The organism is Streptomyces sp. BPTC-684 (assembly GCF_030028635.1).
In the GTDB taxonomy this organism is placed as follows: domain Bacteria; phylum Actinomycetota; class Actinomycetes; order Streptomycetales; family Streptomycetaceae; genus Streptomyces; species Streptomyces noboritoensis.
The window spans coordinates 5228103-5284389 of the sequence record NZ_CP124863.1 but is presented as its reverse complement, the minus strand read 5'-3'; the positions used below and the strand labels follow the sequence as shown (position 1 = coordinate 5284389).

At 72.2% G+C, this 56287-nt stretch carries 48 protein-coding genes and 1 pseudogene (2 of these 49 only partly in view); 23 read left to right on the top strand and 26 right to left on the bottom strand.

Translation table 11 applies throughout. From position 1 onward, the window contains the following. Both QIY60_RS23425 and QIY60_RS23420 read right to left on the bottom strand, forming a co-directional pair. On the bottom strand, positions 1 to 1133 hold the 5' portion of the coding sequence (locus QIY60_RS23425) for an AMP-binding protein (RefSeq protein WP_283144179.1). It extends 520 nt beyond the left edge of the window; 1133 of the gene's 1653 nt are visible here — the first part of the coding sequence; it begins with the start codon at positions 1131 to 1133; its stop codon lies beyond the left edge, outside the window. After that, on the bottom strand, positions 1130 to 1903 hold the full coding sequence (locus tag QIY60_RS23420; protein WP_283144178.1) for an SDR family NAD(P)-dependent oxidoreductase: 774 nt from the start codon (positions 1901 to 1903) through the stop codon (positions 1130 to 1132). The genes QIY60_RS23425 and QIY60_RS23420 overlap by 4 nt, the downstream gene beginning before the upstream one ends. A 165-nt stretch (positions 1904 to 2068) precedes the next feature. On the opposite strand from QIY60_RS23420, the gene QIY60_RS23415 reads away from it, so the two are divergent. The 3 genes from QIY60_RS23415 (at position 2069) to QIY60_RS23405 (ending at position 6151) form a co-directional block, all read left to right on the top strand. After that, a complete protein-coding gene (locus QIY60_RS23415) occupies positions 2069 to 3316 on the top strand; it encodes a DUF1343 domain-containing protein (RefSeq protein WP_283144177.1) in 1248 nt (415 codons plus the stop codon). 79 nt (positions 3317 to 3395) lie between these two features. Next, positions 3396 to 4721, top strand: coding sequence for an erythromycin esterase family protein (locus QIY60_RS23410; RefSeq protein ID WP_283144176.1), 1326 nt, complete (start codon positions 3396 to 3398; stop codon positions 4719 to 4721). A gap of 119 nt (positions 4722 to 4840) precedes the next feature. Then, complete coding sequence (locus QIY60_RS23405) at positions 4841 to 6151, top strand: serine-threonine protein kinase (protein ID WP_283144175.1); 1311 nt, start codon at positions 4841 to 4843, stop codon at positions 6149 to 6151. A 51-nt stretch (positions 6152 to 6202) separates the two neighbouring features. Here the strand turns inward: QIY60_RS23405 and QIY60_RS23400 are convergent, their stop codons facing one another. Beyond that, on the bottom strand, positions 6203 to 8980 hold the full coding sequence (locus QIY60_RS23400) for a penicillin acylase family protein (protein ID WP_283144174.1): 2778 nt from the start codon (positions 8978 to 8980) through the stop codon (positions 6203 to 6205). A 283-nt stretch (positions 8981 to 9263) separates the two neighbouring features. On the opposite strand from QIY60_RS23400, the gene QIY60_RS23395 reads away from it, so the two are divergent. After that, a complete protein-coding gene (locus QIY60_RS23395) occupies positions 9264 to 9875 on the top strand; it encodes a hypothetical protein (RefSeq protein WP_283144173.1) in 612 nt (203 codons plus the stop codon). Between the two features lie 75 nt (positions 9876 to 9950). Here the strand turns inward: QIY60_RS23395 and soxR are convergent, their stop codons facing one another. Further along, entirely contained in the window at positions 9951 to 10472 is a 522-nt protein-coding gene (gene soxR / locus QIY60_RS23390; protein ID WP_283144172.1) for a redox-sensitive transcriptional activator SoxR, read from the bottom strand. A 128-nt stretch (positions 10473 to 10600) separates the two neighbouring features. On the opposite strand from soxR, the gene QIY60_RS23385 reads away from it, so the two are divergent. Next, positions 10601 to 11062 (top strand): MaoC family dehydratase, encoded by a 462-nt coding sequence (locus tag QIY60_RS23385; protein ID WP_283144171.1) that lies wholly within the window; start codon positions 10601 to 10603, stop codon positions 11060 to 11062. A 144-nt stretch (positions 11063 to 11206) separates the two neighbouring features. Here QIY60_RS23385 and QIY60_RS23380 read toward each other — a convergent pair whose 3' ends face one another. The 3 genes from QIY60_RS23380 to QIY60_RS23370 form a co-directional block, all read right to left on the bottom strand. Beyond that, positions 11207 to 11830 (bottom strand): TetR/AcrR family transcriptional regulator, encoded by a 624-nt coding sequence (locus QIY60_RS23380; RefSeq protein ID WP_283144170.1) that lies wholly within the window; start codon positions 11828 to 11830, stop codon positions 11207 to 11209. A gap of 60 nt (positions 11831 to 11890) precedes the next feature. Then, positions 11891 to 12178: a YiaA/YiaB family inner membrane protein gene (locus QIY60_RS23375; protein ID WP_283144169.1), complete on the bottom strand. Its 288-nt coding sequence runs from the start codon at positions 12176 to 12178 to the stop codon at positions 11891 to 11893. Positions 12179 to 12252: 74 nt separating this feature from the next. Continuing rightward, entirely contained in the window at positions 12253 to 13404 is a 1152-nt protein-coding gene (locus QIY60_RS23370; RefSeq protein WP_283144168.1) for an acyl-CoA dehydrogenase family protein, read from the bottom strand. Positions 13405 to 13503: 99 nt separating this feature from the next. On the opposite strand from QIY60_RS23370, the gene QIY60_RS23365 reads away from it, so the two are divergent. The 3 genes from QIY60_RS23365 (at position 13504) to QIY60_RS23355 (ending at position 15912) form a co-directional block, all read left to right on the top strand. Next, on the top strand, positions 13504 to 14181 hold the full coding sequence (locus QIY60_RS23365; RefSeq protein WP_283144167.1) for a TetR/AcrR family transcriptional regulator: 678 nt from the start codon (positions 13504 to 13506) through the stop codon (positions 14179 to 14181). A gap of 18 nt (positions 14182 to 14199) precedes the next feature. Continuing rightward, entirely contained in the window at positions 14200 to 14895 is a 696-nt protein-coding gene (locus QIY60_RS23360) for a winged helix-turn-helix domain-containing protein (protein WP_283144166.1), read from the top strand. 63 nt (positions 14896 to 14958) lie between these two features. Continuing rightward, the gene (locus tag QIY60_RS23355) at positions 14959 to 15912 is read left to right on the top strand and encodes a DMT family transporter (RefSeq protein ID WP_283144165.1); all 954 of its coding nucleotides are present in this window, start codon (positions 14959 to 14961) and stop codon (positions 15910 to 15912) included. Positions 15913 to 15921: 9 nt separating this feature from the next. On the opposite strand, the gene QIY60_RS23350 is transcribed toward QIY60_RS23355, so the two are convergent. The 7 genes from QIY60_RS23350 to QIY60_RS23320 all read right to left on the bottom strand — a co-directional run bounded on the left by QIY60_RS23350 (position 15922) and on the right by QIY60_RS23320 (position 24574). Beyond that, on the bottom strand, positions 15922 to 17001 hold the full coding sequence (locus QIY60_RS23350) for a Zn-dependent alcohol dehydrogenase (RefSeq protein WP_283144164.1): 1080 nt from the start codon (positions 16999 to 17001) through the stop codon (positions 15922 to 15924). A gap of 44 nt (positions 17002 to 17045) precedes the next feature. Next, positions 17046 to 18440, bottom strand: a complete 1395-nt coding sequence (locus QIY60_RS23345; protein WP_283144163.1) for an aldehyde dehydrogenase family protein — start codon at positions 18438 to 18440, stop codon at positions 17046 to 17048. Between the two features lie 114 nt (positions 18441 to 18554). Continuing rightward, entirely contained in the window at positions 18555 to 19331 is a 777-nt protein-coding gene (locus QIY60_RS23340; protein WP_283144162.1) for a class F sortase, read from the bottom strand. After that, on the bottom strand, positions 19318 to 19959 hold the full coding sequence (locus QIY60_RS23335; protein WP_283144161.1) for a hypothetical protein: 642 nt from the start codon (positions 19957 to 19959) through the stop codon (positions 19318 to 19320). Before QIY60_RS23335 ends, QIY60_RS23340 begins: the two co-directional genes overlap by 14 nt. 172 nt (positions 19960 to 20131) lie before the next feature. Next, positions 20132 to 21511, bottom strand: a complete 1380-nt coding sequence (locus QIY60_RS23330; protein ID WP_283146047.1) for a citrate:proton symporter — start codon at positions 21509 to 21511, stop codon at positions 20132 to 20134. Between the two features lie 123 nt (positions 21512 to 21634). Continuing rightward, complete coding sequence (locus tag QIY60_RS23325) at positions 21635 to 23854, bottom strand: molybdopterin oxidoreductase family protein (protein ID WP_283144160.1); 2220 nt, start codon at positions 23852 to 23854, stop codon at positions 21635 to 21637. A 114-nt stretch (positions 23855 to 23968) separates the two neighbouring features. Then, complete coding sequence (locus QIY60_RS23320; RefSeq protein WP_283144159.1) at positions 23969 to 24574, bottom strand: TetR/AcrR family transcriptional regulator; 606 nt, start codon at positions 24572 to 24574, stop codon at positions 23969 to 23971. Positions 24575 to 24679: 105 nt separating this feature from the next. On the opposite strand from QIY60_RS23320, the gene hmgA reads away from it, so the two are divergent. The 4 genes from hmgA to QIY60_RS23300 all read left to right on the top strand — a co-directional run bounded on the left by hmgA (position 24680) and on the right by QIY60_RS23300 (position 29790). Beyond that, the gene (gene hmgA / locus QIY60_RS23315; protein WP_283144158.1) at positions 24680 to 26005 is read left to right on the top strand and encodes a homogentisate 1,2-dioxygenase; all 1326 of its coding nucleotides are present in this window, start codon (positions 24680 to 24682) and stop codon (positions 26003 to 26005) included. A 239-nt stretch (positions 26006 to 26244) separates the two neighbouring features. Continuing rightward, on the top strand, positions 26245 to 27027 hold the full coding sequence (locus QIY60_RS23310; RefSeq protein WP_283144157.1) for a GntR family transcriptional regulator: 783 nt from the start codon (positions 26245 to 26247) through the stop codon (positions 27025 to 27027). Between the two features lie 365 nt (positions 27028 to 27392). Beyond that, positions 27393 to 28544: a type ISP restriction/modification enzyme gene (locus QIY60_RS23305; RefSeq protein ID WP_283146046.1), complete on the top strand. Its 1152-nt coding sequence runs from the start codon at positions 27393 to 27395 to the stop codon at positions 28542 to 28544. Between the two features lie 49 nt (positions 28545 to 28593). After that, entirely contained in the window at positions 28594 to 29790 is a 1197-nt protein-coding gene (locus QIY60_RS23300; protein WP_283144156.1) for a CaiB/BaiF CoA-transferase family protein, read from the top strand. 30 nt (positions 29791 to 29820) lie between these two features. Here QIY60_RS23300 and QIY60_RS23295 read toward each other — a convergent pair whose 3' ends face one another. Further along, positions 29821 to 30084, bottom strand: coding sequence for a hypothetical protein (locus tag QIY60_RS23295; protein WP_283144155.1), 264 nt, complete (start codon positions 30082 to 30084; stop codon positions 29821 to 29823). A gap of 257 nt (positions 30085 to 30341) precedes the next feature. On the opposite strand from QIY60_RS23295, the gene QIY60_RS23290 reads away from it, so the two are divergent. After that, positions 30342 to 32027 (top strand): serine/threonine-protein kinase, encoded by a 1686-nt coding sequence (locus tag QIY60_RS23290; protein WP_283144154.1) that lies wholly within the window; start codon positions 30342 to 30344, stop codon positions 32025 to 32027. Here QIY60_RS23290 and QIY60_RS23285 read toward each other — a convergent pair. Then, positions 31997 to 32806, bottom strand: a complete 810-nt coding sequence (locus QIY60_RS23285; RefSeq protein WP_283144153.1) for an SGNH/GDSL hydrolase family protein — start codon at positions 32804 to 32806, stop codon at positions 31997 to 31999. The two genes, QIY60_RS23290 and QIY60_RS23285, sit on opposite strands and share 31 nt — an antisense overlap. A gap of 192 nt (positions 32807 to 32998) precedes the next feature. Here QIY60_RS23285 and QIY60_RS23280 point away from each other — a divergent pair, with 192 nt between their 5' ends. The 5 genes and pseudogenes from QIY60_RS23280 to QIY60_RS23260 form a co-directional block, all read left to right on the top strand. Further along, complete coding sequence (locus QIY60_RS23280; protein ID WP_283144152.1) at positions 32999 to 33469, top strand: hypothetical protein; 471 nt, start codon at positions 32999 to 33001, stop codon at positions 33467 to 33469. 429 nt (positions 33470 to 33898) lie between these two features. Then, entirely contained in the window at positions 33899 to 34711 is an 813-nt protein-coding gene (locus QIY60_RS23275) for a glycosyltransferase family 2 protein (RefSeq protein ID WP_283144151.1), read from the top strand. Continuing rightward, positions 34708 to 35832, top strand: a complete 1125-nt coding sequence (locus QIY60_RS23270) for a glycosyltransferase family 2 protein (RefSeq protein ID WP_283144150.1) — start codon at positions 34708 to 34710, stop codon at positions 35830 to 35832. Before QIY60_RS23275 ends, QIY60_RS23270 begins: the two co-directional genes overlap by 4 nt. A 20-nt stretch (positions 35833 to 35852) precedes the next feature. After that, a complete protein-coding gene (locus QIY60_RS23265) occupies positions 35853 to 36620 on the top strand; it encodes a polysaccharide deacetylase family protein (protein ID WP_283146045.1) in 768 nt (255 codons plus the stop codon). 99 nt (positions 36621 to 36719) lie between these two features. Continuing rightward, positions 36720 to 37916: pseudogene (locus tag QIY60_RS23260) on the top strand (lipopolysaccharide biosynthesis protein); the annotation flags it as partial. A gap of 53 nt (positions 37917 to 37969) precedes the next feature. On the opposite strand, the gene QIY60_RS23255 reads toward QIY60_RS23260, so the two are convergent. Next, entirely contained in the window at positions 37970 to 39328 is a 1359-nt protein-coding gene (locus QIY60_RS23255; RefSeq protein ID WP_283144149.1) for a xylan 1,4-beta-xylosidase, read from the bottom strand. Positions 39329 to 39470: 142 nt separating this feature from the next. Between QIY60_RS23255 and QIY60_RS23250 the strand changes: the two genes are divergently transcribed. Next, positions 39471 to 40574: a DUF5925 domain-containing protein gene (locus tag QIY60_RS23250; RefSeq protein WP_190089725.1), complete on the top strand. Its 1104-nt coding sequence runs from the start codon at positions 39471 to 39473 to the stop codon at positions 40572 to 40574. Positions 40575 to 40615: 41 nt separating this feature from the next. Here QIY60_RS23250 and QIY60_RS23245 read toward each other — a convergent pair whose 3' ends face one another. Continuing rightward, the gene (locus tag QIY60_RS23245; RefSeq protein ID WP_283144148.1) at positions 40616 to 40990 is read right to left on the bottom strand and encodes a GntR family transcriptional regulator; all 375 of its coding nucleotides are present in this window, start codon (positions 40988 to 40990) and stop codon (positions 40616 to 40618) included. A gap of 144 nt (positions 40991 to 41134) precedes the next feature. On the opposite strand from QIY60_RS23245, the gene QIY60_RS23240 reads away from it, so the two are divergent. Further along, positions 41135 to 41635: a DUF402 domain-containing protein gene (locus QIY60_RS23240; protein WP_283144147.1), complete on the top strand. Its 501-nt coding sequence runs from the start codon at positions 41135 to 41137 to the stop codon at positions 41633 to 41635. On the opposite strand, the gene QIY60_RS23235 is transcribed toward QIY60_RS23240, so the two are convergent. Beyond that, positions 41632 to 42153, bottom strand: coding sequence for a GNAT family N-acetyltransferase (locus QIY60_RS23235; RefSeq protein WP_283144146.1), 522 nt, complete (start codon positions 42151 to 42153; stop codon positions 41632 to 41634). The two genes, QIY60_RS23240 and QIY60_RS23235, sit on opposite strands and share 4 nt — an antisense overlap. A 178-nt stretch (positions 42154 to 42331) precedes the next feature. Here QIY60_RS23235 and QIY60_RS23230 point away from each other — a divergent pair, with 178 nt between their 5' ends. Beyond that, the gene (locus QIY60_RS23230) at positions 42332 to 43378 is read left to right on the top strand and encodes a lytic polysaccharide monooxygenase (RefSeq protein WP_283144145.1); all 1047 of its coding nucleotides are present in this window, start codon (positions 42332 to 42334) and stop codon (positions 43376 to 43378) included. A 70-nt stretch (positions 43379 to 43448) separates the two neighbouring features. On the opposite strand, the gene QIY60_RS23225 is transcribed toward QIY60_RS23230, so the two are convergent. Beyond that, on the bottom strand, positions 43449 to 44327 hold the full coding sequence (locus QIY60_RS23225; RefSeq protein WP_283144144.1) for an alpha/beta fold hydrolase: 879 nt from the start codon (positions 44325 to 44327) through the stop codon (positions 43449 to 43451). Between the two features lie 318 nt (positions 44328 to 44645). Between QIY60_RS23225 and QIY60_RS23220 the strand changes: the two genes are divergently transcribed. Further along, the gene (locus tag QIY60_RS23220) at positions 44646 to 45680 is read left to right on the top strand and encodes a DUF3533 domain-containing protein (RefSeq protein WP_283144143.1); all 1035 of its coding nucleotides are present in this window, start codon (positions 44646 to 44648) and stop codon (positions 45678 to 45680) included. Positions 45681 to 45788: 108 nt separating this feature from the next. Here the strand turns inward: QIY60_RS23220 and QIY60_RS23215 are convergent, their stop codons facing one another. The 5 genes from QIY60_RS23215 to QIY60_RS23195 form a co-directional block, all read right to left on the bottom strand. Continuing rightward, positions 45789 to 47456 carry an ABC transporter ATP-binding protein gene (locus QIY60_RS23215; protein ID WP_283144142.1) on the bottom strand — a complete coding sequence of 556 codons (1668 nt, stop codon included), beginning with the start codon at positions 47454 to 47456 and terminating at the stop codon, positions 45789 to 45791. Then, a complete protein-coding gene (locus QIY60_RS23210; protein WP_283144141.1) occupies positions 47453 to 48445 on the bottom strand; it encodes an ABC transporter permease in 993 nt (330 codons plus the stop codon). Before QIY60_RS23210 ends, QIY60_RS23215 begins: the two co-directional genes overlap by 4 nt. 7 nt (positions 48446 to 48452) lie before the next feature. Then, positions 48453 to 50234, bottom strand: a complete 1782-nt coding sequence (locus QIY60_RS23205) for an ABC transporter substrate-binding protein (RefSeq protein WP_283144140.1) — start codon at positions 50232 to 50234, stop codon at positions 48453 to 48455. A gap of 51 nt (positions 50235 to 50285) precedes the next feature. Next, entirely contained in the window at positions 50286 to 51203 is a 918-nt protein-coding gene (locus tag QIY60_RS23200; RefSeq protein ID WP_283144139.1) for an ABC transporter permease, read from the bottom strand. A gap of 196 nt (positions 51204 to 51399) precedes the next feature. Then, complete coding sequence (locus QIY60_RS23195; RefSeq protein WP_283146044.1) at positions 51400 to 52278, bottom strand: slipin family protein; 879 nt, start codon at positions 52276 to 52278, stop codon at positions 51400 to 51402. A gap of 212 nt (positions 52279 to 52490) precedes the next feature. Here QIY60_RS23195 and QIY60_RS23190 point away from each other — a divergent pair, with 212 nt between their 5' ends. Next, positions 52491 to 53360, top strand: a complete 870-nt coding sequence (locus QIY60_RS23190) for an alpha/beta hydrolase (protein ID WP_283144138.1) — start codon at positions 52491 to 52493, stop codon at positions 53358 to 53360. Between the two features lie 66 nt (positions 53361 to 53426). Here the strand turns inward: QIY60_RS23190 and fxsT are convergent, their stop codons facing one another. Then, positions 53427 to 56287, bottom strand: partial view of an FxSxx-COOH system tetratricopeptide repeat protein gene (gene fxsT / locus QIY60_RS23185; protein ID WP_283144137.1) — the 3' portion only. Its footprint extends 1075 nt past the window's final position; only the last 2861 of its 3936 coding nucleotides appear in the window; its start codon lies beyond the right edge, outside the window; the stop codon is at positions 53427 to 53429.

The following is a 56287-nucleotide window of genomic DNA, read 5'->3' as shown; positions in this document are numbered from 1 at the left end:
AGTCCGACCGAGAGGGTGCCCGAGACCGGGTCGACCGGGGCCTCCCGCTCCGGCGGCACCGAGGCGCAGGGGGCGGTGCACTCGGTCAGCCCGTAGCCGTTGCGCAGATACGGGCCGAACGCCGCCCGGAACTTCTCCACCAGCGCGGGCGGCACCGGCGCGCCGCCCGAGGACATCACCTGGAAGGAGTCGAAGTGCCCGCGGGTGACGCCGGGTGCGGCCGCCAGCGCCATGAAGGCTGTGGAGGGGCCCACGGTGTAGGCGGGCCGGTGCTCGGCGAAGGCGTCGAGGACCACGCCGGGGTGGAAGCGGTAGGCGAGGATCAGGGTGCCCGCGTTGGCGACGCACGCGGCGAGCTGGCAGACCATGCCGGTGATGTGGAAGAGCGGGGCCAGCGCGAAGTAGCCCGCACCCTCGGCTATCGGGTGGCCGGTGCGCTGGCGCTCGGCGTTGTAGGTGATGCCCGCGTGGGTGTTCATGGCGCCCTTGGGGGTGCCGCTGGTCCCCGAGGTGTAGCTGATCAACGCCGTGGCGTCGGGGGCGGGTTCGCGTCCGCCCGGGGCGGGCAGGCCCTGCCGGGCGACGGCCAGCAGGTCGTCGGTGTCGGCGGGGCGGGGCAGCCGCTCGAAGGCGAGCACGCGCGCGTCGTCGCGGCTCTGCAGGTCAAGCTCGCAGGCGGTGAGCGCGATCCGGACGGGCGAGGCGGCCGCGGTGTCCCGCAGATACGCCTCCCACGCCCGGTCGGAGCAGATCAGCGCGGCGGCCTCGGAGTCGCCGAGCACGTGCCCGACCTCGGCCGACTTGTACATCGGGTTGAGCGGGACGACCGTCGCGCCCGCCTTCCAGGCGCCCAGCAGCGCGATGACGAAGTGCGGGGTGTTCTGGAGCATGATCGCGACCCGGTCGCCGGGCTGGACGCCCCGGGCCGCGAGGTGGCCGGCCACCGAGTCGGAGAGCGCGTCGGTCTCGCGGTAACTGAGGCGCCCGTCGAAGTAGGCGAGCGCGGTGCGGTCGGGGGCGCGCAGGACCGCGGCGCGGAAGGCGTGCACCACGCTCGCGGGCGGGCTGACGGGTGCCCGCTGGGCCTCGGTGAGCTGCCCGAGCCAGGGCTTGGCCGCGTACGGGGAGGTCATGCGCCGCCCGCCTCCCACTTCTGCTGGAGGTGGTTCATGGAGGTGAGCCAGCGGTCCGGATCGCCGGCCCGCGCGCCGTAGTAGCCGGCGACCTCCGGGTGCGGCAGCACCAGGAACCGCTCCTCGGCCATCGCCGCGAACAGCGCGTCGGCGACGGCCGCCGGCTCGATCGCGGTCGGCGCGAGCACCAGGTCCCCGGCCGAGCCGGTGGCGGCCAGCATGTCGGTGCGCACGCCCTGCGGGCAGATCGCGTGGACCCGCACGCCCCGGTGGCGGTAGGTGAGCGAGAGCCACTCCGCGAAGGCGAGGGCGCCGTGCTTGGTGACGCTGTACGGGGCCGCGCCGATCATGGTGAGCAGCCCGGCCGCCGACACGGTCGACACGAACCGGCCGCCGCCGCGCTCCAGCCACTCGGGCAGCAGCTCGCGGGCGGCGCGGACGTGGGCCATCACGTTGACGTCCCAGGCGGCCTCCCAGACGTCCTCGGGCGCGGCCTCCGAACCGCCGGAGCCCAGGCCCGCGTTGGCGCAGTAGACGTCGATCGTCCCGCCCAGCGCCTCGCGGGCGAGCGGGACGACGCCGGAGGCGTCCCCGGGGACGGCGATCGCGCCGATCTCCTCGGCGGTCCTGCGGGCCTTGGCCTCGTCGAGGTCGTTGACGACCACCCGGGCGCCCTCCGCCGCGAATCTGCGCGCGAGCGCGGCGCCGATGCCGCCGCCCGCCCCGGTGACCACCACTGCCGCGCCCTGGACGCCCTGGACCGAACCCATCGAGAATCCGCCTCTCCACATGCCGACTGATGTGCAGACTAACCAGTCGGTATGTACGGACGGAAGGGGCCGTCGCGAACCGTCCCGTGCGGCTCGTTCCCCGCCGCGCGCCCGCGCGCTAGCGTGCGTGGGCATGACACCGCGAGCGGCCTTGGAGGTACGCCGATGAGCCTGTCCAGACGGGGCCTGCTGGCGGGGACGGGGACAGCTGTGGCGGGCGCGGCGGTCGCGGGAGCAACCCCCGCCCACGCCCACCACCTCCCCAAGCGCGTGCACACCGGCTTCGACCGGCTGGCCGCCGACGGCTACCGGGCGCTGGCGGGCCGCGAGGTCGGCGTGGTCACCAACCCGACCGGGGTGACGGCGGACGTCCGGCACGTCGTGGACGTCATGCACGCCGACCCGCGCGTGAACCTGGTCGCGGTGTTCGGCCCCGAGCACGGCTTCCGGGGCACGGCGCAGGCGGGCGGCTCCGAGGGCCGCTACGACGACCCGGCGACCGGGCTTCCGGTGTACGACACGTACGGCGTGAGCGGACAGGCGCTCGCCGCCGTGTTCACCGCGTCGGGCGTGGACACGGTCGTCTTCGACATCCAGGACGTGGGCGCGCGCTTCTACACGTACATCTGGACGCTCTACGACTGCATGGAGGCGGCCGCGCTCGCCGGGAAGCGGTTCGTCGTCCTGGACCGGCCGAACCCGGTGACCGGGCGGGCGGCGAGCGGGCCCGTGCTCGACAAGGCGTTCGCGACCTTCGTCGGGCGCGAGCCGATCGCGCAGGCGCACGGGATGACGGTGGGCGAGCTGGCGGGGCTCTTCGACGCCGAGTTCCTGGGCGGGCGCGTACGGGTGGAGACCGTACGGATGAGGGGCTGGCGGCGGGACGGCTTCTACGACTCCACGGGGCTGCCCTGGGTCCCGCCGAGCCCCAACATGCCGACCCCCGACACCGCGCTCGTCTACGCGGGCACCTGCATGTTCGAGGGCACCAACCTCTCCGAGGGGCGCGGCACCACCCGGCCGTTCGAGCTGCTCGGCGCCGAGGGGATCGACGGGCGCTGGGCGGCCGCCGTGAACGCCCTGGAGCTGCCGGGGGTCCGCTTCCGCGAGGCGTACTTCACGCCTGCCTTCTCCAAGTTCCAGGGAAAGACGGTCGGCGGCGTCCAGCTCCACGTCCACGACCGCGAGTCGTACGACCCGGTGCGCACCGGCGTCGCGCTCCTGGTGACGGCGAAGAAGGCGTGGAGCGGCTTCGCGTGGCGGCCGGACCACTGGATCGACAAGCTCACCGGGTCGGCGGCGGTCCGCACCCTGATCGACGCGGGCGCGGGCACCGACGAGGTGGTGGGCGCCTGGCGGACCGGGCTCACGGCGTTCCGCGCGACCCGGGCGCGGTATCTGCTGTACCGGTGAGCGGCCGGGGGGAAACCCCCGGGGCGGACGGTGGCTGGCGGGATGGGCCCGGCCCCCGCCCGGCCGACAGGCTGGGGCCATGCATCTGTTCCACGACACCCACCACCGTCTGCGCCAGGCCTTACTCCTGCTGCTGGGTCTGACGCTCGGCGTGTTCACGGCGGCCGCCCCGGCGGCCCGGGCAGCCGAACCCCACACTCCGGAACGGCAGTTGGCACGGTCGGCCCAGCCCCTCGACGGCCTGCGGCCGCTCGGCCGCATGGTCGGCTCGGCGGACATCGTGGGCCTCGGCGAGGCGACGCACAACTCGCACGAGTTCTTCGCGACCAAGCAGCGCGTGTTCCAGTACCTCGTCGAGAAGAAGGGCTTCACCACCTTCGCCCTGGAGACGGCCTGGTCCTCGGGGATGCGCGTCAACGACTACGTGCTGCGCGGCGAGGGCGACCCCGAGCGGATCGTGCGCGAGGAGTTCCAGAGCTCGTACGCGATGTGGCAGACCCGGGAGTACCTGGACCTGATCCGCTGGATGCGCGGCTACAACCTGCACCACGACCGCAAGGTCCAGTTCATGGGCGACGACATGGGCTACGCGGGCCCGCGGCTCTTCGACAAGGTGACCGCGTACACCGCGAAGCGCTACCCCGCGCTGCTGCCCCGGCTCACCGCCCTCTACAAGGACTCGCGGCCCACCGCGGGCGTCGGCGACACCATGAACGGCACGCTCAAGCGCCCGCTCGCCGAGCGCAGGCGGCAGGCCGACGAGGTGCGCCGCGCGTATGAACTGCTCGCGGCCCAGCGGCCCGGCCCCGACCGGGCCGAGCACGCCTGGATCCTCCAGTACGCGCGCACCATCGCGCAGACCGGCGCCATGTGGGCGTTCGACTTCTTCGACGACGGCCAGCTGCGCGAGTCGCGGCTCTACCGGGACCGGGTGATGGCCGAGAACACGGTGTGGTGGCAGCGCCACACCGGGCACAAGATGCTGCTCTCCGCGCACAACGGCCATGTCGGGTACGCCCCGACGCTCAGCGCCGAGTACCCGAAGGTGCAGGGCGCCTTCATCCGGGAGGCGGTCGGCTCCGCGTACATGAACATCGGGTTCACCTTCGGGCAGGGCTCGTTCAACGCCCTCGACCTGAACGACCCGGCCGAGCCGATCCGCGAGTTCACCGTCGGGCCGCCCGAGCCGGGCAGCAACGAGGAGGTCCTCGAACGGGTCTCGCCGCGTGACTACTACCTCGATCTGCGCAAGGTGGCGAACCCGGCCAAGGACTGGCTGGGCACTTTCCGGCCGACGCGGTCCATCGGCAACTCCTGGCCCCAGGAGACCGACCAGGTGCGGCTCGGACCCTCGTTCGACGTACTGGTGCACCTCCACCGGGTGACGGCGGCACACCGGCTCTGACCTCCCCGATTTCACCCCTTTCTCCTCTGTCCTGCGTATGGTCAGCCCTCCGGTCGGGCGGGACGATGTGAGGCCTCAGCCTCGTCCCATCGTCAGCGAACGGACCGGAGGGCAGCGCCATGCCGGACATCGGAGTCGAGCCATATCGGGAGATCACCTTCGACGCGGACGGCGACGCCTCTCCGGCGGAGCGCGCGGCCCTCGCGGATCTGGACGTCACCGATCTGGTGATGTTCTCGCACGGCTGGAACAACACCCCGTCGGTCGCGACGGCCCTGTACCGCCGCTTCTTCGCTCCTTTCCCCGGCCTGCTGGCCGAGGCGGGCCCGGCCGGGGCGCAGGTGCGCCTCGGGTACGCGGGCATCGTGTGGCCCTCCATCCGCTTCGCCGACGAGCAGATCCCGAACTTCCCGCACACCGCCCTGGCCGCGGAGCCGGGCGCGGGCCTGGACGCGGCGACCGTGGACGCGCTCAAGCGGGCGTTCCCCGAGCACGGGGTGACCGTCGACGCGCTGGCCCGGCTGCTCGACGAACAGCCGGACTCGGAGGAGGCATTCCGCCAATTCGGGCTCCTCGCCCGGGAGTTGGTGGCGGATGACGCGGAATCGTCTGGTTTCGCCGCCGACACCGTGGACGACGGCGCGGACGGGGCGGCGCTCCTCACGGACGACACGCTCGGGCTGTGCCGGGAGTTCACGCTCGCCCTGTCCGACACCGGCATGCGGGTCGAACCGGGCCCGCCCGGCCCCTCGTTCTCGCTCGGCAAGTCGCTCAAGCACCTGTGGGACGGCGCCAAGGAGGTGCTGCGGCAGACCACGTACTACGAGATGAAGCGCCGGTCGGGCAAGGTCGGCCAGCTCGGGCTCGGGCCGCTGCTCGGCGAGCTCGCCCGGACCAGACCCGCGATGCGGGTCCATCTGGTCGGGCACAGCCAGGGCGGACGGCTGGTCGCGTTCGCACTGAAGGGCCTGCCGGAGGGGGCACGGAACGTCAAATCGGTGACCCTGCTCGAAGGGGCCTTCTCGCACTACGCGTTCGCCGAGCGGCTGCCGTCCGGGCTCGACGGGTCGGGCGCGCTCGCGGCGCTCCACCGACGGGTCGACGGCCCGGTGGTCTCCTGCTACTCGCGCTTCGACACCGCCCTCGGGGTGATCTACCCCCTGGCGTCGAAGCTCGCCGGAGACTACCGGGGCCTGCTGGAGCTCGACCGCCGCTGGTGGGCGATCGGCCACGACGGCATCCAGTCGGTGGCCCCCTGCACCGAACTCACCCTGGCGGAGGCGCTGCGGGACGGAGTACCGGACTCCGGCTGTGTGAGCGTGAACGCGGAATCGGTGGTCCGCTCAGGCGGCCCCCCGGCGGGAGCCCACAGCGACATCTGCCACCCCGAGCTGGCAAGGGTGGTACTGGCCGCGGGCCGCATCCCCTAAGGGGCGCGGGGAACTGCGCGACCAGCCCCCACCGGCCCGCGGTCAACGAACTCACCGATGCGACGCGAACTCCACCACCTGCTGATACGTCGGCCGGTTCTGCCAATTGATCGCATTCTGCGAAATCCCGCCCAGCGGCCGCTGCACGATCGAGTCGGCACACCACTGGTTGCCCGCCGCACAACCGGCGTCACCGGGATACACCTGCGCGGGCGTCTTCGCGGCAGCCTGCCCAAGGGTGGCAAGCAGGACGTCACGACAGGCGGACAGCTGCCCCCCGCCGCAGTACGCCCGGCCCAGCGGTCCCGCCACCGGCTCCCCCAGCACCGTACGCAAGTCCTTGTCCGCGTAGCTCCACCACCCGTACTGGAAGGCGGATCCGGCGTGCGCCCCGGTCGGGCCGTGCCCGGCCGACGGCGCCTCGTCCGTGGACAGGTTCGACGTGAGCGCCGAGTACAGCCCGTCCCCGAGCCCCGGCCGGAACTCGGCCTCGATCAGCAGCGGCCACCACGCGTCCATCAGCCGCACGGCGTCCGGGTGGGTGTAGGTGTGCGAGCCCTGCGCGGTCTCGCGGCGCTGGGTCCCGTCGGCCTTCCACGACTCCAACTGCCCCACAGCCGTTGCCAGTCGCGGATCGGTGACGGGCGCGCTGCGGATGACCTTCAGGAGCTCGGGCAGCACGTCCTCGCCGCGCAGATCGGTGACGGCGGCCTGCGCCATGGCCCGGGTGAGCGCGGCACGGGTCACCCCGCCCTGCGCGACCAGCGCCTTGACCCGGTCGTCGAGGAGGTTGCCCCGGTGCACCGAGCCGTTGCCGAACCCGGCGGCCGTGTAGTCCTTGGCCTGCTTGTTGTTCCAGGAGATGTAGTAGTCCTGCCCGACGGACTGCGGGTGCTGGGCGGGCGGGGTGTAGTCGGCGGTGTTGTACGCCGGGTCGAAGCCCTGCCACTCGTAGGCGCGGTCGGCCGCGATCGGCAGCGACGGGTCGACGTCGGGGTTGCGGACCGGGTTCTTGCCGCTGTTGTAGTACGCGGCGGTGCGGGAGTCCGCGTAGAACCAGTTGAAGGCGTAGTCCACGTGCTGGGCGGCCTGCTGGAAGGTGGCCGCGTCCTTGACGTACGTCGGGTCGTTGAACATCTGGAAGCCGATGATCGAGTCGGCCTCGTGGCGGTAGGTCGAGCGCAGTGAGGTGTACGCGACCTGCTTGCCGCCGACCGTGGCGCGGGCGGAGACGATGCCGTAGTTGGTGCGCCAGACCTGCATCCGGTAGGAGCCCGCGGCCGTGTTGTCGGCGGTGGTCGGCTTCCAGGCGTTGGTCTTCTCCAGCTTCTCCATCGGGGTGCACACGCCCCGGTAGAGGTAGTGGGCCGCGTCCTGGCAGAGTTCGACGGTGTAGGTATCGGTGATGTCCTGCCCGGCGGAGGTGGCCGACCAGGCGTAGTCCTGGCCCCGGCCGAGCTGCACGTACATGCCGACGCCCGCGAAGGAGGCGCCCCGGGCGCTGATGCCCGGGCCCTGGATCTCCTGGAGCATCAGCAGCTGTGGCGCGAAGTAGCCGGTCTGCGGTCCGAAGACGGCGACCGGGTTGCCGCTCGCGGTGCGGCTGCCGGAGACGAGCAGCGCGTTGGACATCCCGCGCGGCTTGCCGATGTCGAAGCCGGGCAGCGCGCCGTTGTTGAAGATCCCCTTGAGAGGCTTGAGCCGCTCCGGTACGCGCACGTCGGCCTTGGCCTTGGTGACCGCGGAGCCGGTGCGGTCGTAGACGAGCTGTTCGGGCACGACCGTGCCGGGGTCGGGCATCGCGGTGCCCCGCGCGTTCGCGGGCTTGGTGGCGTACGGGAAGCTGGTGCCGTCGTGGACGGTGAGCGCGGCCTCGGGGTCGTTGCGCTCGCGGAACGACTCCCAGACCTTGGTGCCCTCGGCGACGCCGTACTTGGCCTGGGCGGCCTGGAGCGAGAGCGCGGCCTGCACCTCGCCGCCCCCGCCCCCGCCGAACAGCCCGCCGACGACGGAGGCGAGCGCGATCAGGTCGGTGACCTTGAACGGCTGGATCTCCCCCACGTTGGTGATGGCGTCGATCTTGCCGGTGAGGACGTACTCGCCGGGGAAGTACCGGCCGTTCTTGGACTGCTTGGCGTAGGCGTTGATGCCGTCCACGTACGCCTGCGCGTCCGCCATCGCCTGCTCGCCGCGCGGGCCGTTGGTGGTGCGGATCCGGTCGACCTGGGCCTGGAGATCGGCCTCGGTGTACGGGGCCTGCGGCCAGAACTCCTGCTCCAGGCCCTGGTTGGCGAGCGCGCCGCCCGCGAACGAGGTGAGCTCGCCGCGCCCGATGTGCCGGAACAGGTCCATCAGCCAGAGCCGGTCCTGGCCGGCCGCGAACCCGGCGCCGTACTCGGTTCCGTAACGGGTGGTGCCCTTGATGTGCGGGACGCCGGTGGCCTTGTCGCGGGTGATGGTGACGTCGGGGCGCGGGGAGCTGGTGGAGGCCACCTGGCCGCTGGGCACCCCGAACGAGGCGTCGTTGAAGAAGGAGTTGAGCTTGTCGTCGGTGAGCGAGGACTGGCCGGCGACGAGCGCGTCGTACTTGCCGAGCTGGTCGTCGCTGTGCGCGGGATGGGTGCCGAAGGCCTTGTTGCCGAGGATCTCGACGAGGGTGGCGTTGCCGTTCTCACCGGGCGGCAGGATGTCGCCGCACCGCCCCAGGCAGTAGTCGCTGTTGGGCGGTTCGGCGGCGCCGGCCTGGCCGACGGGGGCGAGCAGGGCGGCCGCGAGGGCGATCACGGTGGCGGCGGTGGCGGTTCTGAGCCGTGCGGTGGGTCGTCGCATGCGTGCTCCTAGTGAGGACCGATGCGGCGGAGGTTACTGAGGGGTACCGCCGAGGGGAAGATGAACACACGTCACCTTTCCCGAACGTGCGTGACCTTCCCGGAATCACCACAGGGTTACGGGGTGGGGCGCCCGGAGCACGCGGGGGGCGTGCGACGTATTCCGGTCAGCGCCGCCTGATGGGGCCCATCGGATTTTCGATGGAGCCGGATCGGGTAGCCGTACGTCCATTCCTCGACGCCGAGCATTCGCCGAAGTGACGAGCGACGGAGGTGGCAGGGCCATGGCTGGTTTCCGCAGCCTTGCGAGACAGGTGCGCGACCCAGGGAACGATCTCGCACTGCGCCGGTATTCGCTGCGCAAGTGCCTTGAGCGGTTCGCCCCTTATGGACACCGGGCGACCTGGGACCATCTGTGCGTACGGCACGACATCGGGCCGGAGGACCGGGCGCCCGATCCGGCGCGGCTGGTGGCCGCGCTCGACGAGCTGGAGGCGGCGCGGGCCGTCTGGCTCGGATACGAAGCGGAGTTCGCGGCCCGCAGGAAGCGTGAGAAGCACGCCGGCCTGCGGATCCCCGGCTCCTTCGACGACTGGCACCGGCGCACCTGGGGCGGTTTCGGGGTGGCCTGGTGCGACGACCCGTCGGTGCATCCGGCGCGGCCGCTGGCCGAGGTGCTCGGCCGGATCATCGCGGCCCTGCGGACGGTGCCGGGCGCGGGCTGCCCGGTGTGCGGCGGGCGGGCGCTGGTGTGGCAGCAGGACCTGGCCCACGACCCGTGGTGCGGCCCGGTCTGCACGGGCTGCGGAATCCTGGTGCCGCAGCCGGTCCTGACCGCCGAGGCGCTGGTGCGCGCCAAGTCGGTACGGCGCGGAGCGCTGGCATCGGTGGCATGAGACACGCGGGGGCGGATGCGGCCTAGGGCCGCGGGGGCCGCCCCCGCGATGTGAGGACGACCGACTCCCGTACGGCTAGCAGGCCTCGCACGAGGGGGCCTCGGCCGCGACCCGCTCCTCGACCTGCTTCTTCTTGGTCTTCTTGCGCTCGGGCAGCAGCCGCGAGCCGGTGAGGCGGTCGCCGGAGATGTCGTCCGGGTTGGACAGGACACAGGTCTCCAGCGACAGGCACCCGCAGCCGATGCAGTCGGTGAGGTGGTTGCGCAGCCGGTCCAGCTGCTTGATGCGCTCGTCGAGTTCGGAGCGCCAGGTCTCGGAGAGCCGCGCCCAGTCCTCGCGGGTCGGGGTGCGCTCCTCGGGGAGTTCGGCCAGGGCGTCCCGGATCGTGGCGAGCGGGATGCCCACGCGCTGGGCGGCCCGTACGAAGGCGACCCGGCGCAGCACGTCGCGGCTGTAGCGGCGCTGGTTGCCCGAGGTACGGCGGCTGCTGATCAGGCCCTTGGACTCGTAGAAGTGCAGGGCGGACACGGCGGCCCCGCTGCGGGCGGACAGCTGACCGACCGTGAGCTCATGGACCTTCTCTGGAATCTGCGGCACTCCTCGAACCCTACTGCGCGGGTGCGATCACCGTTGACAGCGGGCACCGCCCCCAGCATGCTGAGCAAGCGCTTGGACAGTGGAGGCGCAAAGGCAGCCGAAGCATGCGAGAGAGGCAGGAACCGGGCATGGCAGAGCCGAGGATCTTCACCTCCGCCGACGAGCTGAAGGCCGGAGTGGGCGAGCCGCTCGGGTACAGCGACTGGCTGGAGATCGACCAGCACCGCATCGACCTCTTCGCCGACGCCACCGGCGACCACCAGTGGATCCACGTCGACCCGGCCCGCGCCGCGGCGGGCCCGTTCGGAACGACGATCGCGCACGGCTATCTGACGCTCTCGCTCCTGCCGGCCCTGGTACCGCAGGTGCTGCGCGTCGAGGGCATGAGGATGGGCCTCAACTACGGCACGGAGAAGGTCCGCTTCCCCGCCCCGGTCCCGGTCGGCTCCCGCCTGCGCGCCACGGCCGTCCTGACGGACGTGGCCGAGGCGGGCGGCGGGGTCCAGGTGACCGCGAAGGTCACGGTGGAGCGGGAGGGCGGCGAGAAGCCGGTGTGCGTGGCGGAGTCGGTGTCGCGGTACTTCTTCTGAGCGGCGGGAAGTGAAGTACGTCGTCCGCCGGTCGGCGGGGTCGCCCCGCAGGGGCGTTCAAGGGGCGCGGGGCTGTGTCATTGTGCGGCTCCGCCGCGTGGGCGCGACCAGCCACAGACGGTCCGCAGCCGAACGACCGCGCCCCTAACCAGCCCCGACCATCCGCAGGACGAGGTCAGCGTAGAGCGCGCCGACCTCGTCGGGCGTGCGGCGCCCCTCCGTGTTGAACCAGCGGGCCACGTCGATGCAGAGCGACAGGACCGCGAGCGTGGTGCCGGGGACGTCGGGGACGTCGAACTCGCCCGCCGCCACGCCGTCGTTGAGGATGCGGCGCACGGCGGCGTCGCTGCGGCGGCGCAGGCCCACGATCTCGGTGCGGTGCTCGGCGCCGAGCGCGTCGAGCTCGTACTGGACCACGCGGGCGGTCATGTGGTGCCCGGCGTGCCACCGCACGAAGGAGCGGACGGCGCCGTCGAGCCGGTCGGCGGCGGTGCCGGGGGCGGCCGCCGCCGTCTCCAGGATCTCCAGGGCCTTGTCGTGGCCGATCCGGCTGATCCGGTGGAGCAGCTCTTCCTTGGTCTTGTAGTGGATGTAGAGCGCGGCCGGGCTCATCCCGGCGCGGCCCGCGATGTCACGGGTCGTCGTGGCGTGGTAGCCGCGCTCCGCGAAGGCCTCCACGGCGGCGACCAGCAGCCTCCGGGCGGCCTCGGGCGTGACCTCGCCCCACGGCCTGTCCTCGCCGCCCACCGTCTGCTCAGCCGCGTCCATCGCTGCCCCTTCCTTCGGACGAACACCATACCCCGAAGGTGAGCAAGCGCTTAGAGCGCGCTACAGCTTCTGGAAGGGGTCGTGCTCGGCGAGCAGCTTCTCCAGGCGGGCCTGGTCGACCCGGCTGACGATCTGCCCGGCCTCCTGGCGGTCGCGGACCACCTTGGCGAGCGTGAAGGCGGAGGTGACGAGGTAGAGGACGGCTATCCCGAGGAAGGCGCGCACCCAGGCGTCGGCCTGGAGCCGGGTGATGCCGATGGCGGTGGCGCCGATGGCGATGGCGAAGGACGCGACGGCCTGTCCGTAGTACGCGGCCGTGTTCTGCTGCTTGACCGGTGTCTCACTCATGGGCACAGGATGCGGCGGATGTGGCCGGGGCCACATCCGCTCACGTACTCAGGACGTACTCAGAACGCCGGGACTCAGAACGCCGAGACCCCCGTCTCCGCCCGGCCGATGATCAGCTTCTGGATCTGGCTGGTGCCCTCGTACAGCGTCATCACGCGCGCGTCGCGCACCAGCTTGCCGACCGGGTACTCGTCGATGTAGCCGTAACCGCCGTACACCTGAAGGGCGTTGTTGGCCGCGCGCACCGCCGCCTCGGAGGCGAACAGCTTCGCCTTGGAGGCGGCGGTGGCGAACTCCTCGCCCCGGTCGATGAGATCGGCGACCCGCCAGGTCAGCAGCCGGGCCGCGTCCACGTCCACGGAGATGTCGCTGATCAGCTCCTGGACCAGCTGGTGGTGCGCGATGGACCGGCCGAACTGCTCGCGCTGCCCGGCGTACCCGACCGCCGCGTCCAGGGCCGCCCGGGCGATGCCGACGCAGCCCGCCGCCACCGACATCCGCCCCTTGGCCAGCGCCGACATGGCGATCGAGAAGCCCTTGCCCTCCGGCCCGAGCAGCGCGCCCGCGGGGACGCGCACGTCCTGGAGGACCACCTCCGCGGTCGCCTGGCCGCGCAGGCCGAGCTTGCCGTGGATGGGGCGGCGGCTGAGACCGGGGGCGTCGGCGGGCACCAGGAAGGCGGAGACGCCGCGGTGGCCGGGGGTGTCGTTGGTGCGGGCGAACAGCAGCACCAGATCGGCCCAGGTGCCGTTGGTGATGAACATCTTGGAGCCGTTGATGACGTAGTCGCCGCCGTCGCGGACCGCACGGGTGGCGAGGTTCCCCGCGTCGGAGCCGGTGCCGGGCTCGGTCAGGCCGAAGCAGCCGAGCGCCTCGCCGGAGGTCAGACCCGGCAGCCAGGCCCGCTTCTGCTCCTCGCTGCCCCAGTGCGCGACCGTCTTGGCGACCAGGCCGAGCGAGACGGAGACGATGCCGCGCACCGACGAGTCGCCGCGCCCCAGCTCCTCGGTCACCAGGCAGTACGCGAAGTGGTCGCCGCCCGAGCCGCCGTACTCCTCGGGGACGGTGAGCCCGAGGAAGCCGAGCGCGCCCAGCTTCTTCACGATCGACTTGTCGACGCTCTCGGCCCGGTCCCAGGCGGCGGCGTACGGGGTGACCTCGCGGGCGACGAAGTCCTCGGCGAGCCGCCGCACCGCGGCCTGCTCCTCGCTCAGCTCCAGGTTCATGCCGCTCGCACCCCACGTAGTCCGGTCGGTCGGCGATCCGGTCGACCGCCATTTAATTACCACTGCTAGTTTTCTATGCGCAGGCCTACTATGTGCCGCATGGCCCGACCGCGCAAGCCCCTCCTCAGCCACGACCGCATCGTCGCGGCGGCGAGCGCGCTCGTGGACGCCGAAGGGCTCGCGGCCGTCTCGACCCGCCGCCTCGCCGCCGAGCTGGGGGTGAGCGGGCCCTCGCTCTACAACCACTTCCGGACGAAGGACGAGATCCTGGAGGCGGTGGCGGACGCGACCTCCGCGCAGGTCGACCTGTCGATGTTCGAGGCGGGCGACGCCCGCGGCTGGCGCACCGCGCTGCACGACTGGGCCGTCGCCTACCGCGCGGTCCTCACCCGCCACCCCAACATCGTCCCGGTGCTCGCCCAGGGCCCCGGCCGCCGCCCGGCGGGCCTGCGGCTCGCGGACGCGGTGTTCGGCGCGATGGTCGCGGCGGGCTGGCCGCCCGCGCAGGCCACCCGCATCGGCGCGCTGATGCGGTACTTCATCATGGGCTCGGCCCTCGGCTCCTTCGCCCGCGGCTTCGTGGACGACGAGACGGCGTACGACCCGGCCGACTACCCCCACCTCGGCCAGGCCCATCTGCTGGCCGAGCGGCAGGAGGAGATCGACGAGGGCGCGTTCGACACCGGCCTCCGGGCGCTCCTGGACGGGCTCCAGACGCAGTACGACGCACTGCCCCGGCGGACCGCCGCCCACGGTTCGGCCCCCGCCGAACGGTGACGGCGGCATCCTGGAGGTATGACAACCACAGCGGGATCGGGACTCGCCGCGTTCGCCTCGCTGCTCGCCGACGAGACCCGGGCGGCCTTCTGTCTGGCGCTGCTCGACGGGCGGGCCTGGACGGCCGGGGAGCTGGCGCGGTACGCGAAGGTCGCCCCCTCCACGGCCAGTGAGCACCTGGGCAAGCTGGTGGCGGGCGGACTGCTCTCCGAGGAACGGCAGGGGCGCCACCGGTACGTACGCCTGGCCGACGCGGGCGTCGCCCACCTCGTCGAGGAGCTGGCGGCCCGTACGGCGCCCGCCCCGCCACGCAGTCTCCGGGCCGCGTCGGCGGGCAGCGCGATGGCCCGCGGGCGCACCTGCTACGACCATCTCGCCGGCCGCCTGGGCATCGCCGTCACGGACGCGATGACGGTACGGGGGCTGCTCACCCAGGACGCCGGGTTCGCGCTGACGCGTGAAGGGGTGCGCTGGTACGGGGAGTTGGGGCTCGCCCTCGACCACAAGGGCAAGCGCCCGCTGGTGCGCTCGTGCCTGGACTGGACCGAGCGCCGGCCCCATCTGGCCGGGGTCGCCGGAGCCGTGCTGTGCGCGCACGCGCTGGACGCCGGGTGGTGCGTACGGATCGGCTCGGAGCGGGCGGTCCGGGTGACGCCGGCGGGCGAGGAGGCCCTGGGCGAGCTGCTCGGGATCGAGAAGGCGAGCCTGCGGTGACGGGGCGGCGGGCCGCCGGATAATTCGGTGAGCGCCGAACGGTTCCCGCCGTACGGTCGCCGCATGACGAACTCCTCGCAGACCGGGCGCCGTTCGGAAGGACTCGCCCTCGCCGCCGTCGGGCTCTCCGTGGTGCTGTGGGCCTCGGCCTTCGTGTCGATCCGCAGCGCCGGTGACGCCTACTCCCCGGGGGCGCTCGCCCTGGGCCGACTGCTCGCGGGCACCGCCGTGCTCGGCGTGCTCCTCGCCGTCCGGCGCGAGGGACTCCCACCCCGGGCCGCCTGGCGCGGCATAGCCGTCTCCGGCTGTCTGTGGTTCGGCCTCTACATGGTGGTGCTCAACTGGGGCGAGCAGCAGGTCGACGCGGGGACGGCCGCGATGGTCGTCAACATCGGGCCGATCCTGATCGCGCTGCTCGGCGCCCGGTTCCTCGGGGAGCGGCTGCCGCCCCGGCTGGTGGCGGGCATGGGCGTCTCGTTCGCGGGCGCGGTGGCGGTCGGCCTGTCGATGTCCGGCGACGGCGGCGCCAATGTGCTCGGGGTGGCGCTGTGCCTGCTCGCGGCGGTGACGTACGCGGCCGGTGTGGTGGCGCAGAAGCCCGCGCTCGCCCACGGCAGCGCGCTCCAAGTGACCTTCTTCGGCTGTCTGGTGGGGGCCGTGGTCTGTCTGCCGTTCAGCGGGCAGCTGGTGTCGGACGCCGCCGACGCGCCGCTCACGGCGACGCTGAACATGGTCTATCTGGGGGTCTTCCCGACCGCGCTCGCCTTCACGACCTGGGCGTACGCCCTGGCCCGTACGACGGCGGGAAAGCTGGGCGCGACCACCTATGTGGTGCCCGCGCTGGTGGTGCTGATGTCCTGGCTGGTCCTGGACGAGGTCCCGGCGTGGCTCACCCTGGCCGGCGGCGCGCTCTGCCTCGCGGGGGTGGCGGTGTCGCGCTCCCGTCCCCGGCACCGTAAGGAAACGGAACCGGAGAACGGGAGCGCCACCGTGGCCGCCGTGGCGGACGCGCGCTAGGACCCGTCCCTAGAACACCACCAGCGCCCGCCCGCCCTTGCCCGCGAGCATGTTGTCGAACGCGGCCGGGATCCCGTCGAGGCCGATCCGCTCCGACACCATCGCGCCCAGGTCCAGGCGCCCGGCCCGGACGTGCTCGGCGAGCACCGGCAGGTCGCGCGCCGGGTCGCTGTTGCCGTAGACGCAGCCCGAGAGCGTACGGCCCCAGTGGAAGATCTCCAGGGCGTTGAAGGAGACCTGCTGGTCCTTGCCGCCGATGCCGACGACCGTGGTGCGCCCGCCGCGCCGGGTGGACTCCCAGGCGGTACGGATGGTCACCGCGCGGCCGACGCACTCCACGGCCACGTCCACCCCGTGGCCGCCGGTCAGCTTGCGGACGTCCTTGGCGGTCGTCTCCGAGGCGAGGACGAAGTCGGTGGCGCCCGCCCGCCGCGCCAGTTCCTCCTTGGCCGGGGAGACGTCGACCGCCACGATCCGCGCGGCGCCCGCGATCCGGGCCGACTGGAGGGTGGCCAGGCCCACGCCGCCGACGCCGAACACCGCGACCGTCTCGCCCTCGCGCACCTTCGCCGAGTGGTGGATCGCGCCGTAGCCGGTGAGGACCGCGCAGCCGAGCAGGGCGGCCTCGGTGAGCGGGATGCCCTCGGGCAGCGGCAGCAGACAGTTCTCGGCCACCACCGTCTCCTCGGCGAACGCGGCGACGTTGAGGCCGGGGTGGAGCTCGGTCCCGGCGGCCGTACGCGCGTACACCGCGCCCGCGCCCGCCAGCGCGTTCACGCAGAGCCAGACCTCGCCGAGCGAGCAGGGGTGGCAACTGCCGCAGGAGGGCGCCCAGTTGAGGACCACGCCGTCGCCCGGCGCCACCGAGGTGACCCCCTCGCCGACGGAGACGACCGTGCCCGCGCCCTCGTGGCCGAGGACGGCGGGGACCGGTACGCGCATGGTGCCGTTGGAGAGCGACAGGTCGGAGTGGCAGACCCCGGCGGCGGCGAGGCGGACCCGCACCTGGCCGGGGCCGGGCTCGGGGAGTTCTATCTCGGTGACCTCCAGCGGCGAGCCGATGGAGGGAAGGACTGCGGCGCGGACCACGATGCTGCTCCCGGGAATGAGAAGTGGTGCGGAATGACGAGACGTCAGAACTGGAGGGACTTGGTCTGGAGGTACTCGCTCAGGCCGTGCGGGCCGAGCTCGCGGCCGACGCCCGACTGCTTGTACCCGCCGAAGGGGGCCAGCGGGTTGAACCGGCCGCCGTTGATGTCGACCTGCCCGGTGTCCATCCGCCGGGCGAAGGCGACCGCCTCGGCCTCGTCCCCGGCCCAGACCGCGCCCGCGAGCCCGTACACCGTGCCGTTGGCGATCCGCAGCGCGTCGTCCTCGTCCTCGTACCGGATGAGCGAGACGACCGGGCCGAAGATCTCCTCCTGGGCGATGGTCATCCCGGGGTCGACGTCGGCGAAGACGGTCGGCGCCACGTAGTACCCCTGCTCCAGTGGAGCCTCGGCGCCGCCCGCGACGAGCCGGGCGCCCTCCTCGACGCCCTTCGCGATGTAACCGCGCACCCGCTCCCGCTGCTTGGCGCTGACCAGCGGGCCGACCCGGTCGCCCGCCGGGTACTTGGCGACGGCCGCCCTGGCGAGCTCGACCGCCTCCTCGTACCGGTCGGCGTGGACCAGCATCCGGGTCCAGGCGCTGCACGTCTGGCCCGCGTTGCTCATGACGTTGGCGATGCCGACGGCGACCGCCTTGGCGAGGTCGGCGGAGGGCAGGATGACGTTGGCGGACTTGCCGCCGAGCTCCAGGGCGACGCGCTTGACGGCCGCGCCCGCCGTGGCACCGATCCGGCGGCCCACTGCGGTCGAGCCGGTGAAGGAGACGAGGTCGACCCCCTCGTGCGCGGCGAGCGCCTGGCCCGCGACCGGGCCGAGTCCGGTGACCAGGTTGAACACCCCGGCGGGCAGCCCCGCTTCGTGCACCGCCTCGGCGAAGAGCCGCGCGGTGAGCGGGGTGTCCTCGGCGGGCTTGAGCACGACGGTGCAGCCCGCCGCGAGGGCGGGGGCCACCTTGGCGACGATCTGGTGCAGCGGATAGTTCCACGGCGTGATCGCGCCGACCACACCGACCGGCTCGTGGAAGACCGTGGAGTTCCCGATCCGCTCCTCGAAGCCGTACGCGGCGGCGAGTTCGGCGTACGAACCGGCGACCGCGATCGGCAGCCCGACGTGCACCTGCTGGGCGAACTGCTCGGGCGCGCCGAGCTCGGCGGTGACGGTCGCCGCGATCTCGTCCTTGCGGGCGGCGAGCCGGTCCCGCAGGGCGGCGATCAGGGCGGCGCGCCCGGCGGGCGGGGTCGCGGCCCAGCCGGGCAGCGCCGCGCGGGCCGCGCGCACCGCCGCGTCGACGTCCTCGGCGGTGCCCGCCGGGACGTGGGCGATGACCTGCTCGTCCGCCGGGTTCACCACGGCGATCGTGTCGCCGCCCGCGGCGGGCGTCCACCGGCCGCCTATGTACATCCCGTCGTGGGCGTCCATCGCACTCCTCCTGAGCCTGGGGGGCCTGAGCCCGGGGTCCGAGGACCCAAACTAGCGCCGGTAGTTTTCCGACACCAGGGGCCGCCCGGCCAGTGCCCGGGCGTCAGGAGGAGGCTATGCGGTCCCGCCCGGGCCCCGGACGGCGGTCAGGTGGGCGAAGACGACGACGTTGCTCTCGTACCCCTTCTTGCGGTCGAACTTGCCGCCGCAGGTGATCAGCCGCAGCTCCGGCCGGTTCCGCGGGCCGTACACCTCCTCGTCGGGAAAGCGCGCCTTGTCGTACTTGCGGACCGCGTCCACCGTGTAGACGGCGACGCGGCCGTCGGCGCGCCGGGCCTCGACGAGCCTGCCGGGCCGCAGCATCGAGAGGTTGGCGAAGACGGCCGCCCCGGTGCGGGTGTCGCGGTGGCCGACGGCGAGGGCGGTGCCGGCCTCGCCCGGGGTGGGCCCGTCCCGGTACCAGCCGGCCAGCTTGGGGTCGTCGACCGGCGGGGTCGCCAGGTGCCGCCCCCGGTCGAGCCCGAGGCCGACGACCGGCACCTTCAGGCTCAGATACGGGATGGCGAGGCCGGTCGCCCTGGACGGCGGCAGCGGCCGGGGCGGGCGGGCGGCCGCCGTGGGCCCGGTGGACCTGCCGCGCCCGGCCGGGGCCGGCGGCTCGGCGCCCGGTACGGCCGGGGCCTGCTTGTCCCCGTCGGCCCCCGTGGGGGCCGACGGCGTCGCCGCGCCCCCGGCCCCCGCGGCGCCCATGACGACCGGTGCGGCCGACCCGTCGTCCTGGGCCCACCAGACGCCGCCGACGACCAGGGTCGCGGCCAGCGCCGCCGTCCGCGTCAGCCGGTAGGCGCGGGTGCGGTGGAAGGGCCTGGGGGAACCGCTACGCGGCGCCATGGGAGCGGCGGCGCAGCCGTCGGACGAAGAGCACGCCGGAGACCCCGACCAGACCGAGGGCCGCGATGCCCGCGGCCGGCGGGACGCCGTCGGTGAACCCGTCGGTCCCGGCCAGACCGCCGCCGCCGGCGTTCGGCCCGCCGTTGGGGCCGCCGTTGCCGCCGCCGGTCGAGCCGCCGGAGGCGCCGCCCGGCGGGATGGCGATGGGGCGGCAGTCGACCTTGAAGACCTTCTGCTTGCCCGCGCCGTTGCCGCCGGTGATCTTCCAGGTGAGCTTGTACTGCCCGTCCGGGAGGGAGAGCGGCAGGGTGTGGTCCGTGCCGGTGGGAAGGGAGAGGGTGCCGTTGAGGGTCGCGCCGCCCGCCCTGAGGGGCTGGGTCTGGATGGACCAGGTGACGCTCTGCCCCTTGTCGAAGTTGAACCCGGCGAGATAGAACCCGCAGACCTTGGTCTCGTCGAGCTGGCCGGTGAACGGGGTGCCCAGGTTGTGGATCTTCACGTCGCCGTTGTCGCCGGGGGCGGCGTACGCGGCGGGCGCCCCGGCCAGGGCGGCTCCCGCGAGCCCCAGGGCGAGGACGGTGGCGGCCGGGCGGCGGACGGTGGGGCTCGGGGGTGAGGAGGCAGGCATGCGCTTTCCTTTGAGTCAGATTGTCATATAAATCGACCTTTCGTCTGACTCTCTTTCACACCCGCACGGCGAAGCGGCGGAGCAGCGCCGGACGGGCCGTCCGATATCGCCCGTCCGGCGCAGCGCCCGCCGCCCGCTCCCTGTGTCCGCGCCCGGTGCCGAGCGCCCCGCCTCAGACGATCCCGAAGAGGATCCCCGCGCCGAGGACCACCAGCGAGGTGAGCGCCGCCCACTTCACCGTGAACCGGGTGTGGTCGCCGAACTCGACCTTGGCCATGCCCACCAGGACGTAGACGGCGGGAACCAGCGGGCTCGACATGTGCAGCGCCTGTCCGGCCAGCGAGGCGCGGGCGATCTCCACGGAGGAGACGCCGTGCGCGGCACCGGCCTCCGCGAGGACCGGCAGGACGCCGAAGTAGAAGCCGTCGTTGGACATGAAGTACGTGAGCGGCAGGCTCAGGACGCCGGTGACCAGCGCCATGTGCGGGCCCATGCCCTCGGGGACGGCGCCGACCAGCCAGTCCGCCATGTGCTTGACCATGCCGGTGCCGTTGAGGACGCCGGTGAAGACGGCCGCGGCGAAGACCATGCCCGCCACGTTGACGACATTGTCGGAGTGGGCGGCGATCCGGGCCTTCTGGTCCGGCATGTGCGGGAAGTTGACGGTCAGCGCGAGCGCCGCGCCCAGCAGGAACAGCACCGGGATCGGCAGCCACTCCATGATCATGGCGGTGAGCAGCACCACGGTGAGGGCCGCGTTGAACCAGTACAGCTTGGGGCGCAGGGTCGCGCGCTCCGGGTCGAGGCCCGGGAAGTCGGGGGTCCCGGGCAGGTCCTGGTCCGCCCCGCCGCCCGCGCTCGGGCGGGGTGCCTCGGGGCCGCCCGCCGCCACCAGGACCGTCTCGCTCTCCGGCTCCAGGACCTCGTCCAGCGTGAGGTAGCCGAGCCGCTTGCGCTCGCGGCGGCCCAACACGTACGCGAGGACGAAGACCGCCACGAGGCCGACCGCGAGGGCCGGGATCATCGGGACGAAGATGTCGGTGGCGTCGAGCTTGAGGGCGGTGGCGGCGCGGGCGGTGGGGCCGCCCCAGGGCAGGGTGTTCATCACGCCGTTGGCGGTGGCGGCGACTCCGGTCATCACCACGAGGCTCATCTTCAGCCGCTTGTAGAGCGGATACATCGCGGAGACCGTGATCATGAAGGTGGTCGAGCCGTCGCCGTCGAGGGAGACGATCGCGGCGAGCACCGCCGTACCGACGACCACCCGCACCGGGTCCGCCTTGCAGAACCGCAGGATGCCCCGGACGATCGGGTCGAAGAGGCCGACGTCGATCATCACGCCGAAGTAGATGATGGCGAACATCAGCATCGCGGCGGTCGGCGCGAGCTTGCCCACGCCGTCGACCACATAGTCGCCGAGGTGGGCGCCCTTCCCCACGAAGACGCAGAAGAGGGCGGGGATCAGAACCAGCGCCGCGATGGGCGACAGCTTCTTCAGCATGATCAGCACCAGGAAGGTCGCGATCATGGTGAAGCCGAGGACGGTCAGCATGGAGGACACCTAACGTTCACCCTTGAACTCCCACCAGGGGGCTGGCGGTGCGGATGACGTTAGGTCGGCCGTTCCGGCGTTAACAAGATGTTGACGTGTGAGCAATACGAGCAAAACCCCAGGTCAACGAAGTGCGATCAGCTCGACCGGGAAACCGTTGAGCACCGCCGTACCCGACAGCGGGTCCAGGCGCGAGCCGTCGAGCAGCTGGTTGACGTTGACCCCGGGCAGTCCTGCGGCGACCCCGAGCCGGGTTCCGGGGCGGTTGTGCCCCCACCCGTGCGGGAGGCTGACCACGCCCGTACGGACCGAGTCGGTGATCTCCACGGGCGCCGCCACCTCGCCGCCGTCCGCCTTGACGCGTACGGGATCGCCGTCGCGCAGGCCGAGCCGCGCCGCGTCCTCGGGGTGGACGTGGAGGGTGCAGCGGTTGGAACCGCCGTTCAGGGACGGGATGTTGTGCAGCCAGCTGTTGTTGGAGCGCAGATGGCGCCGGCCGACCAGGACGAGCCCGTCCGGGCGGGCGTCGAGGGCCGCGCGCAGCCGGGGCAGATCGGCGGCGATCGGCGCGGGCAGCAGCTCGATCCGCCCGCTGCGGGTCCGCAGCACCTGCGGAAGGCGGGGCTTCAGGGGGCCGAGGTCGATGCCGTGCGGGTGGGCGAGCACCCGCTCCAGGGTGAGGCCGTCGGGGGCGGCGCCGAAGCCGTCGCCGTAGGGGCCGAGCCGCAGCATCATGTCGAGCCGCCGCTCGGGACCGCTCTCGCCGGTCAGCGCCGCCGCGAGCTCCTCGGGATCGCGTCCGTACACGGCCGAGTGCGGGTCGGCCGCGGCCCTGCCCAGCGTACGGTCGACGACCATCGCGTCCACGGCGTCCGCCGGGGCTCCGTGCATGCCGGTCGCCGCGAGGACGAGCCGGGCGTGGATCTCGCACTCGTCGAGCCTGCCCTCGGCGAGCGGCACGGCGGGCCGGGTGTAGCGGACCTGATTGCGCACGGCGAGCGCGTTGAAGGCGAAGTCGAAGTGGGCGCTCTGCGAGGGCGGCGGCGGGGGCAGCACGACGTCGGCGTGGCGCGAGGTCTCGTTGAGGTACGGGTCGACGCTGACCATGAAGTCGAGCCCGGCCAGCGCGCGGTCGAGCCGGTCGCCGTCGGGGGCGGAGAGCACCGGGTTGGCGGCGCAGACGATCAGCGCCCGGATCTTCCCCTCGCCCGGCGTCTCGATCTCCTCGGCGAGCGCGGCCGCCGGCAGCTCCGACTTGGCCTCCGGGTGGCCGCCGACCCGGCTGCGCCAGCGACCGATCTCGAAGCCCTTGCCGGGCCCGGCCGGTCGCGGGGCGCGGTCGGTGGCGGAGAGCGGGAAGAGCGCGCCGCCGGGCCGGTCCAGGTTGCCGGTGAGGATGTTGAGGACGTCGACGAGCCAGCTGGCGAGGGTGCCGTGCTCCACCGTGCAGCTGCCGATGCGGCCGTAGACGGCGGCGGTGGGCGCGGCCGCGAGCTCCCGGGCGAGGATGCGGATCTCGTCCGGGTCGAGGTCGCAGGCCGCCCCGACCTCCTCGGGGGTGAACTCCCTTACGGAATACCGTACTTCGGCCAGCCCCTCGACCGCGTCCGCGAGCCCCCCGAGCGAGGTCAGCCCCTCCTCGAAGAGGACGTAGGCGAGCGCGGCGAGCAGCAGTGCGTCGGTGCCGGGCCGGGGGGCCAGGTGCCGGTCGGCGAGCTTGGCGGTACGGGTGCGGCGCGGGTCGACGACGGTGAGGGTGCCGCCGCGCCGGCGCAGCGCCTTGAGCCTGCCGGGGAAGTCGGGCGCGGTGCACAGGCTCCCGTTGGACTCCAGGGGGTTGGCGCCGAGCAGCAGCAGGTGGTCCGTGCGGTCGAGGTCCGGCACCGGGATGGCGAACGGGTCGCCGAAGAGCAGCCCGCTGGAGACGTGCTTGGGCATCTGGTCGAGGGTGCTGGCGGTGAAGAGGCTGCGGGTGTGCAGCCCGCCGAGCAGTACGGGCGGGTAGAGCGCCCCGGCCATGGTGTGGACGTTGGGGTTGCCGAGCACGACCCCGACGGCGTCGGCGCCGTACGTCTCGACCACCGGCCGCAGCCGCGCCGCGACCAGGTCGAACGCCTCGTCCCAGGTCGCCCGCTCCAGCTTCCCGTCGCGGCGGACGAGGGGTGCGGCGAGCCGGTCGGGGTCGCCGTCGACCTCGCCGAAGGAGGCGCCCTTGGGGCAGATGAACCCCTGGCTGAACACATCGTCCCGGTCACCCCGGGCGCCGGTGACCCGGGTCCCCTCGACGGTCAGGGTCAGCCCGCAAGTGGCTTCGCAGAGGGGGCAGATGCGCAGTGCGGACATGGGGGGGTCCTCCCCGGGGCGGCGGTGGTGACGCGCGGGCGGTTTGAGCATACCGACCGGTAGGCATGGTGGCGAGGGTGGAGAAGAACCGTTACGGCGGCCGTGGGCGAGGGCTCAGCCCAGGGTCCTGGCCAGATACGCGTGCAGCAGTTCGCGGGTCTCGGACACGATGCCCGGGTCGCCGTCCGGGTCGGTGCGGAAGGCGAGCCGCAGCAGCGCGTCCGCCGCCTCCACCGCGACCAGGATGGTGCGGCGCAGCTCGGTGTCGGGGGCGCGGCCGAACTGGGCCGGGAGCAGTTCGGCGAGCCGGTCGGCCAGGAGGTGGTTGGCGTCGGCGGCGGGGTCGACGACCGGCTGCGGGCCGCCGAAGTCCACCAGGTTGAACCCGGGCACGGTCTTCTTCAGGACCAGGTACTCGTCGAGCACCGCGTCGATCGCCCCGCGCCAGTCCTCGGCCTCGATCGTGGCGAGCCGGGCGCTGACGATCTCCGCGAACCGGTCTAGGTTGCGGGCGGCGAGCGCCTCCGCGAGCGCCCGCTTGTTGCTGAAGAACCGGTAGACCGAGCCGATGGGCACCCCGGCCCGCTGGGCGACGGCCCGGGTCGAGAGCTCTTCGTAACCGGTCTCGTCCAGGAGTTCGGCGCAGGCGTCCAGGATCCGGCTGAGGCGCTCGGCGCTGCGCTGCTGCACCGGTGCGCGGCGGAGGTTCGCATGGGGCACGGGCCCATCATGCCGCGCTCGGCCGGTTTTGCCGTTGACGCGGTCGAATCCGAATCCTACGGTGACCCATAGGATTGCAGGATTCTTCGGCAGCGGGAGCGGCAGATGACGACCAGCAGCGAGCAGGCCAGGAAGACGGCGGAGGCCCTGACGTACTCCCCGGGGTTCGGCAACGAGCACAGCTCCGAGGCGGTTCCCGGCGCCCTGCCCCATGGCCGGAACTCGCCGCAGCGCGCTCCCCTCGGGCTCTACGCGGAGCAGCTGAGCGGTTCCGCGTTCACCGAGCCGAGGGCGCACAACCGCCGCTCCTGGCTGTACCGGATCACGCCGTCGGCCGCGCACCCCGCCTTCGTCCGCACCGACAACGGCCGGCTGCGCAGCGCGCCCTTCACCGAGACCGTGCCCGACCCCAACCGGCTGCGCTGGAACCCGCTTCCCGAGCCGGCCCCGGGCACGGACTGGCTGGCGGGCCTGTGGACGCTGGGCGGCAACGGCGACGCCACCCAGCGCACCGGCATGGCGGTGCACCTCTACCACGCCAACGCCTCCATGGACCGGGTGTTCAGCGACGCGGACGGCGAGCTGCTGATCGTCCCCGAGCACGGCGGCCTGCTGCTGCGCACCGAGTTCGGCCTGCTCGCGGCCCGCCCCGGCGAGGTCGCGCTGATCCCGCGCGGCGTGCGCTTCCGGGTCGAGCTGCTCGACGGGACGGCCCGGGGTTACGTCTGCGAGAACTACGGTCGGCCGTTCCAGCTCCCCGACCTCGGCCCGATCGGCGCCAACGGCCTCGCCAACGCGCGGGACTTCCTGGCGCCGGTCGCGGCGTACGAGGAGGCCGAGGGCCCGGTGGAGGTGGTCAACAAGTTCTGCGGCAACCTGTGGACGGCTCAGTACGACCACTCCCCGCTGGACGTGGTGGCGTGGCACGGCAACCACGTCCCGTACGTGTACGACCTGCGCCGCTTCAACGTCATCGGCACGATCTCGTACGACCACCCGGACCCGTCGATCTTCACGGTCCTCACGTCCCCCTCGGACACCCCCGGCCTCGCGGGCGTCGACTTCGTCGTCTTCGCACCGCGCTGGCTGGTGGGCGAGGACACGTTCCGCCCGCCGTACTTCCACCGGAACGTGATGAGCGAGTACATGGGCCTCATCGAGGGCGCGTACGACGCGAAGGCGGAGGGCTTCGTCCCGGGCGGCGGCTCGTTGCACAACATGATGTCGGCCCACGGCCCCGACCGGGAGACCTTCGACAAGGCGAGCGCGGCGGACCTGAAGCCCCAGAAGATCGACGACGGCCTGGCGTTCATGTTCGAAACGCGCTGGCCGGTGACGGCGACGGAGCAGGCGGCGTCGGCGGGGCACCTGCAGCGGGGGTACGACGAGGTGTGGCGGGGGTTGGAGCGGCATTTCGGGGCGGGCAGGTAGGCCCGGAGTTCGTCCGCGGACCGTCTGTGGCTGGTCGCGCCCACGCGGCGGAGCCGCAAATGTCACAGCCCCGCGCCCCTAGAAGCGCCCCTGCGGGGCGCCCAGGGGATGCCGCGCAGCGGCATATTTTTAGGGGCGCGGGGAACTGCGCGAGCAACCCACCACCGGCCCGCAGACGAACACCGGGCGATCCTGATCAGTACCTTCCGCTTCGTCCCAGAGCCTGATACGGAATCTCCGTGACCTCCTCGACCCCCGCCCCCACTCCCCCGGCCTCCTCCTTCGCCCCGGACTCGCTGGTCCTCAACCGCAAGCTGCCGCTCTGGTACCAGGTCTCGCAGTCCCTGCGGGCGTCGATACTGGGCCGCACCCCGGACGCCTCGCTGCGGCTGCCCACCGAGGAGCGGCTGGCCGCGCACTACGGCGTGAGCGTGCTGACCATGCGTCAGGCGCTGAAGGAGCTGGAGGAGGAGGGGCTGATCACCCGGCACCGGCGGCGCGGCACGTTCATCGAGCCGGCCGCGCGGCGCGGGGCGCCGGTGCGGCTGCTCGGCTCGATCGACGCGATCGTGGCGCAGCAGTCGGGCGAGCCGACAACGGTGCTCGGGCACGGGCCGGAGCCGGTGCCGGGGGAGCTCGCGGAGTACTTCCCCGACTGCGACTCGGTCGTCACCTACCGGCGTCTGCGGCGCGACGGGGAGAGCGGGGAGCCCACCAACTGGGCGGAGAACGCGGTACGTCCGGAGCTCGCGGCCGGGATCGACGTGTCCGACCTCGAACGGTGGCCCATGACGAAGGTGCTGCGGGACGCGGTGGGGGTGCGGATCCTGCGGATCACGGACACGGTGGAGGCGCGGCTGGCGGATCCGGTGACGGCGGAGCTGCTGGAGGTGCCGCTGCTGTCGCCGATCCTGCACTACACGGGGGTGACGTACGACGCGGCGGGGCGGGTGGTGGATGTGGCCCGGATCCGGTACCGGGGGGATCGGTTCTCGTTCTCGGTAACGGTAGAAGCCCGCTGAGCCTGCGGCCCCGACCCCCTTGTTCGTCTGCGGGCCGTCTGGGGCTGGTCGCGCAGTTCCCCGCGCCCCTACCTCCGGGGCGCCCAGGGGATGCCGCGCAGCGGCATATTTTTAGGGGCGCGGGGAACTGCGCGAGCAACCCACCACCGGCCCGCAGACAAACACCGGGCCCCATAAGGAGCGCGGGGAACTGCGCGACCAGCCACCATCCACCCGCAGACAAAGCACCGGGCCCGGGGCGCAGCCCCGCGGCGGGGTCTGGGGGCGGAGCCCCCAGCAGACCGTCTCGGCCACCCACCCGGCCGCCCGCCCAGGGCCTAGCATTGGCCCCCGTGAGTGACGACCTGCAGCCGCTCGACGACCTGATGCCATGGTCCGTGGCCCCTCTGCGCCCCGGCCGCCCCTGGGTCACCGCCCCGGACGCCCGCACACTCAGGACCCGCTGGGACAGACTCGTCCAAGCAGACAGCACCACTCGCGAACACCTCTTCCACCCCACCCGCACCCGCACCCTCCACACCCGCGTCCCCGCCCTCCCCTCGACCCCCGCCGGCACCACCCCCCTCGCCCTGGAATCCGGCCCCTGCCCCACACCCCTCCGCTTCACCCACGGCCCCTTCGACCAGCAGTGGCTGATACCCGATCACCGCCTCCTGGACGCCGCCCGCCCGGAGCTGTGGCGCGTCGCCGACGAGCGGCAGTTGTTCCTGGTGGAGCAGGGGTATCTGCCGAAGACCACCGGGCCCGCCCTCACCGTCTCCGCCCTGCTCCCCGACGGCCGCTCCCCCGGCCGCCCGGGCCGCATCCGCCCCCTCTACCGCCGCCCGGGCGCCACCGAACCCAACGTCACGCCCGGCCTGCTGCCCTTCCTCGGCAAGGCGTACGGGCACGACGTCACCCCCGAGGACCTGCTCGCCTGGACCGTGGCCGCCGCGCAGCCCTCGCCCTCGGGATGCGTGCTGCCGCTCACCCCCGACCCCCTGCTCTGGGAGCGGGGCGTCGAGCTGGGGCACCGGATCGTCGAGCTGACCGTGCGCGGGGCGCGCGGCGGTGACAAGCCCCGGCTGCCCGGCGGCCGGCGGCCGTACGTACGGGCCGCGGTCCCGGCCCGGCCGGACGCCCTGCGGTACGACCCGGAGGACGAGAGCCTGTACCTCGGCGAGGGCCGGATCTCCCCCGTCCCGCCGGGCGCCTGGGAGTTCGAGGTGAACGGCGTACGCGTACTGGAGCTGTGGTTCGAGGAGCGGACCGGAACCGGCGAGCCCGGGACCCTGGAGGCCCTGCGGCCCGCCTCCTGGCCGCAGGAGTGGACCTCCGACCTCCTTGAGCTCATCACCGTGCTCGCCCTGCTCGACGAACTGCGGCCGCGCCGGCGGGAGCTGGCCGACGGGCCGCGTCTCGCCCGGGACCGGCTCGTCGAGGCGCGCGTCCTGCCCGTACCGCCCGCGGCCCGCCGCCCCGCCTCCGTACTCGACCATCACGAAGAGGGTCCGGACGGCCAGCTGGCCCTCCTCTGAGCGACCGGGCCGTGACAAAAGTGGTCCGTACACGATAAGCACGGCTTCCATGAGCACTCCGCAGCCCCTCCCCCTCGACGGGATCACGGTCGTCGCCGTGGAACAGGCCGTCTCCGCCCCGTTCGCCACCCGCCAGCTCGCCGACCTCGGCGCCCGGGTCATCAAGGTCGAGCGGCCCGACGGCGGTGACTTCGCCCGGCATTACGACACCGCCGCCCGAGGCCTCGCCTCGCACTTCGTCTGGTGCAACCGGGGCAAGGAGTCGATCGCCCTCGATCTGAAGGACCCGCGCGGACTCGACGTGCTGCGACGGCTGATCGCCGGGGCCGATGTGTTCGTGCAGAACCTGGCGCACGGGGCCGCCGCGAGGATGGGCCTGGACGCGGCCACGCTCTGCGCCGAACACCCCCGGCTTGTCGCGGTCGACATATCGGGGTACGGCGCCGACGGCCCGTACGCGCACAAGCGGGCGTACGACATGCTCGTCCAGTGCGAGGCCGGTCTGGTGTCCGTGACGGGGACGCCGGAGCAGCCCGTGAAGGCGGGGGTCCCGGCCGCCGACATCGCCGCCGCGATGTACGCCTACTCGGGCGTCCTCGCGGCGCTGCTGCGCCGGGGCACCACCGGCCGGGGCGGCCCGGTGGAGGTCTCGATGCTGGACGCGCTGGCGGAGTGGCTGGGGCATCCCCTGCACCATGTGATGCACGGGGGAACGGAACCGGCGCGCACCGGGGTCGCGCACGCCGTCATCGCCCCGTACAACGCCTATGCGACGGCGGACGGGCAGGTGCTGCTCTCCGTACAGAACGACCGCGAGTGGCGCAGGCTGACCGAACAGGTCCTGGAGCGACCGGAGTTGACCGAAGACCCGGCGTACGCGACCAACACCGTACGCACCGCGCACCGGGCGGAGACGGACAAGGCGGTCGGTGAGGCGCTGGCCGGGATGACCTCGGCCGAGGCGATCGCGCGGCTGGAAGACGCGGGCATCGCTTGCGCGCGGCTCAACACGGTTGCGGAGGTCGCCGCGCATCCGCAGCTCGCGGCGCGCGACCGCTGGCGGGAGGTGGACTCGCCGGTGGGGCCGCTGCGCGCACTGCTGCCGCCGGTCGTTCTGCCGGGCGGCGCCGAGCCGAGGATGGGCGCGGTGCCGGCGCTGGGCGAGCACACCGAAGCGCTGCTGCGAGCCCTGGGGATGACAGAGGAGCTGACAGCAGCGCTGCGCCGGGACGGCGTGATCGCCTGAGCGGGGATCAGGAAGTCAATGAACTCTGCTTCAGCCGCGGCTGCCGAAGAGCGAGCGGCGAAGGCGCCGCAGCGGGGCGAAGAGCGAGACGCGGGCGCTCTTGCTCCTGTGCCTGTGCGCGGCATCACGCGAGGTCAGCTCGCGCATCAGCAAGGTCGCCTCGGCCGTCTCCCGCAGCGGGACGGCGGGACCGCCCAGCACCGAGAGATGGCGGTCGAGCCGCGAGCTGGTCGCACTGCTCCCGCAGGTGATGGCAGGCACTCGCGCCCTGCTGCGCACTGTTATCTGTTCCATGTCACTCCCCACCCATACGAGGGCACCCGGCCCCGGGCAGGGTAACCCTATCGCCCTCGCATCACACTCGTGTATCCCGGTGGTGGGATTCACCTCTCCCGGGGAGGGGTTGACACGAGGCACCGATTACTCTCCGAATATGCCTGATTCCAGGGCGAGTTGGACAACGCGTCAGAGGGGGCCACTACCGCGCTGACCTGAGCTAACGTGGAGAGGATCCGCCGTTGTGGTCGCGCCCTCGCCGAGGAGGCTCGCCAGTGAGCGAAGTGCCGGGCAACGAAGAGCGCGTGATCGGGGGCCGCTACCGGCTGCTGTCCCCGCTCGGCCGCGGCGGCATGGGCGAGGTGTGGCGGGCGCGCGACGAGGTGCTGGGGCGCGAGGTCGCGGTCAAGGAGGTGCGGGCGCCGGCCGGTCTCGACTCCATCGACGAACAGCGGCTGTACGCACGCCTGGAGCGCGAGGCGTGGGCCGCGGCCCGGATCTCGCACCGCAATGTGGTGACGGTCTACGACGTGGCGACCCAGGACAGTCGCCCCTGGATCGTGATGGAACTGGTGCGCGGGCTCTCGCTCTCCGACGTACTGGAGGCGGACGGCCCGCTTTCGCCGCAGCGCGCCGGGCACATCGGCGCCGAGATCGTCGCGGCCCTGCGCGCCGCCCACGAGGCCGGGGTGCTGCACCGCGATGTGAAGCCCGCCAATGTCCTGCTCGCCAACGACGGCCGGGTGGTCCTCACCGACTTCGGGATCGCCATGGTGGCGGGCACGTCCACGCTCACCATGACGGGCGAGGTGATCGGATCGCCCGAATTCCTCTCCCCGGAACAGGCGTTGGGGCGTACGCCCGGACCCGCGTCGGACCTGTGGTCACTGGGCGTGCTGCTGTACGCGGCGGTCGAGGGCAGCACTCCGTTCCGCCAGGCGACCCCGCTCTCCACGCTGCGGGCCGTGGTCGACGACGAACTGCCGCCACCGCGCCGCGCGGGCGCGCTCGCCCCGGTGATCGCGGGGCTGCTGCGCAAGGACCCGGCCGAGCGGCTGTCGACAGAGGAGGCCGAGCACCAGCTGCGCGTGGTGGGCGCCGGTGGCGAGGTGCGGGACGTCCCGCCGCCGTACCCCGGGGCGTACGGACCGACGGTCACCTCGCCCCGGACGCCACCGCTGCCGACCACCCCGGTGACGCCGGGAGCGTACGGCCCGGAGACCTCGAACCCGTCGACGGGCCGTCAGAGCAGAGCGGGCGTGGTGCTCTTGATCGGAGCCCTGGTCCTGCTGCTCGCGCTCGTCGGGCTCGCATGGGCACTGACGCACAACGGCGGAGGAGGCGACAAGAACGCGGGCACACCCTCCGCACCGGGCCCGGTCTCCCACTCCACGCCGCGCAGCAGCACCGCCACCAAGAGCCACAGCGCCACGAGCGCCACCACGGGCCCCACCGGCACCCCCAGTTCCAGCCCGAGCAGCTCCGCGCCGCCCGCGCAGTCCGTGAAGGTCTCGCTCCAGACCGTTCGCGGAAGTTACGAGGGAACGTGCCCGCCACCGGACGGCTCTGCTCCGGCCGTGGTCGCCACCTTCACCGTGGGCCGTACGCCGGTGGAGGTCCAGTACCGCTGGGTGACGGCGGCCGGGGAGTCGTCCGACCCGGGCTGGAAGACGCTGAGCTTCGGGTCCGGCGACCCCAAGAACAAGCAGGTACAGCACATCGAGTCGGGGTACGAGGCCGGGAAGACCGTCCACAACGCGGTGCAGCTGGAGGTGCGCTCGCCGGTCGCCGCGCACTCCGACTCAGTGTCCTATTCCGTTACGTGCAAGAAGGAGGAGACCCCGACGGGCGGGGCCTCCTCCTCCAGCACGGAGCCGGCGGGCGGCGGCTCTGGTTCGCCCGCCGGACAGAGCTGGATCGGGCGCCGGGATCAGGCGGCGCCGGCGAAGGTGGGCAGGTAGCCGCCGGACTGTCCGGCGGCGGTCGGGTGGTAGGACTCGCCGATGTTGGTCCAGACGAGGCTGTTCAGCCAGGAGTTGCTGGAGCAGATCTCGTGGTTGGTGAAGGCCGGGACGACCGAGGCGAAGGTGTAGCCGTGGTCGGCCGCGCGCTTGGCGGTGACCGTGTTCAGCTCGTCCGCCGCGCCGTTGATCGCCGCGCGCGAGGTGTCGCTCAGCCCGCCGAAGCAGCTGCCGCCGATCTTGTAGAAGTGCGGGTAGCCGATGACGACGACGTGGGCGTTGGGGGCCTTGGCCCTGATCGCGTCGTAGACGGCGTCGAGCTTTCCGGGCAGGACGGTGTCGGCGTAGGTGCGCGCCTGGTTGATGCGGTTGATGCAGGTGGACTGCGAGTACAGGACGCAGGTGGTCATGACGTCGGAGAAGCCCGCGTCATTGCCGCCGATGGTGATGGAGACGAGGTCGGTGGAGGAGTTGAGCGGGCCGAGCTGCTTGGCGGTGACATCGTCGGTGATCGCGCCCGAACACGCGGTGAAGGCGAACGAGGCGGGGGCGTGGGACGCCGCCCAGAGGGACGGGTAGGCCTTGGGCGAGCGCTTGCAGGAACCGCTGGAGCTGTCGTACGTACCGGTTCCCACTCCCGAGGAGTAGGAGTCGCCGAGTGCCACATAGTCGGTGCCTGCGGCCTGGGTCGCCGCGTTGGCCACGCCTGCCCCGGTGAGGGCGAAGGCGGCGGCCAGGAAGATCGACGACACATAGGCCGTCATACGGGAGAGCTTCATGTGGGGGCCTCCTAGTGCGGGATATCCGCCACAGATGTGGTACCAGCGAGTAGGGATCACCGGAAGTGGACATGCCAAGAACTTTCAGAAATCCGCTCCAACGGGGGAACCCCTGACCCTGAGTTCCCGTCAATTGACCTTCACCGCACGGAAGTTCACCTGCACGCCCCTTGCCTTGACGGCCCTCCTGGGGTGCGCCACATTGAAGCCTCGCTCACCACGCAGAGGATCAGAGTGGCCCGGACGGCATCGGCCCCACGGGGTCCGCGACATGACAGGTCATCGGTTCGCGCGGACCTGACGGCGGTCGCGGCCGGCGCCGCGCTCGCCGTGTCCGGGGCCGGTGCCGTGCTCGCGTACATTCCGCTGGATTCACCGCTGCGTGCGCCATTGGCGCTTTTCTTCTTGATCGGCGCACCCGCCGAGGCGCTGTTTTTCGCCTTGCGCCGACGGGAACCGCTCACCCGCGCGGTGGCGTCGTTGTCAGGGGCGGTACTCATCGATCTGGTGACCGCCGAAATCCTGGCAGGCGCTCATGTCCGGTCCGTACGTGGCGAGATCATGGCGGTCGCCGTGATCAGCTTTCTTCTTTTCCTGACGGGAACGGGAGTGAATACCTCCACAAGAGACCGGTCCAGAAAGGTCAAAAACCCAAAAACGTGAGACCACGTTCCAAGGTCTTGCCATACAGACCCAACCATCAATACCGTCTTACATCCACCCGCATCGGTCCATCATGCAAAGCGGCTCCAGGGGAGGGCTCGGGCGCCGCGATGGGTACCGGGGCGGGGCGCGCTAGGGGGGTACCGTGCTCGGTCTTCGTGCGTCGTCGACCGGTCGCGGGCCGCGCGGCCAGCAAAGCCAGCTCACCCACACAGCACGGAATGCGAGACCTTCATGACGGAATGCCAGCCCGTCATGACCGGGGTGAGGACCCCCCTTTCGTAACCGGACACTCATGCCGGACCGCCCGGGGGCGGGCGGTCCACCGGACGAGAGGGACAGAGACTCGTGAGCTCTTTTGTGCGCCCGGCGAGCCGGGAACAAGATCCATCGGCCCAAACGCCGGACCGGGAAGCGGACGGTCCCGCGGTGATCGCGGTGGCCGACGACTCCACCGCCCGAATACCGGCCTTTCCCGCGCGCTATCGCGCGGTCTCGCCGAATCTCGCGATCGCGCCGCCGGTCAGCGTCGTGATCCCCGCCATGAACGAGGCGAAAAACCTCCCGTACGTCTTCAAGACACTTCCGGACTGGATCCACGAAGTCGTCCTGGTCGACGGGAATTCCACCGACGACACCGTGCGGGTCGCCCGTGAACTGTGGCCCGACGTCAAGGTCGTCAAGCAGGTCGGCAAGGGCAAGGGCGACGCTCTCATCAGCGGATTCGCCGCCTGCACCGGCGACATCATCGTGATGGTCGACGCGGACGGCTCGGCCGACGGCGAGGAGATCGTCAGCTATGTGTCCGCCCTGGTCGGCGGCGCCGACTTCGCCAAGGGCTCCCGCTTCGCCAACGGCGGCGGCACCGACGACATGACGCCCGTCCGCAAGCTCGGCAACCGGGTCCTGTGCGGCATCGTCAACCACAAGTTCGGCGCCCGCTACACCGACCTCTGCTACGGCTACAACGCCTTCTGGAAGCACTGCCTCGACAAGATCGTCCTCGACTGCAGCGGCTTCGAGATAGAGACCCTGATCAACATCCGGATCGTCAAGGCCGGTCTGCGGGTCCAGGAGGTGCCCAGCCACGAGTACAACCGGATCCACGGCGTCTCCAACCTCAGCGCCGTGCGCGACGGCATCCGGGTGCTCAAGGTGATCCTCAAGGAGAAGTCCGTGCCGCGCAGCCACCGGCGGCCGCAGGCCATCGGCCTCAACGCCCGGCGGGGAGAAGTGTCTTGACCGACCGTCAGACCCGCGACTTCTCCGTGGTGATCTGCGTGTACACCGAGAACCGCTGGGAGGACATCCTCGCGGCGGTCGCCTCGGTGCACCACCAGTCGCGGCCGGCCCTGGAGACCCTGCTGGTCGTGGACCACAACCCGGCGCTGCTCGAACGGCTGCGCCGGGAGTACAAGGAGTGCGCGGCGGACGGGGAGGTGCGGGTGCTCGCCAACGCGGGCCCCCGCGGCCTCTCGGCCGGCCGCAACACCGGGATCGCCGCGGCGCGGGGCGCGTTCGTGGCCTTCCTGGACGACGACGCCGTGGCCGAGCGCGACTGGCTGCGGCACTTCCACGAGGGGTACGCCGACCCCCGGGTGATGGCGGTCGGCGGCCGCACCGAGCCCGCCTGGGCCTCCGGACGCCGCCCGGCCTGGTTCCCCGAGGAGTTCGACTGGGTGGTGGGCTGTACGTACCGGGGCCTGCCGCCCGGCCGGGTGCGGGTCCGCAACGTCCTGGGCGGCAACGCCTCCTTCCGGCGTACGGCGTTCGACGCGGCCGGGGGCTTCGCCACCGGCATCGGCCGCGACGGCGACAAACGGCCACTGGGCTGCGAGGAGACGGAGCTGTGCATCCGGCTCTCCCGCGCCCTGCCCGACGCGGTGCTCCTGATCGACGACCGCGCGGTGATCCACCACCGCGTCCCACCCGCCCGCGAGCACTTCGGCTACTTCCGCACGCGGACGTACGCCGAGGGCCTCTCCAAGGCGCTGGTCGCCCGAAGCGTGGGAGCCGACAAGGGGCTTGAGTCGGAGCGCCGCTATACGACGAGGGTGCTTCCGGCCGGTGTCGTACGGGGGCTGCGCGACGCGGCGCTCGGACGGGCGGGCGGGGCGGGGCGCGCGGGCGCGATCGTGGCGGGCGTCGCGGTGGCCGCGGCGGGATACGCGCTCGGCACCTGGCGGGCCCGCCGGGGCGGCACGGTCTTCGAGGTCGCGCCGATCGCGTCCGCCAACGAGTCCGGGAGCGGGTCCGGGAGCGGGTCCGGGAACGGGTCCGGGAACGGGTCCGGGAACGGGTCCGGGAACGGGTCCGGGAACGGGTCCGGCAACAACTCCGGGACCGAGGAGGAGGCCGCGTGAGTGCGCCCGTGCCGATCCTGATGTACCACGCGGTGGGCCACCGCCCGGCCGAGGCGGCCTACGGGCTCTCCGTCTCCCCGGACGCGTTCGCCGAGCAGATGGACGTGCTGGCCGACCGGGGCTTCACCCCGCTGACGACGGCCGGGCTGGCGCACGCGTGGCGCTCGGCGGGCGCGCTGCCACGGCGCCCCGTCCTGATCACCTTCGACGACGGGTACGAGGGAGTGCACCGGCACGCCCTGCCGGTGCTCGCCAAACACGGCTTCGCCGCCACCCTCTTCGTCTCGACCGGCTGGCTGCGCGGCGCGCACGAGGAGGGCGGCGCCCTCGACACCATGCTCGACTGGGACCAGGTGCGCGAACTGGCCGCGGCGGGCACGGAGATCGGCGGCCACAGCCACACCCACCCGCAGCTCGACCAGCTCGGCGACGACCGGCTGTGGTTCGAGACCCTGCGCTGCAAGGAGATCGTCGCCGAGGAGCTCGGCACCCGGCCCGTCTCCTTCGCCTACCCCTACGGCTACTCCAGCCGCCGGGTGCGCCGGACCGTCCGCGCGGCCGGGTTCGCCCAGGCGCTGGCGGTCGGCAACGCCCTCGCCGAGCGCCGCCAGGGCCCGTACGCCCTGGAACGGGTCACCGTGCGGCGCGGCACCGGTATCGAGGAGTTCGAGCGGCTGGTCGAGGGGCGCGCCATCGCCCGCACCTTCGCCCGCGACCGCGTCCTCACCAAGGGGTACGCGGTGGTCCGCCGGGGACGGCAGGCCGGGCGCGCACTGGCCGGAAGGTGAGCGGCGACGGTGACCGAGGCGACCACCGCCGGACGGCGCGGGGCACGCTCCCGGGAGAAAACTGACGGCACGCCGCTCTTCCGGAACGCCTATGCCCTGATGGTCAACACCGGGATCAGCGCGGTCCTCGGCCTGGGCTTCTGGCTGGTGGCCGCGCGGTACTACACGGAGGACGCGGTCGGCCAGGGGTCGGCGGCCATCGCGGCGATGAAGTTCCTCGCCGGGATCACCGCGCTCACCCTCACCGGCGCCCTGGCCCGGTTCATCCCGGTGTCGGGCGCGGCCACCGGCAGGCTGGTGTTCCGCACCTACGCGGGCAGTGCCGTCGTCGTCGCCGTGGCCGCCGTGGCCTTCCTCCTCACCCTGAACGTCTGGGGTCCCTCCTACCGTTTTCTGCACGGACCGCTGCACGGCCTCGGCTTCATCGCCGCCGTCGTCGCCTGGGCGGTCCTCACCCTCCAGGACGGGGTGCTGACCGGGCTGCGCAGCGCGTTCTGGGTGCCGGTCGGCAACACCGTCTTCTCCACGGTGAAACTCCTGCTCCTGGTGGCGATCGCCACCGCGCTGCCCACCACGGGCGTCTTCGTCTCCTGGGTGGCGGCGATCGCGGTCTCCGTACTGCCGCTGGGCTGGCTGGTCTTCCGGCGGCTCGTGCCCCGCCATGTGGAACTGACCGCCGCGACCGCGCGCCCGCCCGGCCACCGCGAGCTCGGCCGCTTCCTCGCGGGCGACTGCACGGGCTCGCTCTTCGCCCTCGCCGTCGTCTATCTGGTGCCGGTGATCGTCGCCTCCCAGGTGAGCTCGTCCGACAACGCGTACTTCTACATCACCGCCACCATCGGCGGCACGGTGGAACTCCTCGCCATCAACATGGGCGCCTCACTGACCGTCGAGGGCGCCCACGACCCCGACCGCCTCGGACGCGACGCGCGCGCCGCGCTGATCCGGATGGCCAGGATCGTGGTGCCGATCTGCGCCGCGCTCTTCGTCCTCGCGCCGCTGGTCCTGCGGGTCTTCGGCCAGGGGTACGCGGACCACGCGACGCCGCTGCTGCGCCTGCTGGTGACCGGGGCCCTCCTCAGGGTCGTGATCGAGCTGTACTTCGCGGTGCTGCGCGCGCGGAGCCGCACCGCCCCACTCGCCTGCCTCCAGGGCGCGTTGTGCGTCCTGGTGCTCGGCTCGACCCTGGCCCTGCTCCCGCCGATGGGTCTGACGGGAGTGGGCATCGCCGAGGTGTCCAGCCTCGCCGTGATCGCGGTGATCGCGGCGGCGAAGCTGTACGGGGTGCTGCGGGCGGGCACGGGGGCCGGCGCGGGGGCCGGGGCCGGGCCCGCTCCGGACGCCCCGGATCAGCGGTCGAGCCAGCGCACCTCGTAGGCGGCCAGCGGGACCGGCCGGCCGTCGACACGGGCCTGGACCGCGCGGTCCAGGGTGTTGACGACGAGGGCGGACCTGCCGCTCGCCAGCACCCGTATGCCGCTGCCGGGTATGTCGTCGGCGGTGCTCCCGACCGTCTCGTACCGCGTGTCGGGCGGGAACTCCTCGGCGAACCGGGAGACCAGTCCGTACATCGGCAACGCCGTTCCCCCGCCGGCCAGTTGGGTCGGCTTCCACAGGCAGCCGGGGCACTGCGCGGTGGTCTGCTGGGGGCTCCAGTAGAACGCGGTGGTCGCCCCGCCCCGCACGATGGCGATCATCGCGGCGGCCTGGGCGGCGACCCGGCGCTGCTCGCTCCAGCCGGAGTCCTCCGGCTCCACGTAGTACTCCGTCCACCACAGCGGCAGTCCGTCCGTGTGCTCGCGCAGCCAGCGGCCGACGTCGGTGAACTTGTCGAGCGCGGCGAACGGGTCGGGCAGCGCCTGGTTGCCGCGGGTGAACCCGGCGCCGTCGACGGCCACGAAGTCGGCGCCCTTCTTGTGCTCGTTCCAGTAGGCGAAGGCGTCCAGCACCCGCTGGTCGACCGATCCCCAGGGGCCCTTGAGCTCGGAGGCGAACTGGGTGTCCGCCGGGGCGTAGCTGTCCATGACCAGATAGGGGCCGCCGACCCGGTTGTCCTCGTTGACCTTCTTCACCTCGTCGTAGACGAGGTTGTACAGCTGGGTGTATCCCTCGTAGTTCCAGCGCTGGCCGGCGTCGTCGAAGAACCCCTTGAACTCGTTCCACACCACGAAGTGGCGCACGTCCGGGTAGCGCCTGGCGACGGTCGCGGCCAGGTCCGCGAAGTCCTGGTAGTGCGTCGGGAGGGGCGCGGACTCGAAGGACTTGAGGCTCCAGTCCGTGTGGTCCGCACCCGGCTTGCCGCCCTTCATCCAGTCGGGCGCGCAGCAGAGCGTGATCACCGGGGTGGATCCCGTGGAGCGGATGAAGGCGATGCGCCGGTCGAGGTCCGAGAAGTCGTACACACCCGGCGACGGCTCCGGGTTGCCCGCGCCCCAGCCCATGATCGCCTGGTCCTGCGGCACGGACTGCCCGGACAGCAGCTTGCGGGCGCGCGCGACGGCGTCGGGGGTGCCGCTGTCCGCGCTGAACTGGGTGTGGGTGAAGCCCCAGCCGAGCGCGGGGTCGTCCCGGGCGGGGCCGGTGGGGCCGCCGGAGCCGGACTTGCCGTCGGACGGGCCGTCCGTGGAGCCGGTCATGGCGAGGACCACCGCGAGCACGGCCGCGATCAGGCCGAGCAGTGCGGCCGGAGCCCATACATGACGACGCATCACGATCCAGCCTATCGACGGAGGTTGGCCTTTCGGACGTTTTTCAACCGAACACTCATGGAACGTCCCGCCCCCCGCCTCCGGTTCCCGCCCCGGCCCAACGGGACAAAACACCGTGCACGGCGGGGCGTGTTGCCGGATCATGGAAGCCATGTCCGCGAACCCTGAAGCCACGCTGCCGATCCGGCTGAACGTGGACGACAGCGACTCACCGTCCGATGTCGTCGACGCGCTGTTCCTCGGCCGGTTCGCCACGGGCGAGCAGCCCTTCTCGCACAGCTCCTCCATCGACCGGGTCAAGAAGGGCGCCAGCCTGCTGCCGCCGGGTGCGACCGTGCTGCGCGCGGCCCGCGACGACGACCGCAGCGCCACGCTCGCCGAGGGCGACGGCTGGACGCTGCTCGTCTCCCGCTGGAACCGGGGCGCGGACGTCACGGTGACGGCGACCAGCGAGGACCTCGCCGAGAGAGTGCTCAAACAGGCCACCGAGGGCGCGGAGGACGAGCCGGAGCCGGTGCCGGAGAACGTCACGATGGGCTTCTGGTACGTCTCGCCGCGCCGCGGCCCGCACCGCACCACCCGCCAGATCGCGGCCGGCACATGGGACGAGGTCCGCCCCAACTACACGGCACCGGTGGCCGAGGCGATGGACCGCCTGATGAAGGTGACCCCCGACGACATCGCGGGCCGGCTGCTGCTGCTCCACGGCCCGCCGGGCACCGGCAAGACGTCGGCGCTGCGCACGCTCGCCCGCTCCTGGCGCGACTGGTGCCAGGTCGACTGCGTCCTGGACCCGGAGCGCCTCTTCAACGACGTCGGCTATCTGATGGACATCGCGATCGGCGAGGACGACGGCTCGGCGAAGGGCCGCTGGCGGCTGCTGCTGCTGGAGGACTGCGACGAACTGATCCGTGGCGAGGCCAAGCACACGGCGGGGCAGGCCCTGTCGCGGCTGCTGAACCTGACGGACGGCCTGCTGGGCCAGGGCCGCAACGTCCTGGTCGGCGTCACCACCAACGAGGACCTGGAGCGCCTGCACCCCGCGGTCGTCCGCCCCGGCCGCTGTCTGGCCCGTATCGAAGTGGGCCCGATGACCCGCCGCGAGGCGGTGACGTGGCTGGGCACGGAGGAAGGCGTGGGCCGCGAGGGAGCCACCCTGGCCGAGCTGTTCGCCCTGCGCCGCGGCACCACACCGCCGAGCGTCCCGGATCCCCGGGAGAGCGCGGACGCGGGGTTGTATTTGTGAGCGAGGACCAGCGTCCGCTGACAGGTGACAGGTGACAACCGTCAGTCGCCGTACACCGCTCGCACCGCGTCCGACACCGCCGCCTGCGCCGCTTCGCGGCTGAGGCCCAGGCGCCGCACCTCCTCTGCGTACGTCCGGGCGGCCGACGCGGCCCGGCGTTCCGCCGCGTCGCCCGCCGCCGCGACGAACGTGCCGTTGCGGCCGCGCGTCTCGATCACCCCGTCCGCCTCCAGCGCGCGGTAGGCCTTGGCCACGGTGTTGGCGGCGAGCCCGAGCTCCTCGGCGAGGCCGCGCACCGTGGGCAGCTTGTACCCCACGGGCAGCACCCCCGCCCTGGCCCGCTCGGCGATCTGGGCCCGCAGCTGCTCGTACGGCGCGCCGGCGGCTTCCTGGTCAATGACGATCTTCAGGGTCACACGCCGATTCTGCCCCTCCCCCGCTCAGGGCGAAAATGGAAGGCACCCGCCGCGCCCCACGCGTAACGTCCGACTCCATGAGCGCGACCGTCCGAGCACTCTGCAACCGGTTCCCCTACGAAACCTGCGCCACGGAGATACGCCATGTCCGCGAACTCGGCTGAGCCCGGCTCCCTCCTCATCGTCACCCTGGTCAAGTCCGGCCGTACGAAGATCGGTTATCCGGCGTCGCTGGTGTCCGACGACGGCGTGCGGCTCACGGTCCGCGCCCCCTGGGCGGCCGAAGGCGTCCGCGACTTCGGCTTCGTCCGCTTCGAGCCGGGCGACGTCTTCACCGAGCACTACTGGCGGGACCGCTGGTACGCGGTGAAGGAGGTGCGGGCGGCCGACGCGTCGCTCAAGGGCTGGTACTGCGACATCACCCGCCCCGCCGTGGTGCGCGACGGAGCGGTGGTCGTGGAGGACCTGGACCTCGACCTCTGGGTCTCCGCCGACGGCGGCACCGTGCTCCGCCTGGACGAGGACGAGTTCGCCGAGAGCGGCCTGGCCGACCACGACCCGGAGGCGGCGGACCGCGCCGTTCAGGCCCTGGACGAGCTCGAACTCCTGGCGAAGCTGGGCAAGTTCACGGCGCTCATCGACTAGACCGACTTGAGGGCCGACGACTCGGGGGCACTGGACCGCCGGGCAACCTCCTTGCGGTAGTGGAAGCGGTCGTACGGCCCTTCCACGCGCCGCTCCACGAGCTCGTACCCGAAGCGCGGATACATCCGGCGGTTCTCCCACATCTTGGCGTTGGTGTAGAGCCGCACTTCGGGCAGCCCGAGCCGGCGGGCGTGCTCCTCCACGTAGGCGAGCAGCCGTCGGCCGAGGCCCGAACCCTTCGCGTCCGGGTGCACGGCGATCGAGTCGAGGAAGAGGTGGTCCGCCTCCGGGACGAGCACGAGGAGGCCGACGACCGGATCGCCGGTCACGAACACCCGCCCGGCCGCGACGTTCGCCCCGTGGTCGTCCTCCATCGGCGCGGGCACCACGCCGATGCGTTCTACGTAGTGGCCGTACGCGGCGTCGGTGACTTCCTTCACGCGCGCGATGTCCGCGTCGGTGGCGAGGCGGATGTCGTCGTACGGGTCTGCGTCGATGCCGTCGGCCGTAAGGATCATGCATCTACGTTACGGCCCCGGGCTCCTCGCGTCGCGGCCCGTTCTTAACCGCCTCTCAGTCGCTCCTTAACGCGACCATAAGGATCGCCATCACCCCCTCCCAGCAGCCGATTTCGCGGTTTTCGGCGGCTAGCGTGCTCCACGCCCACCCCGTGCAGCACCGAAGGAGAACGTCACGATGACCGCTCGTCGCAAGGCCGCCACCGTCGCCGCCCTGGCCATGGCGTCGCTCGCGCTGACCGGGCTCGCGGCCGGTCCGGCCGCTGCCCACGGCTCGATGACGGATCCGGTCAGCCGGGTCTCCGCCTGCTACGCCGAGGGGCCGGAGAGCCCCCGCTCGGCCGCCTGCAAGGCGGCCGTCGCCGCCGGCGGGACCCAGGCGTTCTACGACTGGAACGCCGTCAACATCGCCAACGCGGCGGGCAGGTCGAAGAAGATCATCCCCGACGGCAAGCTCTGCAGCGCGGGCAACGACAAGTACAAGGGCCTCGACCTGGCGCGCGCCGACTGGCCGTCCACCAAGCTGGCCGCCGGGCGCCACACCTTCCACTACAAGGGCACGGCTCCCCACAAGGGCACGTTCGAGCTGTACGTCACCAAGGACGGCTACGACCCCGCCGAGCCGCTGAAGTGGTCGGACCTGGAGTCCGCGCCGTTCGCCAAGGTGACGAACCCGTCGATGCGGAACGGCGATTACGTCTTCGACGCCACCCTGCCCGCCAAGTCGGGCCGCCACCTCGTCTACTCGATCTGGCAGCGCTCGGACAGCCCCGAGGCCTTCTACACCTGCTCCGACGTGGTGTTCGGCAAGGACAGCGGCGGCACCGGATCCGCCCCGGCCCCGACGGCCTCGGCGCCCACCCGGCAGCAGGTCGAGGACGGCGCCTCCAAGTCGACGGTGGAGCACCACGGCCACGGCGACGACGACGCGAACACGGGCGCGGGCGCACCGGCGCAACCGGCCGCCGACAAGGGCGGGAAGCAGCCGGGCGGGCAGGGCGTCGGCAAGGAGCAGTCCGGCAACCAGCCCCACACGGACAGCGTGGCCGCGGCTCCGGCCCAGGACGGCTCGGCCGGCACCGAGAACCTCGCAGAGACGGGCGGCAGCGGCTCCACTCCGTACCTCGCGTTCGGTGGTGCGGCCGCCCTGGCAGCGGGCGCCGCGTTCCTCTTCCTGACCGTCCGCCGCAAGGCCGCACCGGCCGGCGGCCGCCACGGCCGCTGATCCACCCCGCACTCCCGCAAGGCGAGGCCCCTTCAACCTACTTCGTAGGTAAAGGGGCCCCGCACACATCTCAGCCGATGACGGACAGGCAGTTGGTGGGCGTGGCGTGCGCGGGGTCGAGCGCGTTCACCACTTCGTGGTAGGTGATGCGGTCGGTCAGCCCCATCGCCACGTGCTCGGAGAGGTCGAGGGCGCACTTGTCCTGGATGAGGACGTTGTCGACATCGGGACCGCTGAGGAACTGCGAGCGGTACGGGGTGACCACCTCGTCGTACTTGCTGGCGATGACGGTGTAGTGCACTCCGGGAACGGTGTCGCCGCCCGCGTTGAGCTTGGCCAGGAACGGCGACCCGGCCACCTGGTCGGCGAGGCCCGGGGTGGCGAGGTTGAGCAGGTCACCGGCGCCGGGGAAGTAGGGCAGCAGCGCCGCGAGGCCGAGCAGGGTGGTGCCGTGGTTGTCGGGCGCGATGCCGACCAGGGTGTTCACCTTGGAGGCGCCGCCCAGGAACTTCAGGTACCAGCGCGGCATCATGCCGCCCTGGGAGTGCCCCACCAGATCAACCTTGGGGGCGCCGGTCGCCGCGAGCACTTTGTCTACGAAACCGGCGAGCTGTTCGGCCGACTTGTCGATGGGGCCGAGGCCGTTGAAGAGCGGTACGCCCGGGAGCTGGCCGTAGTCGAGGGAGAAGACGCAGTAGTCCCGGTGGACCAGGTACGGGGCGAGGGCCAGCCAGTTGTCGACCGAGTTCCCGAAGGTGCCGTGGACCAGGACGACGGGGCGGGGGTGGGCGGCGGAGGGCTTGCAGGAGTAGTTGTTCCAGCCGCTGCTGGGCGCGGACTGGGCGTGCGCGGCGGTCGCGGGAACGGCGGTGGCCGCGGCGGCGAGCAGCAGCGCCGCCAGCGGTCCGACCAAGTGCTTCCATGCGCGGCGGGGCTTCCAGGGCAGCATCGAGCGATCTCCTTGCGGCTCAAGGGGAGTTGCGGGGACACACACCCTGTGATCCGGACCACAAGTGCTGTTCGCTCGCCAAATTACGCACCAGTAGCCTGAGAGTGAAGTTACGCGTCGGTAAAAACTGCCGTGTCGCTGCCCGCGCCTGCCTCCCTCGCGCCCGGCTCCATCGTTCTCACTCCCCCTGTCTCCTCACCTTAAAAACACCTTCGAACGCACATACGACATATGTGCGAGCGACCAGCATGGCGGGTCGTCAGCCATTCGGCCCAGCCCCGACTGCGCCGCCCTGCCGCGCCCCGGAGCGTGAGGGGCATGACGTTCGTCGACGAGGTGAAGAGCGCCGTCACCGTGCGGGCCGCGCTGCTGGTCATCGGGGTGCTCGGGCTGATGGTCGCGTTCATCGCGTCCTACGCCGGGGCCTTCCACCACCCCAAGCCGAAGGACGTTCCGTTCGGGGTGGTCGCGCCCGCGCAGATCAGCGCCCAGGCCGTGCAGCGGCTGAACGCGATCCCCGGCGGCGCGCTGGACGCCCGTGCGGTCGAGGATCCGGCGGCGGCCACCCGGCAGCTGCGGAACCGCGACATCGACGGCGCGCTGATCGTCGACCCGGGGTCCACCACCGACACCCTGCTCGTCGCGAGCGGCGGCGGGGCGTCCCTCTCCCAGGCCGTCGAGCTGGTCGTCACCGCGATCGAGAAGGCCGAGCAGCGCACCGTGAAGGTGGTCGACGTCGCCCCGGCCGACCGGGACGACGCCCGGGGCCTGTCCTCGTTCTACCTGGTCGTCGGCTGGTGCGTGGGCGGCTATCTGTGCGCCGCGATCCTGGCGATCAGCCATGGCGCCCGGCCCGCCAACGCCCAGCGGGCGGTGATCCGGCTCGGCGCGCTCGCGGTGTACTCGATCGCCGCCGGGCTGCTCGGCGCGCTGATCATCGGGCCGGTGCTCGGCGCGCTGCCGGGCAGCTACCCGGGCCTGGCGGGCCTGGGCGCGCTGGTGGTGTTCGCGGTCGGCGCCACCACCCTGGCCTTCCAGGGCCTCGCCGGGATCGTCGGCATCGGCCTGGCGATCCTGGTCGTCGTCGTGCTGGGCAACCCGAGCGCGGGCGGCGCCTATCCGTATCCGCTGCTGCCGCCCTTCTGGAAGGCGATCGGCCCGGCGCTGCCCCCGGGCGCGGGCACCTGGGCGGCGCGCTCGATCGCGTACTTCCGGGGCAACGCGATCACCGGCCCGCTCCTGGTGCTCTCCGCCTGGGCGGTGGGCGGGGCCGTGGTCACCCTGGTCATGGCAGGGCTGCCCAAGAAGGACGAGCGCGCCGGGGACGACCCGCTCGAAGTGGGCGCCCCATAGGGGCGCGGGGCTGTGACATATGCGGCTCCGCCGCGATGGGGGTCCCCTCTGTGCGAGCGAAGCCGAGAACTTGGGGGAGCGACCAGCCACACACAACCCGCAGCCGAATCACCGCCCTCCCCGCGGAGCGCCCGCCGCCAACAGCTCCCGCGTATACGCGGCCGACGGCGCTCCGAACACCTCGTCCCGCTCCCCCTCCTCCACGATCTCCCCGCCCCGCATCACCGCCACCCGGTCGCAGACATGCCGCACCACCGCCAGGTCGTGCGAGACGAACAGGAGCGAGAGGCCGAGCTCGTCGCGCAGGTCCATCAGCAGGTTCAGCACCTGCGCCTGTACGGAGACGTCGAGCGCCGACACCGGCTCGTCCGCGATGACCAGGCGCGGGCGGACCGCCAGGGCCCGGGCGATGCCGATGCGCTGGCGCTGGCCGCCGCTGAACTCGTGCGGATAGCGGTCGAGCCGGTCCTCCGCGAGCCCCACCTGCTTCAGCAGCCCGGCGGCCCGCTCCCGCCGCTCGTCCCGGTCCATCCGGGTGTGGGCGCGCAGCGGCGTGGTGACGATCTCCTCGACGGTGCGACGCGGGTTGAGCGAGGCGTACGGGTCCTGGAAGACCAGCTGGACGTCCCGGCTCAGCTCGCGGCGCAGCGCGGTGTCGCGGGCGGCGTCCGAGACGTCCCGTCCGTCGAAGCGCACGGTCCCTGCGGTGGGCCGCTGGAGCCCGGCGAGGACCCGGGCGGTGGTGGACTTGCCGGAGCCGGACTCCCCGACCAGGCCGAGGGTCCGGCCGGGCTCGATGCGCAGGCTCACGTCCCGTACGGCCGCCACCGGCTCGGGCCGGCGCACCGACAGGCCGCGCCTGACCGGGAACTCGACCCGGATTCCGGTGAGTTCGGCGAGCGGCGGGCCGTCCGCCACGGGCGCGGCGGGCCGGGACGGAGTCACCGGCGCCGGCTCGTCGACCGTCGCCAGCCTGCTGCCCGGCACGGTCACCAGGGTGGGCGCCGCCCCGGTCAGCGCCCGGGTGTAGGGGTGCGAGGCGTCGGCGAGGAGCCGGGCCGTCGTCCCCTCCTCGACGACCCGGCCGTCCCGCATCACCGCCGTACGGTCGGTGAACTCGCCCACCACGCCCATGTCGTGGCTGACGAACAGCACCGCGGTGCCGTTCTCGCGCGCCAGCTCGGCCAGCAGGTCGAGGACCTGGCGCTGCACCCGGGCGTCGAGGGCGGTGGTCGGCTCGTCGGCGACCACCACGTCGGGCGCGTTCATCAGCGCGGCCGCGATCATCACGCGCTGCCGCATCCCGCCCGAGAACCGGTGCGGATGGTCCCCGGCCCGGGCGGCCGCGATCCCCACCCGCTCCAGCATCGCGGCCGCCCGCTCCCGCCCCTCGGCCCGCGAGGCGCCCCTGTGGTGGATCCGGTAGGCCTCCGCGAGCTGCGCCCCGACCGTGTGGAAGGGGGAGAGCGCGGCGAGCGCGTCCTGGAACACCATCGCGATCCGGGAGCCGCGCAGCCCCCGCAGCCGGGACTCGGGAGCGCCGACCACCTCCGTCCCGGCCACCTCGACGCTGCCCTCGATCCGGGTGCGCGCGGGGTCGTGCAAGCCCAGGGCTGCGAGCCCGACGGTGGACTTGCCGGAACCCGACTCCCCCACCAGACCCAGGACTTCACCGGCCCCGACCTCCAGGGAGACCCCCTCCACGGCCCGTACGAGCGCGCCCCGAGGGCCGGTGAAGGAGACGGACAGGTCGCGGATGCGGAGCACGGCACTCATACGAGTCTCACTCTCGGGTCGAGCCGCGCCACCAGGAGGTCGGCGAGCGCGACGAACACCACCACGAAGAAGGCGGCGAGCAGGACGGTCCCGACGACCGTGGGCAGGTCGTTCTGGACGACGGAGTCGACGGCGAGCTTGCCGATGCCGTCGATGCCGAAGACGGTCTCGGTGATGAAGGCCCCGCCGAACAGCGCCCCGGCCTCCAGGCCGAGCAACTGCACCAGCGGGGCTCCGGCGCCGCGCGCGGTGTACTTCAGATGGGCGCGCAGCGTGGACAGGCCCCGGGCGCGGGCGGTGCGGACGTACCCCTCGTGCATCGACTCCAGCATCTGCGCCCGCGAGAGCCGGGCGAACACGGCCGCGTTGACGAAGCCGAGGACCAGCCAGGGCAGTGCGAGCCCGGCCGCCCAGGCTCCCGGCGACGAGCCGAAGGGGGTGTAGCCGGGCACCGGCAGCGCGCCCGTCGCGTACACCAGGAGGTACTGCAGGGCGTAGCCGAGGAAGTAGATCTGCACGCTCGCGCCGACCAGGGTGAAGCCGGACAGCAGCCGGTCGGTGCGGGTGCCCCGGCGCAGCGCGGCGGCGAAGCCCACGCCGACGCCGAGCACCACGATCACCACCAGGGCGCCCGCCGCGAGCGACAGGGTCGCCGGGAGGCGGTCCGCGATCGCGTCGAGGACCGGCTGGTGCAGGGCGTAGGAGTAGCCGAGGCAGGGCGCCGGGCAGTCGATGGGGCTGCCGTCGACGTCGGTGATGGTGCGGCCCGCCACCAGGCCGCCCAGATAGTCGCCGAACTGGGCGGCGACGGGCCGGTCCAGGCCCATGCTGTGGCGTACGGCCTCGACCTGCCCGGTGTCGCACTTGGGGCCGCAGGCGATGAGCGCGGGGTCGGAGGGGGCCGCGAAGAACAGCCCGAAGGCGGTGGCGGTGATCGCTAGGAGCACCGCCACGGCCTGCAGGGCGCGTCGGACGACGTAACCGGTCATGGGAGGGTCAGGACTTCTTCAGGTAGAGGTCGGCCGCGGCGACGGAGCCGTAGATCGGGTGGATGGCGGCGCCGCCGACGTTCTGCCCGCGGAACTGGGTGACGGCGGTGTAGAGGAACGGCACGACCGGCACGTCCGCCATCACGACCTGCTCCAGGTCGATGAGCGCCGCGGCCTTCTGCCCCGCGTCCCCGATGGTCTTGATGCGGTCGAGCTCCTTGTCGACCTTCGGGTTGCTGTAGCGGATGCCGTTGGAGAGGGCGTCAAGACGGCTGTCGTAGCCGTCGGGCAGCAGGGTCGCCGGGGTGGGCCAGTCGACCGAGTTGGTGGACATCCACAGGTCGTAGGGGGCGGGTCCGCGGAAGACCTCGTTGGTGAACGCGGCCTTGTCCAGGGGCTTCACGACCAGCTTGATCCCGGCCTTGGCGAAGGCGTCGACGAGGACCTGGGCGAGCCGGGCCTTCTCGGGAGCGTCGGCCTCGTACGCGTAGGTGAGCGTGTCCACCTTGGTCTTCGCCTTCGCCAGGTGCTCCTTGGCCTTCTCGATGTCGCCACCGGGCCTGACCGGGTAGAGGTCGTACTTCTTCCAGCCGACGACGGCGGGCGAGGAGAGCGTGGTGGCGAACTCGCCCAGGCGCGGGCCGCCGAGCACCTGGCGGGCCTGCTCGCGCGGGAAGAGGTAGTGGATGGCCTTGCGGACCTCGGGGTCGGTGACGCGGCTGTTCTTGATGTAGAGGTCGTTGGTGTAGGCGCCCTTGCTCCCCGCCACCAGGAGCGCCTTCTTCTTCGGGTCGCGCTCGGCCTGCGCGTACAGCTCCGGCGGCACCTCGCTCTTGGTGGTGACGGTGTCCGGTCCCTCCCCGCGCCCGTTGAGGACCTCCTGCGCGGTGTTGAGGATCTTCTTGCCGAAGGTGAACTCGAAGCGGTCGGCGTACTGGTGGCGGATCGGGTCGGTCTCCGCCTTCCAGTGCGGGTTGCGCTCCAGGGTGAGCGACTGGTTCTGCTTGTGTTCGACGATCCTGTACGGGCCGGTGGCGAACGGGTGGGTGTCGTACGCGGTGCCGGTGTCCTTGTCCTCGCGCACCGGCGAGGAGGAGGACTGGGCGGCCATGTACGGCACGTCGGACTGCGGCTCGGGGAAGTGGAAGACGACGGTCTTGGCGTCGGGCGTCTCGATGGCGTCCAGGCCGCCGCCCTTGGGTCCGGCGTACTTCTTGACGGCGGCGCTGCGGTCCTCGGAGCCGGTGAGCCACTCGGGCCAGTAGGTGGGGCCGAGTTCGAAGCCGGGGGCGAAGGTGCGCTCGATGCCGTACTTGATGTGCGCGGAGGTGATCGGCTGCCCGTCCTCCCAGGCGATCCCGTCCTTGAGCGTGTACGTCCAGGTGCGGCCGCCGTCCGAGGAGCGCCCGGTGTCGGTGGCCAGGTCGCCCACCAGGACGGGCTTGCCGTCCACGACTTGATACTGCGTCAGCTGGCGGCCCCACAGCAGCGAGGTGCTGTAGCCCTCGCCCGCGTAGATCTTCTGGGGGTCGAGGTGGCTGTAGTCGTTGAGGTTGGCTACCTTGAGGGTGCCGCCGGACTGCGCGCCCGCGACGGCGGGCGCCGGGCCCTGGCTGTCCTTCGCGGTGCCGAGGGTGGCGGTGAGCCGCTGCCCGCTCCTGACCTCGGCGGGCTTGGCCCTGCCGTCCCCGTCGCCCTTGCCCGCGCCCGCCGAGCAGGAGCAGAGCAGCAGGGCGGCGGCGGTGGCGAGAGCCGGGACGGCTGCGGTGCGCGGGATGGATCTGGGCATGACGAACTCCGGTGTGGCAGAAGGTGGTCGAGCGAAGGGCGGTGGAGCGGATCAGCGGGCGGTACGGGGGTCGAGTGCGTCCCGTACCGCGTCGCCGAGCAGGTTGAAGGCGAGGACGAAGACGAGGATCGTCACGCCGGGGAAGACCATGTAGGTGGGGTCGTCGTAGAAGACCTCCGCACCCCGGGAGATCATCCGGCCCCAGTCGGGGACCGGCTCGTCGATGCCGACCCCGAGGTAGGAGAGCGCGGCCTCGGCGGTGACGATGCCGGGCAGCGTGAGGGTGGTGTTGACCAGGATCGGCGCCCAGATGTTGGGCAGCAGCTCGCGGACCAGGATGTGCCACCGGCTCGCCCCCGAGGCGCGGGCCGCCTCGATGAACTCCCGCTCCCGCAGCGACTTCACGGTGGTGCGCAGGACCATGGCGAGCGGCACCCACCCGAAGGCGGCGAACACCAGGATCAGCACGGTGAACTGCATCCAGACCGGCTCGTTCTCACCGGGGTCCACGAACCGGGTCTTGACGACCGGGCTCAGTGCCAGCAGGAGCAGCAGGGTCGGGAAGGCGAGCAGGACGTTGCAGACGAAGGTGAAGGCCCGCTCGGCGAGCCCGCCGAGGTAGCCGACGACGAGGCCGAGCACGGTGCCGAGCAGCGCGATGACGGCGGTGGCGGCGACCGCCACGACGAGCGACGTCCGCATCCCGTACAGGAGTTGGGCGAAGACGTCGCGCCCGAGCCCCGGCTCCAGGCCGAACCAGAACTCGCCGGAGATCCCGCCGTTGGGGAGCACCGGAAGCCCTTCGGGGCTGAGCAGTCCGGGGGCGTTCTGCCCGTAGTGCTCGGTGGCGTTCTTGCCGTAGAGCGCGGTGATCAGGGGTGCGGCCAGGGCGAGGACGACGAACAGGAGCACCGCGCAGAGCGCCGCCATGCCGGTGCGGTCGGCGCGCAGGGCGCGGATCGTTGACATGGCCGCTATTAGAGCCAGCGCCCGGACGCCCGGCAAATCGGGTTCGGGGGATCCTGGGGCTTTGCGAAGTGCTTGTGTCGTACGCCCTGTTGGTGTCACATGGCCGCAATATTCCAGCCATGATCATTCGGCTGAAAAGGGGTGAATCACCCTCCGGAGACCGCTCGGGCGTTCACGGGTGAGACTCCGCTCACAATCATGGGATCGAAGGCGGTTCCTCTGGTGGACCTTCCATTCCCAGCTCGGAGTGGGCCTGCGCCCCGGGGGCTTCCGGAGCAGGGGCTTTCGCCGTGGGCGCTTCCGCCGTGGTGGGCAGCGGGGCCGCCCGCTCCAGGAACCGCAGCAGCTCCACCGGGAACGGCAGGACCAGCGTCGAGTTCTTCTCTGCCGCCACCGCCACCACCGTCTGGAGCAGCCGCAGCTGGAGGGCCGCGGGCTGCTGCGACATCACGCCGGCCGCCTCGGCCAGCTTCTTCGACGCCTGGAGCTCCGCGTCCGCGTTGATCACCCGCGCCCGGCGCTCACGGTCGGCCTCGGCCTGCCGGGCCATCGAGCGCTTCATCGTCTCCGGCAGCGACACGTCCTTGATCTCCACCCGGTCGATCTGCACGCCCCACCCCATCGCCGGGCTGTCGATCATCAACTCCAGGCCCTGGTTGAGCTTCTCGCGGTTGGAGAGCAGATCGTCGAGGTCGCTCTTGCCGATGATCGAGCGCAGTGAGGTCTGGGCCATCTGGGAGACCGCGAAGCGGTAGTCCTCGACCTGGATGACCGCGTCGGCCGGGTCGACCACCTTGAAGTAGATCACCGCGTCCACCCGGACCGTGACGTTGTCCCGGGTGATCCCGTCCTGCGCCGGGACCGGCATCGTCACAATCTGCATGTTCACCTTGTGGAGCCGGTCGGCGAACGGAAGGATCAGGGTGAAGCCCGGGCCGCGCACCGATCCCCTGAGTTTGCCCAGCCGGAACACCACACCGCGTTCGTACTGCTTGACGACCCGGGCCGCCGCCATCACGTACACGATGCCGGCGGATCCGACGGCCACAGCCGTCGCCACCAATGCCTCGACCATCACGGCCCCCAAGGGTCCGAATCGGACGTGTACTTCGACGGTAACTCCGCTTCCGTCCCAAGGGGAGTCCCGGTCACACTCCACTGAATGGGTAAAACGCGGGCGGGAGGGGAATGCCGCAACAGTCGATGCCTGTATCCGACAACCGGTATGGGCGGTACGAGGACGGTCCCGGCGATCGGTATCGCGACCCACTAGCGGAGGGGGCACGAGTGCGCGGTCGGGTGCGCGCGGCCGACGGGCGGCATCTGACGGTGGAGCGCTTCGGGGACCCGCGGGGCAGGCCGGTCTTCCTGCTGCACGGCACCCCGGGCAGCCGTCTCGGCCCCGCGCCGCGCGGCATGGTGCTCTACCAGCGCAGGATGCAGCTGATCGCCTACGACAGACCCGGCTACGGCGGCTCCGACCGGCTGGAGGGCCGCAGCGTCGCCGACGTCGTCCAGGACGTGAAGGCGATCGCGGACAGTTACGGCCTGGAACGCTTCGCCGTCGTCGGCCGCTCCGGCGGCGCCCCGCACGCACTGGCCTGCGCCGCCCTGCTGCCCGAGCGGGTCACCCGGACCGCCGCACTGGTCACGCTCGCGCCCCGGGACGCGGCCGGGCTCGACTGGTTCGACGGGATGACCGCCTACAACGTGGAGGAGTTCACGACCGCGTCGGTCAACCCCGAGGAGTTCGCCGCCCGGCTCATCCCGCGCTCCGACGAGATCCGCCGGAACCCCATCCAGCTCCTGGACGAGCTGCGCCGCGACCTCACCCACGCCGACCGCATGGTGGTCAAGGACGCCGGGGTGCGGTCCATGCTGCTGCGCAACTACCAGGAGGCGCTGCGGACTTCGGCGTACGGATGGATCGACGACGCGCTCGCCTTCTGCAGCCCCTGGGGGTTCGACCCCGCCGACATCGCCGGCGAGGTGCTGCTGTGGCACGGCGTGAAGGACGTGTTCTCACCGGTCGGCCACTCCCGCTGGCTCGCCGAACGCATCCCGGGCGCCACGGCCGTCCTGGAACCGGCCGCCGCCCACTTCGACGCCCTGCACGCGCTGCCCGACATCCTCACCTGGCTGATCGAGGAGGACTGACCCCCGGCGGCACCCGGCGGAGGGAACCGGTGCGATCACTCCGGTCGCACCGGTCGTCCCCTCGTCTCACACCGCCAGCGGCTCCAGGTCCCGCTGCACCCGGCGCTCGTCCCGGGCGATCCGGACGAACGCATGCTCGTCGCCGAGCAGCCGCTGCAGCTCCTCCACGGCCTCCGCCCGCACGTGCGTCGCCTCCTCCTTGCGGCCGAGCCCGTCGAGCGTCACCGACATGTTCGCGGCGCAGGCCAGCGTCTCCGGGTGGTGCGCTCCCAGCACCTCCCGCAGCCGCGCGACCGCGTTGCGCTCGATCTCCAGGGCGCTCTCCAGATCACCCATGTCGGCCTTCACATTGGCCAGGTTGACGGTGGCGAACAACGCGTGCGGATGGTTCTCCCCGAGTATGTCGCGCATCGTCCGTATGGTGTTCTCCAACAAGGTGTCGGCGGCGTCCAGCGACCCGCAGCCCCACTGGTAGATGCCCAGGTTGTTGGTGGCCGCCAGCGTGTACGGGTGCCGCTCCCCCGGCACCTTGATGTACTGGTCGACGACCTCCTGGGCCGCGTCCCGCGCCGCCGCCGAGTCCCCGGCCGCGAACAGGTCGGCGGCCATGTTGAGGTCGCAGGCCAGCCAGTCGGGGTTGGCGGAGGTGTACTTGGCGCGGTAGCGGTTGCGGGTCGCGGTGGTCAGCCGCCGCGCGTCGTCGAGCCGGCCCGCCCGGCGCAGCGACACGGCGAGGCTCTTGGCCGCCGCCAGGGTGCCCGGGAAGGCCCGGCCCAGCTGCTCCTTGTAGAGGTCGTACGTCCGGCTGAGCAGCGCCACCGAGTCCTCGTAGCGCCCGATCTCCCGCAGGTCCCGCGCCAGGTTCATGGCGGAGGAGAGGGTGTAGGGGTGCTCCGGGCCGAGCACCTCGGTGCGCCGGTCGTAGACGTCCTGGTCGAGCTCGCGGGCCCGGGCGTACTGACCGAGCATCCGCATGTTCAGGGCGAGGTTGTTGGCGGCGGCGAGCGTGCGCGGGTGCGACTCGTCGAAGATCTGCCGGAACCCCTCGTGCGCCTCGGTCGCCAGCTCCATCGCCTTGCTGTACTGGCCGAGCGCGCCGAGGTCCATCGCCAGGGCGCTGGTGGTCATGTACGTGTGCGGGTGCGAGGCACCGAGCACTTCCGTCTGCCGGGACAGGGTCTCCTCGTCCAGCTCCATCGCCTCGACGTAACGGCCGCGCGAGCGCAGGATGTTGGAGAGGTGGAAGCGCAGGTACAGGTACTGGAGGTCGTTGGGCCCCAGTTTCTCGCGCCACTCCTCGCGCAGGTCCTCGGCGAGGTTGGCGGCCGCGTTGAAGTCACCGCGCTTCCAGAGGTAGCGCACGCGGTCGATGAGGAGCCGGCGGGTCTCCGGCTCGTCGCACAGGCGCGCCCCCGACGGGGTCAGATGCGGCCAGATGGTGTTGAACTGCGTCCAGGTCTCCGGGTTGTCGATCGGCTCGTCGGCGTCCGGCCGGGCGCCCGCGAGGATGCGGTGCACGGCGTGCCGGGCGTCCATCTGCTCCTCGTCGCTCAACTGCGCCCGGATCACCGCCTGGACGAGCCGGTGCACCTGGATGGAGCTGCCGACCTGGTCGACCTTGGCGAGGGCGAACCGGCCGATCTCCCGGATGACCCGGCCGAGCACCAGCTTCTCCTGGAGCGTGGCGTCGTACGGCTTGAGCGCGTCGATCATCTCCTTGCTGTAGAGGAGGTTGGCGGAGATCGGCTCGGGCGCGAAGAAGGCGCAGAGCTGGAGGAGGCGGACCGCCGCGGGTGAGCGCTGCTTGAGCCGCTCGATGGAGACGTTCCAGGTGGCGGCGACCGGCTCGGGGTACCCGGCGGGCTGGTTGAGCGCGAGGACGCTGGGCGCCTGCTGGGCCAGCTGCTCCAGATAGGCGGCGACCGGCGTCGCGGTCTCCGCGATCCACGCCGCCGCCTGCTCGACGGCGAGCGGCAGGTCGCCCACCGCGATGGCGACCTGGTCGGCGTCGTCCACGGAGAGCCCGGGGGCGCGCCGCTGGAGGTGCTCGACGGACTCCTCGCGCAGAAACACGTCGACGGGCAGCGCGTCGCCGTACTGCGACCAGGTCTGGTTCCTGGAGGTCACCAGGACGTGGCCCGGGCCGCCCGGCGGGAAGAACCGCTTGAGCTGCTCGGGGTCGTCCGCGTTGTCGAAGACCAGCAGCCAGCGCGAGGTGGGCACCCCGCGCCGCAGCAGGTCGATGGCCTCGCGGGAGGCGGAGTTCATGTCGTCGCCGCCCTGCACCCCGAGCCGCACGCCGAGCTCGGCGAGGCCGGCCACCACGTCGTCGGGCTGCTCGGCGGAGATCCACCAGACCAGGTCGTAGTCGGCCATGAACCGGTGGACGTACTCCAGGGCCACCTGCGTCTTGCCGACGCCGCCGAGTCCGTACAGCGTCTGCGGCTGCGGCAGGACGACGGCGAGGCCGCCGCCGAGCTGGTCGCGCATCCGCTCCAGGACCAGCGAGCGGCCGGTGAAGCCGGGGTTGCGCGGCGGTGCGTTCCAGATCTTGGGGACGGTCCCGGGGAACCGCGGTCCGGGCGCCACCCCGTCGCTGATCTGCACCGGCCGCTCCAGGGCCCGCAGCAGCGCGGTGGTGGCGTGCACCTCGTCGAGCCGGAACAGGTCCACCGGGTTGCGGTCGATGTAGGGCGCGGTGAGCCGGACGTCGCCGACCCGCAGCGGCAGCAGCTGGCGGCGGGCGCCCGAGGGGTCCTCGGCGGCGGCCCGGGACCAGATCTCCACGGCGCGGGCCGACTTGAGGTAGGCGCTGGAGAGCAGGACCACGGTACGGGCGGCGTTCTCGGCGGCGACCGCCTCCCCGTCGGCGCTGCTGGGCTCGGCCGACACGTCACGCGGCACCACCCGGAACCCGGCCCGGGTGA

Coding starts and splice junctions, on each gene's coding strand:
- QIY60_RS23420 (WP_283144178.1), bottom strand. CDS start 1,903: ATGGGTTCGGTCCAGGGCGTCCAGGGCGCGGCAGTGGTGGTCACCGGG.
- QIY60_RS23415 (WP_283144177.1), top strand. CDS start 2,069: ATGAGCCTGTCCAGACGGGGCCTGCTGGCGGGGACGGGGACAGCTGTG.
- QIY60_RS23410 (WP_283144176.1), top strand. CDS start 3,396: ATGCATCTGTTCCACGACACCCACCACCGTCTGCGCCAGGCCTTACTC.
- QIY60_RS23405 (WP_283144175.1), top strand. CDS start 4,841: ATGCCGGACATCGGAGTCGAGCCATATCGGGAGATCACCTTCGACGCG.
- QIY60_RS23400 (WP_283144174.1), bottom strand. CDS start 8,980: ATGCGACGACCCACCGCACGGCTCAGAACCGCCACCGCCGCCACCGTG.
- QIY60_RS23395 (WP_283144173.1), top strand. CDS start 9,264: ATGGCTGGTTTCCGCAGCCTTGCGAGACAGGTGCGCGACCCAGGGAAC.
- QIY60_RS23385 (WP_283144171.1), top strand. CDS start 10,601: ATGGCAGAGCCGAGGATCTTCACCTCCGCCGACGAGCTGAAGGCCGGA.
- QIY60_RS23380 (WP_283144170.1), bottom strand. CDS start 11,830: ATGGACGCGGCTGAGCAGACGGTGGGCGGCGAGGACAGGCCGTGGGGC.
- QIY60_RS23375 (WP_283144169.1), bottom strand. CDS start 12,178: ATGAGTGAGACACCGGTCAAGCAGCAGAACACGGCCGCGTACTACGGA.
- QIY60_RS23370 (WP_283144168.1), bottom strand. CDS start 13,404: ATGAACCTGGAGCTGAGCGAGGAGCAGGCCGCGGTGCGGCGGCTCGCC.
- QIY60_RS23365 (WP_283144167.1), top strand. CDS start 13,504: ATGGCCCGACCGCGCAAGCCCCTCCTCAGCCACGACCGCATCGTCGCG.
- QIY60_RS23360 (WP_283144166.1), top strand. CDS start 14,200: ATGACAACCACAGCGGGATCGGGACTCGCCGCGTTCGCCTCGCTGCTC.
- QIY60_RS23355 (WP_283144165.1), top strand. CDS start 14,959: ATGACGAACTCCTCGCAGACCGGGCGCCGTTCGGAAGGACTCGCCCTC.
- QIY60_RS23345 (WP_283144163.1), bottom strand. CDS start 18,440: ATGGACGCCCACGACGGGATGTACATAGGCGGCCGGTGGACGCCCGCC.
- QIY60_RS23340 (WP_283144162.1), bottom strand. CDS start 19,331: ATGGCGCCGCGTAGCGGTTCCCCCAGGCCCTTCCACCGCACCCGCGCC.
- QIY60_RS23335 (WP_283144161.1), bottom strand. CDS start 19,959: ATGCCTGCCTCCTCACCCCCGAGCCCCACCGTCCGCCGCCCGGCCGCC.
- QIY60_RS23330 (WP_283146047.1), bottom strand. CDS start 21,511: ATGCTGACCGTCCTCGGCTTCACCATGATCGCGACCTTCCTGGTGCTG.
- QIY60_RS23325 (WP_283144160.1), bottom strand. CDS start 23,854: ATGTCCGCACTGCGCATCTGCCCCCTCTGCGAAGCCACTTGCGGGCTG.
- hmgA (WP_283144158.1), top strand. CDS start 24,680: ATGACGACCAGCAGCGAGCAGGCCAGGAAGACGGCGGAGGCCCTGACG.
- QIY60_RS23305 (WP_283146046.1), top strand. CDS start 27,393: ATGCCATGGTCCGTGGCCCCTCTGCGCCCCGGCCGCCCCTGGGTCACC.
- QIY60_RS23300 (WP_283144156.1), top strand. CDS start 28,594: ATGAGCACTCCGCAGCCCCTCCCCCTCGACGGGATCACGGTCGTCGCC.
- QIY60_RS23295 (WP_283144155.1), bottom strand. CDS start 30,084: ATGGAACAGATAACAGTGCGCAGCAGGGCGCGAGTGCCTGCCATCACC.
- QIY60_RS23285 (WP_283144153.1), bottom strand. CDS start 32,806: ATGAAGCTCTCCCGTATGACGGCCTATGTGTCGTCGATCTTCCTGGCC.
- QIY60_RS23265 (WP_283146045.1), top strand. CDS start 35,853: ATGTACCACGCGGTGGGCCACCGCCCGGCCGAGGCGGCCTACGGGCTC.
- QIY60_RS23255 (WP_283144149.1), bottom strand. CDS start 39,328: ATGCGTCGTCATGTATGGGCTCCGGCCGCACTGCTCGGCCTGATCGCG.
- QIY60_RS23250 (WP_190089725.1), top strand. CDS start 39,471: ATGGAAGCCATGTCCGCGAACCCTGAAGCCACGCTGCCGATCCGGCTG.
- QIY60_RS23240 (WP_283144147.1), top strand. CDS start 41,135: ATGTCCGCGAACTCGGCTGAGCCCGGCTCCCTCCTCATCGTCACCCTG.
- QIY60_RS23235 (WP_283144146.1), bottom strand. CDS start 42,153: ATGATCCTTACGGCCGACGGCATCGACGCAGACCCGTACGACGACATC.
- QIY60_RS23230 (WP_283144145.1), top strand. CDS start 42,332: ATGACCGCTCGTCGCAAGGCCGCCACCGTCGCCGCCCTGGCCATGGCG.
- QIY60_RS23225 (WP_283144144.1), bottom strand. CDS start 44,327: ATGCTGCCCTGGAAGCCCCGCCGCGCATGGAAGCACTTGGTCGGACCG.
- QIY60_RS23220 (WP_283144143.1), top strand. CDS start 44,646: ATGACGTTCGTCGACGAGGTGAAGAGCGCCGTCACCGTGCGGGCCGCG.
- QIY60_RS23215 (WP_283144142.1), bottom strand. CDS start 47,456: ATGAGTGCCGTGCTCCGCATCCGCGACCTGTCCGTCTCCTTCACCGGC.
- QIY60_RS23210 (WP_283144141.1), bottom strand. CDS start 48,445: ATGACCGGTTACGTCGTCCGACGCGCCCTGCAGGCCGTGGCGGTGCTC.
- QIY60_RS23205 (WP_283144140.1), bottom strand. CDS start 50,234: ATGCCCAGATCCATCCCGCGCACCGCAGCCGTCCCGGCTCTCGCCACC.
- QIY60_RS23200 (WP_283144139.1), bottom strand. CDS start 51,203: ATGTCAACGATCCGCGCCCTGCGCGCCGACCGCACCGGCATGGCGGCG.
- QIY60_RS23195 (WP_283146044.1), bottom strand. CDS start 52,278: ATGGTCGAGGCATTGGTGGCGACGGCTGTGGCCGTCGGATCCGCCGGC.